The organism is Akkermansia sp. UNK.MGS-1 (assembly GCF_000980515.1).
GTDB classification, from domain to species: Bacteria; Verrucomicrobiota; Verrucomicrobiia; order Verrucomicrobiales; family Akkermansiaceae; genus Akkermansia; species Akkermansia muciniphila.
On record NZ_LBCB01000011.1, the window covers coordinates 1 to 41,763 of the forward strand.

Annotated in this window: 31 protein-coding genes and 1 pseudogene; 20 read left to right on the top strand and 12 right to left on the bottom strand. The window is 54.9% G+C overall.

Annotation, left to right across the window (positions count from 1 at the left end; translation table 11 throughout):
* Positions 1-672: pseudogene (locus WW58_RS06675) on the bottom strand (sugar-binding protein); the annotation flags it as partial.
* A gap of 446 nt (positions 673-1,118) precedes the next feature.
* On the opposite strand from WW58_RS06675, the gene WW58_RS06680 reads away from it, so the two are divergent.
* Together WW58_RS06680 and WW58_RS06685 are read left to right on the top strand one after the other, a co-directional pair.
* Positions 1,119-2,177, top strand: coding sequence for a hypothetical protein (locus tag WW58_RS06680; RefSeq protein ID WP_146023964.1), 1,059 nt, complete (start codon positions 1,119-1,121; stop codon positions 2,175-2,177).
* Positions 2,178-2,279: 102 nt separating this feature from the next.
* On the top strand, positions 2,280-2,720 hold the full coding sequence (locus WW58_RS06685; RefSeq protein ID WP_022396128.1) for a hypothetical protein: 441 nt from the start codon (positions 2,280-2,282) through the stop codon (positions 2,718-2,720).
* Positions 2,721-3,024: 304 nt separating this feature from the next.
* On the opposite strand, the gene dnaN is transcribed toward WW58_RS06685, so the two are convergent.
* On the bottom strand, positions 3,025-4,125 hold the full coding sequence (gene dnaN, locus WW58_RS06690) for a DNA polymerase III subunit beta (protein ID WP_046436403.1): 1,101 nt from the start codon (positions 4,123-4,125) through the stop codon (positions 3,025-3,027).
* Between the two features lie 574 nt (positions 4,126-4,699).
* Here dnaN and ribD point away from each other — a divergent pair.
* Entirely contained in the window at positions 4,700-5,770 is a 1,071-nt protein-coding gene (gene ribD / locus WW58_RS06695) for a bifunctional diaminohydroxyphosphoribosylaminopyrimidine deaminase/5-amino-6-(5-phosphoribosylamino)uracil reductase RibD (RefSeq protein WP_046436633.1), read from the top strand.
* Between the two features lie 484 nt (positions 5,771-6,254).
* On the opposite strand, the gene mnmG is transcribed toward ribD, so the two are convergent.
* Together mnmG and holA are read right to left on the bottom strand one after the other, a co-directional pair.
* Positions 6,255-8,141 (bottom strand): tRNA uridine-5-carboxymethylaminomethyl(34) synthesis enzyme MnmG, encoded by a 1,887-nt coding sequence (mnmG, locus tag WW58_RS06700; RefSeq protein ID WP_046436405.1) that lies wholly within the window; start codon positions 8,139-8,141, stop codon positions 6,255-6,257.
* Entirely contained in the window at positions 8,141-9,247 is a 1,107-nt protein-coding gene (gene holA / locus WW58_RS06705) for a DNA polymerase III subunit delta (protein WP_215439454.1), read from the bottom strand. The genes mnmG and holA overlap by 1 nt, the downstream gene beginning before the upstream one ends.
* Before the next feature lie 211 nt (positions 9,248-9,458).
* Here holA and WW58_RS06715 point away from each other — a divergent pair, with 211 nt between their 5' ends.
* The 3 genes from WW58_RS06715 to hrpA all read left to right on the top strand — a co-directional run bounded on the left by WW58_RS06715 (position 9,459) and on the right by hrpA (position 15,329).
* Positions 9,459-10,961, top strand: coding sequence for a trypsin-like peptidase domain-containing protein (locus tag WW58_RS06715; RefSeq protein ID WP_094140588.1), 1,503 nt, complete (start codon positions 9,459-9,461; stop codon positions 10,959-10,961).
* A gap of 121 nt (positions 10,962-11,082) precedes the next feature.
* The gene (ilvN, locus tag WW58_RS06720; protein ID WP_012419857.1) at positions 11,083-11,565 is read left to right on the top strand and encodes an acetolactate synthase small subunit; all 483 of its coding nucleotides are present in this window, start codon (positions 11,083-11,085) and stop codon (positions 11,563-11,565) included.
* A gap of 68 nt (positions 11,566-11,633) precedes the next feature.
* Positions 11,634-15,329, top strand: a complete 3,696-nt coding sequence (gene hrpA, locus WW58_RS06725; protein ID WP_215836869.1) for an ATP-dependent RNA helicase HrpA — start codon at positions 11,634-11,636, stop codon at positions 15,327-15,329.
* A 92-nt stretch (positions 15,330-15,421) separates the two neighbouring features.
* Here the strand turns inward: hrpA and WW58_RS06730 are convergent, their stop codons facing one another.
* Together WW58_RS06730 and WW58_RS06735 are read right to left on the bottom strand one after the other, a co-directional pair.
* A complete protein-coding gene (locus WW58_RS06730; protein ID WP_046436412.1) occupies positions 15,422-16,129 on the bottom strand; it encodes a potassium channel family protein in 708 nt (235 codons plus the stop codon).
* Positions 16,130-16,136: 7 nt separating this feature from the next.
* The gene (locus WW58_RS06735) at positions 16,137-17,885 is read right to left on the bottom strand and encodes a TrkH family potassium uptake protein (protein WP_046436414.1); all 1,749 of its coding nucleotides are present in this window, start codon (positions 17,883-17,885) and stop codon (positions 16,137-16,139) included.
* A gap of 182 nt (positions 17,886-18,067) precedes the next feature.
* Between WW58_RS06735 and WW58_RS13195 the strand changes: the two genes are divergently transcribed.
* From WW58_RS13195 to WW58_RS13200, 3 genes are read left to right on the top strand one after another with little or no spacing between them, the layout of a single operon-like run.
* Positions 18,068-18,235 carry a hypothetical protein gene (locus WW58_RS13195; protein ID WP_153816598.1) on the top strand — a complete coding sequence of 56 codons (168 nt, stop codon included), beginning with the start codon at positions 18,068-18,070 and terminating at the stop codon, positions 18,233-18,235.
* On the top strand, positions 18,199-18,966 hold the full coding sequence (gene hisF, locus WW58_RS06745; protein WP_046436419.1) for an imidazole glycerol phosphate synthase subunit HisF: 768 nt from the start codon (positions 18,199-18,201) through the stop codon (positions 18,964-18,966). Before WW58_RS13195 ends, hisF begins: the two co-directional genes overlap by 37 nt.
* Before the next feature lie 53 nt (positions 18,967-19,019).
* On the top strand, positions 19,020-21,152 hold the full coding sequence (locus WW58_RS13200; RefSeq protein ID WP_180974155.1) for a glycoside hydrolase domain-containing protein: 2,133 nt from the start codon (positions 19,020-19,022) through the stop codon (positions 21,150-21,152).
* Positions 21,153-21,233: 81 nt separating this feature from the next.
* On the opposite strand, the gene WW58_RS06755 is transcribed toward WW58_RS13200, so the two are convergent.
* Positions 21,234-21,554, bottom strand: coding sequence for a winged helix-turn-helix transcriptional regulator (locus tag WW58_RS06755; RefSeq protein ID WP_012419850.1), 321 nt, complete (start codon positions 21,552-21,554; stop codon positions 21,234-21,236).
* 123 nt (positions 21,555-21,677) lie between these two features.
* Here WW58_RS06755 and WW58_RS06760 point away from each other — a divergent pair, with 123 nt between their 5' ends.
* Complete coding sequence (locus WW58_RS06760; protein ID WP_046436420.1) at positions 21,678-22,115, top strand: cupin domain-containing protein; 438 nt, start codon at positions 21,678-21,680, stop codon at positions 22,113-22,115.
* A 465-nt stretch (positions 22,116-22,580) separates the two neighbouring features.
* Here WW58_RS06760 and nifJ read toward each other — a convergent pair whose 3' ends face one another.
* Positions 22,581-26,159 carry a pyruvate:ferredoxin (flavodoxin) oxidoreductase gene (gene nifJ, locus WW58_RS06770; RefSeq protein WP_046436424.1) on the bottom strand — a complete coding sequence of 1,193 codons (3,579 nt, stop codon included), beginning with the start codon at positions 26,157-26,159 and terminating at the stop codon, positions 22,581-22,583.
* Positions 26,160-26,504: 345 nt separating this feature from the next.
* Between nifJ and lysS the strand changes: the two genes are divergently transcribed.
* The 10 genes from lysS to WW58_RS06830 all read left to right on the top strand — a co-directional run bounded on the left by lysS (position 26,505) and on the right by WW58_RS06830 (position 37,016).
* On the top strand, positions 26,505-27,986 hold the full coding sequence (gene lysS / locus WW58_RS06780; protein ID WP_022198152.1) for a lysine--tRNA ligase: 1,482 nt from the start codon (positions 26,505-26,507) through the stop codon (positions 27,984-27,986).
* A gap of 17 nt (positions 27,987-28,003) precedes the next feature.
* The gene (locus WW58_RS13205; protein WP_022198151.1) at positions 28,004-28,789 is read left to right on the top strand and encodes a PP2C family protein-serine/threonine phosphatase; all 786 of its coding nucleotides are present in this window, start codon (positions 28,004-28,006) and stop codon (positions 28,787-28,789) included.
* A 252-nt stretch (positions 28,790-29,041) separates the two neighbouring features.
* Positions 29,042-29,686: a glycerol-3-phosphate 1-O-acyltransferase PlsY gene (gene plsY, locus WW58_RS06795; RefSeq protein ID WP_012419845.1), complete on the top strand. Its 645-nt coding sequence runs from the start codon at positions 29,042-29,044 to the stop codon at positions 29,684-29,686.
* A gap of 1 nt (position 29,687) precedes the next feature.
* On the top strand, positions 29,688-30,698 hold the full coding sequence (locus WW58_RS06800; RefSeq protein WP_046436431.1) for an NAD(P)H-dependent glycerol-3-phosphate dehydrogenase: 1,011 nt from the start codon (positions 29,688-29,690) through the stop codon (positions 30,696-30,698).
* Positions 30,699-30,755: 57 nt separating this feature from the next.
* A complete protein-coding gene (locus WW58_RS06805) occupies positions 30,756-31,190 on the top strand; it encodes an exosortase system-associated protein, TIGR04073 family (protein ID WP_046436432.1) in 435 nt (144 codons plus the stop codon).
* A gap of 141 nt (positions 31,191-31,331) precedes the next feature.
* Complete coding sequence (locus tag WW58_RS06810) at positions 31,332-32,150, top strand: hypothetical protein (RefSeq protein WP_046436434.1); 819 nt, start codon at positions 31,332-31,334, stop codon at positions 32,148-32,150.
* A gap of 71 nt (positions 32,151-32,221) precedes the next feature.
* Positions 32,222-33,283, top strand: coding sequence for a radical SAM protein (locus WW58_RS06815; protein ID WP_046436436.1), 1,062 nt, complete (start codon positions 32,222-32,224; stop codon positions 33,281-33,283).
* Positions 33,276-34,523, top strand: coding sequence for a radical SAM protein (locus tag WW58_RS06820; RefSeq protein ID WP_046436438.1), 1,248 nt, complete (start codon positions 33,276-33,278; stop codon positions 34,521-34,523). The genes WW58_RS06815 and WW58_RS06820 overlap by 8 nt, the downstream gene beginning before the upstream one ends.
* Before the next feature lie 262 nt (positions 34,524-34,785).
* Positions 34,786-36,075: an O-acetylhomoserine aminocarboxypropyltransferase/cysteine synthase family protein gene (locus WW58_RS06825; protein WP_046436637.1), complete on the top strand. Its 1,290-nt coding sequence runs from the start codon at positions 34,786-34,788 to the stop codon at positions 36,073-36,075.
* Positions 36,076-36,434: 359 nt separating this feature from the next.
* Complete coding sequence (locus WW58_RS06830) at positions 36,435-37,016, top strand: PEP-CTERM sorting domain-containing protein (RefSeq protein WP_046436439.1); 582 nt, start codon at positions 36,435-36,437, stop codon at positions 37,014-37,016.
* A 111-nt stretch (positions 37,017-37,127) separates the two neighbouring features.
* Here WW58_RS06830 and WW58_RS06835 read toward each other — a convergent pair whose 3' ends face one another.
* The 4 genes from WW58_RS06835 to leuB all read right to left on the bottom strand — a co-directional run.
* Positions 37,128-38,663, bottom strand: a complete 1,536-nt coding sequence (locus WW58_RS06835) for a YifB family Mg chelatase-like AAA ATPase (RefSeq protein ID WP_046436441.1) — start codon at positions 38,661-38,663, stop codon at positions 37,128-37,130.
* A gap of 74 nt (positions 38,664-38,737) precedes the next feature.
* The gene (locus WW58_RS06840; protein ID WP_012419836.1) at positions 38,738-39,613 is read right to left on the bottom strand and encodes a rhomboid family intramembrane serine protease; all 876 of its coding nucleotides are present in this window, start codon (positions 39,611-39,613) and stop codon (positions 38,738-38,740) included.
* 84 nt (positions 39,614-39,697) lie between these two features.
* A complete protein-coding gene (locus tag WW58_RS06845) occupies positions 39,698-40,738 on the bottom strand; it encodes an NAD(P)/FAD-dependent oxidoreductase (protein ID WP_102733798.1) in 1,041 nt (346 codons plus the stop codon).
* A 132-nt stretch (positions 40,739-40,870) separates the two neighbouring features.
* A partial coding sequence (gene leuB / locus WW58_RS06855; protein WP_046436447.1) for a 3-isopropylmalate dehydrogenase occupies positions 40,871-41,763 on the bottom strand: 893 nt, incomplete at its 5' end.

Below are 41,763 nucleotides of genomic sequence, written 5' to 3' on the forward strand. Positions count from 1 at the left end.
CCCCGCCGAGCTGTAGTTTCCCAGGGCGCCGCTTTCCATGCCCGCCTCAGGGCCCGACCGGGACTGCGGCGGGGAGGGCGGCGTTCCGCCGCTGTTGTCGCACGTGTCTCCCTCGCAGGGACACGGTTCGGGTTCTTTCCTGCCCCCCGGTTCCGTCGGCACCACGTCGATGCTGTAGTTGCAGATGGAGGTGTTGCCGCTTGCCGGATTGTAGTCGATGTTGGTCTGGCTGACTTCCCAGCTGTAGGTGCCGGAGGGGAGCTGCGCCCCGCCGGTCCCCGTGTGGTATTTGTGCCCGCCCTGCTCGCCCGCCGTCTGCGGGTTTTCCTTCAGATCCACCTGCGCCACCACGTTGCCGCCGGAGTCCTTTACTTCCAGGATTCCCCAGTCGTCCACCCCAAGGAAGAGCGAGCAGGTGCCGTAGAGTTTTTTGCCCTCCGCTCCTTCCGGAATGGTAAAGTAACCGTGAGCACTGTGTCCATCCGCCGACGTACTAGGCGGTCCCACGGTAATTTCATCGTGTTCGTGGATTTCCTCGAACGGTAGCGGATCGGGCTCCGGAGCGGCGCGCATGCCACGCGGCATGGGTTTGGCCGTAGAGCCAAAGTACCATTTGCGGTAAGCGGGGATGGAAGAAGGGGTGCCGGCAGAAGAAGTAGTTGGAGTATTCATAAGGCATTAAAGAACTGGGATTGATGATGAAATTAGAGGAGAGCAATCCTCCATGATCATTTTCCCAGTAGCATGATCCAGAGCCAGTGTCAATAAAGTTTATTTGAGAATTTCTGTTTGCCTATGAAACATAATGAATTTTTTCCATCAAAATATAATATAATAATTTTTATAATCAGCGCCTTCCTTTTACAGACATTAATATTATCTATTTGTTAGAAAAAATCCACAATAGGATGTCATTCCTGCTTGGCGCCAGTCAAATTCCTGTAAAAAATGTCTCTCTCATGGAGAAAGAATGGTTGATGATTCAGTAGTTTGTCTTTTCGAATTTGCCGCAACTTCTGAAAACCCTTAAACAAAAAATACATCTTTTCCGAAGTTTTTCTATGAAAACGAGAGGAGAAAGATTGCCCTCCATCCGTAGAACCCTTACAATTTTTGCCATGCCTGTATCTCCGGCGCGCATTCTGGAAGATTTGTCCCCCTTCTACCGGCAGGAGGAATTTCCCGTGCTTCTGCACCAGTGTGAAACGTGGGCGGAAAGCCGCCCGTTGGAGGGATGCCGTGTGATTGACGCCTCCCCCGTATTCCGGAATACCTGCGCCAAATACGCCGCCCTGCTGGCGGCGGGAGCGGAGTTGACGGCAGCAGTCTCTCCGGTGATGCCCCACGATCCGGAAACGGTCGCGCTGCTGGGCAGGTATGGAATACCCGTGGTGGAGGCGGAACGGGCGGACGGACCCTATGACGTGGTGATGGACTGCGCCGGGGCGCTCAGCCATGTTCCCAGCCGCTGCGGGTATGTGGAACTGACCCGGTCCGGAGCGCAGCATTATACGTGCTGCACACAGCCCGTGTGGATGGTGGACGCCGGAAAAATCAAGCAGATAGAAACCTGCCTGGGAACCGGGGAAAGCTTTTTCCGCGCGCTGGAAGCGCTGGGAATTGAGAGTGGCCCGGGACGGACCCTGGTAGTCATCGGGTACGGAAAAGTGGGCCGCGGAATCGTTCTGCACGCGCTCAGGCGGGGCTTGAACGTTATCGTGGCGGATGTGGAGGAAAAACCTCTCCCTTTGTCCTCCGCCTCATTCATGCGCGCAACGGATGGAGAAGCTCTTACCAATGCAGTCAGTCATGCCTTTTGCGCCGTCACGGCCACAGGGCGGCGGCATGCCCTGTCAGGAGTGATTGACCCCGCTGTGACCCGCTCCTCCGGCGTTCTGCTGGCCAATATGGGCGTGGAGGACGAATGGGGGCCGGAGATCCCGAAGAACCGCCTGCTGAACGGAGGCCGCCCCCTTAATTTCATTCTGCCGGACCCTACGCAAATGTGCTACATAGACCCTCCCCTGGCACTCCATAACCTGGGCGCCGTGGAGCTTGCCGCAGGCCGCGCCATGCCGGGCATTTTTCCGCCGCCTCCGGAAATGGAGGAAGCTTTCCTTTCCCTGATCCGCTCCCGCGGTTCCCTGCCGCCGGACATGCTGGACTGGATTTCCTGACTTATCATCTTGTCTTTGCAGGAATGAAGGAGTATCGTACAGAGTACGGCTGGGGGCTTCGCGTTCCCTGGCCGGCCTGACGTTTCATTGACTTCGCAATCCATGAACACTTATTATTCCTACCGCAGCTACCGGCTGGGAGGGAGACTCCTCGGCACCCTGGGGTGCGGCCTGGCCTGGGCATTCTTCGGGTCCGGATGGTGGAGCTTTCTCCTCGGCGCTCTTCTCTTGTTCCTGTGGCTTCCCGTCATTCTGGGGAGACCTTATTTTCTCACAATCACTTCCTCCTCCATCTCCTGGGGCAACAGCATTTCACGCAAGGAAATTCCATGGGAACTGATTGAGCGCATAGGATGTACGCCCGATCATGAATCTGAACCCGGACTGATGATTGAACTGAAAGACGGCCGTATTCTGGATGTGGAATCCTCCTGCTTCGGTTCCCTGCCTCCCGTACGGGAAGCCATTCTGCAAGCCTCCGGTTCCTATCCTTTCCATCTTGCTCCGGATTTGTTCGCCGATCCGGGGTTGTTGAGCGAATGACGCGGCGGAGCCTCCTTAGACCCGCTGCGGCACTCCGTGCCTTCCCTTGCGCCTGAACCGCACGTTCCCGGCGCCGGAAGGTGTTTATACGCGTTTTTTCTGGTGCCATGCCGGCACGCCTATTTTTTATCCCTCCCCCGGAAATCACCGTCCGGTTTATTGACGACGGTGGAAAATGAAAAATGTTCCACGTAGAACATTCATGTGAATAACCCAGTCATCACTTTCATTTTCAATCAATAAAAAACAGGCGCCGTGACAGCACGGCGCCTGTTCTCGTATGAATGATTTTGTACCATCAAAATCAGTTGGGAGATCTCATTGGCATGAGCACGTACAGGAACTCATCACCTATCTTCAATACGCCCGGGCTCATTTCATCAATGAGGTTCAACGTAATGATCGTATCCCCGGCCATCGTCTTCAGGGGAGCCATGAAGAAATCCGGGTTGAAGGAAATGGAAAGCGGCCTTCCGGCATAAGTGATCGTCATAGATTCATGAGCTTCACCCACGCCTTCCGCGCTGGAAGCCACTTCGAGTTCGTTTTCACGGAAGTTCAGCTTGATGTTCGTGCTTTTGTCCACGGAAAGGAGGGACACGCGGCGCACCGTTTCCAGCAGTTCCCCGCAGGGCAGTTCAATGCTTTCCTTGCAGTCCGTCGGGATTACCTGGCGGTAGTTCGGGTAATTGCCGTCAATCAGCTTGCTGATCAGCAGCGTATCATTGATTTCAAAAGCGGCCTGGTTGCGGGTGAACCGTATGGTGACGGTCCCCACTTCATCCAGAAGGCGGCGGAGTTCACCAACGGCCTTGGTGGGCAGAATGGCGTCCAGTTGCTGTTCTTCCGGGAATTCCAGGGCGGTTTCCGCCAGGGCCAGGCGGCGGCCGTCCGTAGCCACCAGAGTCATCTTGCCGTTGCGGAAGGAAAGGGAAATGCCGTTCAGCACGTAGCGGGTCGTATCCGTAGAGATGGCGTATTCCGTGCGGCGGATGCAGTCGCGCAGCAAATTCTGGTCCACCTGGTACACGGTCGCCTGTTCAAAGGACGGCAGTTCGGGGAATTCGTCCGCCGGAAGGCCATTCAACTTGAACTGGGAGCGGCCGCATTCCACAGTCGCCTGGTTGCGCTGGTTGACGTCCACCTGGACTTCGGCTTCAGGAAGCTCGCTGATGATGCTCACCAGCTTTTTGGCGGGAAGAGTCACGGTGCCCTCGCGCAGCACGTTCGCGGGAACTACGCCGGTGATGCATACGTCAAGATCCGTAGCCGTAAAACGTACCTGGCCGTTTTCAGCTTCAATCTTGACGTTGGAAAGAATGGGCAGCGTCGTCTTGGAAGACACCACGCTGGCAACCTGTCTCAGACCGTCGAGAAATACTTGCTTGGAAATGGTAAACTTCATGTGTCTGTGCTTTTATCTGCCTCGCATCCTCTCACAAGTGCCTCCTGTGATTCAAGCCATTTCTCCGTCAAACCCTAATATTTGGCAGTATTTTTTTAAAAGCATACTATATATAGTAATATACAATTTCTCCGGGCATATCTTGCATGAAAAGGTTTTTCAAATTATTTAAGCATTCTTAAAAATCCATTCCGGGGAATCAGATTTCTTCAATATTCTTGTGCGGATTATAAATCCGGATATTGTCTCTTTTTCTCAGGATGCGGCAATTTTATTGGAAATGTACGTTTTCTTTCCAACAGGAATGCCGTTTCTGTTTACAGCCGCACCTGCCAATAACCTTGTGAAAGGCCAGGTTGATTAACTGTGAGTATGATGTGGATAACTTATTCAGATATTATTCACAAATTTGCAAGCCAAATTTATTAACATTTGAAATGATACTCAATGCTCTCATTTACAGTCATTTAAAATCTTATTCACACTGGGCACACAGCAGAAGAAGAAGGAATTTAATATTGTTAAACCTAATATTCTTCAATCACACAACGTGATTGTCCTTCTTCCGGTTTTCATGCTACAAAACGGCGTGAATACGAAAAATCAGGATGACTGTTGGATGAACATGGCCATAAAACTGGCCTCAAATGGAATCGGACTTACGAGTCCGAATCCCTGCGTGGGGGCAGTCATTGTGCATGAAAACCAGGTGATTGGTTCGGGATTTCATAAAAAAGCCGGCTTGCCTCATGCGGAAAGAGAGGCTATTGCCGACGGAGTGGCGAATGGCAATGCCCCCCTGTTCGCGGACTCAACTTTGTATGTTACTCTGGAACCATGCAGTACTTCCGGGAAAACACCGCCTTGTACGGATGCCATTTTGAAACATCGTTTTAAACGGGTGGTTTATGGTTCGGAAGATCCTAATCCCAAACACCGCGGCGCTGCGGCTGATATTCTTGAACAGGCCGGCATCAAGGTTACCCGCGGGGTTCTGGAGAAGGAATGCGATCATTTAATCAGGGGGTTCAGGGTGAACATGCTGGAAGGGCGTCCCTGGGTAATTGCAAAAAGCGCCATGTCTCTGGATGGCCGCATTTCCCGTAGTCCGGAACGTTCCCAATGGCTGACGAATGAAAAATCCAGATCTTTTGTACATACCTTGCGTGCCGAATGCGATGCGGTTCTTACCGGAGGGAATACCGTGCGTCTGGACAATCCGTCCCTGACCATTAGGAAACCGGATCGTCCTGTTTCTCCCCTCAAGGAACAACCCTGGCGTATTATTCTAACCCATGATGCTTCTTCCATACCTGCGGATTCCATTTGTTTAACAGATGAATTTCGTGACCGCACTTTGGTTGTGGAGAATGTTTTCAATTATTTGGAATTATTAAAAAAATTATATAATAATAAAAAAATAGGAACTATACTGCTGGAAGCGGGAGGCTGTCTGGTCCGGGAATTTCTGAAAGCCGGTTTAGTCGACGAGTGGGTGGGGTTTTATGCTCCCATCATTATCGGCGGCGGTACGGACGGCGTAGCGCCCGGTCCGTTTCTGGAGCATGAAGCCCATCTTGAACAACCTGTTGTAAATATTTTTGGAGATGATGTATGTATCCGAGGAGATATCTGTTACCGGTAATGGATGAGGTCTTTGTTTATTGGTTATCCGAAGAATTTTAAACTTGGGAAGGTAATTTTCATTCGCCCGGTGGATTTGTCATTCAGCCCTTCCGGCCTCCCTTGCCTCTTGGAGTAAGCTCAATGCTGCTTTTTCTTATCGGCAGTATTTGAATGGAATCCGTGAAGAAATCGTGTGACGCTTCTTAATGATTTGCGATGGATAAATCAGGAAGGCCGGTATTCAATAATACTGAAGGGATATTCCATTTCTTTTTACGACAAGCAGAAAGTGGTGGTTGTTCGGAGGAAGGGAAGAGCTGCTGTCGCGCAAAAAGACATTCAGAAAACAGTATTGAATCTTTTTATCGACTCCAGGCAATGGCGACAGGGAAATATAATGGGATCATATACGGCTCAAGGATGTCCCTGCCATATTTATTTTTCAATACCCGCCTCCTATGGTCCTCCTTAAATTGAAATTTCTGAATAAAAAACGCGGGGTATTATGTTTGTTGCCTGCTGCGTTTTTGCAGATGCACAAGCAACAGGGCGATATCTGCCGGGGTAATTCCGGGAATTCGAGAGGCCTGCCCGATAGTTGCAGGACGTATGTTGCCCAGCTTGATGACAGCCTCTTTTTTTAAGGCATGGACATGTTCGTAATCAATATCGGAGGGAATAGTTTTATTTTCCATCCGTATGATTTTTTTCGCCTGTTTTTTCTGCCTTTCAATATGCCCTTCGTACTGGATATCCGTAGCAATGGCATCCAAATGTTCCACGTGGAACATTTTTTTCAGTTCTTCAGGCAATAGAGTCCAGTCATTGCCGGGCCTTTTAAGCCATGTGGAGAGAGAAACTCCTTCATGTTTAAGCGCGGCAGCTTTTATTATTCCTTCTTCAACGGCGTTTTTCCTGTCTTCAGCCTTCCGGGCCATTTCACAGGTAATAAGGCCCGCTTCAAAAGCCAGAGGGGCCAACCGCAGGTCTGCATTATCCTGACGCAGCAACAGGCGGAATTCTGCCCGGCTGGTAAACATGCGGTAAGGTTCATCGGTTCCTTTGGTAACGAGGTCGTCTATCATGACGCCGATGTAAGCCTGATCCCGGCGCAGCACCAGAGAAGGTTTGCCCAGGGTTTTCAGAGCGGCGTTCGCTCCCGCCATTAGTCCTTGCGCTGCGGCTTCTTCATAGCCGGAAGTGCCGTTGATTTGACCTGCAAAGTACAGGTTTTCTACCAGTTTTGTTTCCAGCGTAGGATGCAATTGCGTGGGAGGACAGAAGTCGTATTCCACCGCATATCCCGGACGGATCAGCTGCGCGTTTTCCAGGCCGGGAATGGTATGGATGAAGTCGCACTGAGCGGAGTAGGGCAGTGAAGTAGAAACTCCGTTAAGGTAGAATTCCTCCGTACTGCGGCCTTCCGGTTCCAGGAATACCTGATGGCTGTTTTTTTCCGCAAAACGCACGATTTTATCTTCTATGGAAGGACAATACCGGGGGCCTACGCCTTCAATGATACCGCTGTAAAGGGGGCTGAATTTTAAATTCTTCCGGATAATGTCGTGCGTAGTCTGGTTGGTGTAGGTGATCCAGCACGGCATTTGCTTCATCCGGAAATTTTCATCTCCCCACGTGTTCAAAGTGCAAAAGGGTTCGGAATCACGTTTCAGTATATCACGGGAACGGTAGCTGAACAGGGCTTCCGGAGAGTCTCCAGGCTGTATTTCGCAGACGGAAAAGTCGATGGATCTCCCATTGACGCGGGGAGAAGTTCCTGTTTTAAGCCTTTCCACCTGAAAACCCAGCATGGCAAGATCGGCGGAAAGGCTGGAAGAAGCGCAACCCATTCGGCCTCCTGTTATGTGTTGAAGGCCCACATGAAGCAATCCCTTCATGAATGTCCCGGAGCAGATAATCACGCTGCGGGCATGGATGGCGCATCCCAGAGAAGTAACGGCTCCCGTTGCCTGCTGTTCTCCATTGACGAGCAGTTTGACCACATCTCCCTGAAACAGGCGTATGCCGGGGGCGGTTTCCAGAACCATTTTCATTCTTGTGCGGTAGGCTGTTTTATCGCACTGGGCGCGGGGAGCGCGCACGCTGGGCCCCTTGGAAGCGTTCAGCATCCGGAATTGAATGGCGGTAGCATCCGTGTTCAACCCCATCGCTCCCCCCATGGCATCTATTTCCCGGACGATATGCCCTTTGGCAAGTCCCCCAATAGCCGGATTGCAGGACATTTGTCCGATAGTATCCAGGTTATGAGTTAGGACGGCGACGGAGCACCCCAGACGGGATGCTGCCAGTGCCGCCTCAATGCCTGCGTGCCCGGCGCCGACGACGAGAACGTCAAACAGGGGGAAAACGGAAGAAGGGGAGGAGTTCATCAGGATGCGGAGCAGATAGCAAGACGATGCAGAATCAGGCAGGGATCAAGAGAGGAGGACACCAGGGCTTTATCCGCCTTCATGCATTCTTTCAAAGTTTGCTTTAGCCGTTCCGTCTTGAATTTGGAAGCATTTTGCGCCGCCAGAAAAAGCGGATACGCATTGGGTGTACCGTCTTTTTTCAAGGGAATTAACGCGGCCGCATAGGAGGGCAGGGAAGAAATGCGGGCCGTAAATTCCTTGAAATTGGTGGGCTTCAGGTTGAATGCGTCACATAAAAGTCTGGCAGCCAGCAAATTTCTTAACGTAGGGATGAATGCGGCACGCATGATTGTGATGGCGTTTTCACCGCGTTCCAGTTGAAAATCAATTAGAGAGATGGCCGCATCGCTTTTCTTGTTTTCCAAAGCCCGGGAAATTTCAAAAATAACGCCTGTACGCGTCAGCGGAACCATGCGCTCCACATCCTCCGGCATTACGGTGCGTCTGTCCGCTCCCAGATAAAGATCCAGTTTTTCAATTTCGGAAATGATTTGGCGGGAGGATTCGCTGACGCGGTGAATAAACAGTTCCAGGGCGGCGGAGTCGAAATTCATGCCGCGCGCCGCCGTTTCCTTATTAATGAGGGGCATTAAACTGCCTTCCCAGCCTGCTTTCGTGATGTCCGGCTTGTTCAATTCTTCCGATGCGGCGTATTGAAGCAGGAATTTGTTAAAGGAACGGCGTTTGTCAAATTCGGAGGCGGAAATAAGCAGCAGGACGTCCGGCCCCAGGCCGCTTTCCAGCAATTGCCTGAAAGAATCCAGAGCCGCTTCCGTGGTGGAGGAACGCCCCGTGACGGAGTCTCCCAGAAAATTGCAGTTCTTCATCCAGACTACTTTGCGCCCCGGAAAAAACGGGAGGGTCCGCAGAGCTTCCATAACCTGGCGTACCAGCTGGGCCGCTTCATCGGAATCACCGCAGGCCGCTTCCAGAATTTCATGGGAAAATTCGTTTGTGCCTTCCGTCAGAGCGGCAAAGATGCCGGAAGCCTTTTCACGCACCATTCCTTCATCCGTACCGAAGACGAGATGAATGGCCTGTTGTTGTAAAGTGCTGGAACCCATAAAACCGTAGCCGCATGATATCATAAAGCACGCCTTGTTGAAAGGCGTATTTGTCATTTGAAAGTTTTTTCATTTGAAGAGAAAGTACTTAAATAGTATCAATGGAACCGGAATGTCAAAAAGCGGCTGAAGCTTGACAGGCTCCGTTTTCAGGCATCTCCTTGTGATCAAGCCGCAAACCGTTTGATCGTTATTACGGCAGGGCATTTCCATGAGATCGACCATATGGACACGGGCTTTACTTGTCATCATGATGACGGTTATGATGACCGTGGTCTCCGTTGCCTATTGGAGATGGAACAGTCGTGTTACGGAGAAGAATGTTTCCTTCCGGTCGGAAGTGTTTACCCTGGCCCAACAGCCCGAATTGAAGGAGGAGGATATTCCTGTTTTGCACCAGCTCAATGAGGAATATTCACGCGTTGCCCGGCTGGTGGAACGGGTATTGGTCAGCATAGACACTACAGGCGTGACAAGCGTTCCTCAGCCTTCCGAGGATGGTGATTTCATGATTGAAAAGAGGCTGACGGTTCATGGTTTGGGTTCCGGCGTCATTGTTACTGAAGAAGGGCATATTATTACCGCCTACCATGTCATTCAGAACAAGCATGCGCTGCGCGTTACGCTGAGCAATGGGAAAAGCGTTTCCGTACGCCTGGTAGGGGTGGATCCGGAACTGGATATTGCCGTGCTGCAGGTAGAAAACCCGATGACGTTTACCCCTCTTCCGTTCGGCAACAGTGATGAAATTGCGCCCGGCATGATTGTTCTGGCATGCGGCAATCCCTATGGGCTGGGCACGACTGTTTCCCGCGGCATTATCAGTGCCCGTGAACGCAAGCTGGTGGATTCCGGCATTAACTTGATCCAGACGGATGCCAGTATCTTCCCGGGGAATTCGGGAGGCCCTCTCATCAACATCCGCGGGGAAATCATCGGCATCAATAAATCGGTGCTTCCCAATGCGGAGAAAAATTACGCCGGCATTGGGTTTGCCATTCCCTCCAATCTGGTGATGCACAGCTTTGAGCAGATTTGCAAACATGGCCGCCCCATGAAAGGGTATCTGGGATTGGACATTGTGCGCAATACTCCCCCGCTTCGCAGCTTCCTGGATTATCATGAGGCGGGAGGCGCAGTAATCAACATCGTGAAGCATGGTTCCCCGGCGGAGCAGGCAGGCCTTCAAACAGGTGACGTAATACTGAGTTTTAACGAAGTCCCCATCCAGACGGATGAGGAAGTGAAGGAACGCATTGAAAATCTTTCCATCGGCGACAAGTTCTGGCTGAAAGTCTGGCGCAAAGGGCAGAAAATGAACGTCACCCTGAAGGTGGGAGATAGTATTTTAAAAAATGTTCCTTCTCCTTGGGAAGACTTCATGGAAGGAGTGGGAATGCATTTGCGTGAACTGACTGCGGAAGAACAATCCATAGGTGCTCGGGGGTTGCTGGTCATTCAAGTGAATCCGAAGAAATCCGTAGGGCAGATATTGCAGGCCGGCGACATGGTCTTTGCCGTAAACCACCAGAGTGTCAGCACCAAGGAAGCCTTGGTCAAAGCTCTTAGGGAAGGGCCGGCATTGCTGACCGTTTCCCGCGACGGGCAGCAATTCAATGTGAAAGTGGATGCGCGCCCCGTTTCTGAAAAAACATTGCTTCCCCGCATTCCGGAGGCGACAAAAGGCAACGCCATCATACCGCACGAGCTTTGATCCGGCCTGAGCGGTTCCTGCCGGAACCCCCGTTAGGAAAAACGTTTTCCGGCATCGCCGTCCGCAGGCTTGACTGGCAGTCAAAAGTGCTTACAATGCATCACCTTTAAGAAATTAAATTATGACTCGTCATACTATCTCCGTACTTGTTGAAAACAAATTTGGCGTGCTTGCCCGCATTGCCGGTTTGTTTAGTGGACGGGGCTACAATATTCATTCGTTGAACGTTGCCCCTAGCCAGGACCCGCGCTTTTCACGGATGACCATCGTCGTACGCGAAAAGGAAGATGTTCTGGACCAGATTATCAAGCATCTGGAAAAACTGGTCAACACGGTGGAAGTAGTAGATTTCCGCAATACGGACAATGTGTACCGGGAAACGGTATTGACCCGCATTGGCGTAGATTCCGCCACGCGGCATGAAGTCATTGAGTTCTGCCAGATACTGGGCGCCCACATTGTGGATGTCACGCGGGACGCCCTGACCATTGAAGTGACGGGAGGCGAGTACAAGATAGACCGTTTCCTGTCCCTCATTGAGGATTATGATGTGCAGATGCTGACCCGGAGCGGCCGTATCGCCCTTCCCAAACCCTGTCAGTAAAAGAACCTCCCGGTTTTCTTCTTCAACCCTGCAGGACGTTCTTGCAGGGTTTTTTTCTCATCTTCACCATGAACATTACTTATCCGGATCTACCCATTTCCCGCCGCCGGAATGACATTCTGGCGGCAATGCAGGAGCACCAGGTCATTGTCGTAGTGGGGGAGACGGGATCCGGTAAGACTACCCAGCTCCCTAAAATGGCCATGGAGCTTGCCGGGGAGGCGCGGGGCAGAGTAGGGTGCACCCAGCCCAGAAGGCTGGCTGCTGCTTCCGTTTCCCGCCGAGTTGCGGAAGAATTGAACTGCGACCTGGGAGGTTTGGTGGGTTACCAGGTGCGCTTTGAGGAAAAAGCCGGGCCGGATACGCGCCTGAAGTTCATGACGGATGGGATTCTTCTGGCGGAAACGCAGCATGATCCGGATCTGCGCCAATATCATACCCTGATTTTGGATGAGGCGCATGAACGCAGCCTCAACATTGATTTTCTGCTTGGCTATCTGCGTCTTTTGCTGGGCAGGCGGAGAGACTTGCGGCTGGTCATCAGTTCCGCGACGCTGGATGCCGGTGAGTTTTCCGAATTCTTTGGAGGCGCGCCTATTATTCAAGTAGAAGGCCGCACTTATCCGGTGGATCTCCACTATCTGCCGCCGCTGCATGACGATGAGGAACTTCCGGCTCATGTGGCGCGTGCCGTGGATTGGCTGGATACTCTGGACGATCGCGGGGATGTGCTTGTCTTCCTTCCCGGAGAACGCGAAATACGTGAGGTGGCGGAAAAACTGAAAGGCCGGAATCTGAGAAATACGTGCATTCTGCCTTTGTTCGCCAGGCTGGGCCTGGCGGACCAGCAAAGGATTTTTCATCCGGAGCAGGGATACCGCCGCATCGTGCTGGCTACAAATGTGGCGGAAACGTCCCTGACAATCCCCGGCATCATTTATGTTATTGACTCCGGCCTGGCGCGCGTCAGCCGCTATAGCCCGGCACGTCAAGTGCAGCGGCTTCAGATAGAACCCGTCTCCAAGGCCAGTGCCCGCCAGCGCGCTGGCCGTTGCGGCCGTGTGTGCGAAGGTGTGTGCATCCGCCTGTACAGTGAGAAGGACTGGGAGGACAGGCCGGAATTTACGGATCCGGAAATCAGGCGCAGCGCACTGGCCGGGGCGCTGCTCCGGATGAAAGACCTAGGATTGCCAGAAATGCCGGAGTTCCCACTTCCGGATCCTCCTTCATCCAAACTGGTGACGGAAGGTTACCGCACCTTACGGGAGATCGGCGCTCTGGACAAAGCCCGGCAACTCACGCCCGTAGGCAGAAAGCTGGCGCGGTTGCCCATTGACCCGCGGCTGGCCCGCATGTTGCTGGAGGCTCAACATGAACAGGCCCTGCCGGAAATGCTGGTGATTGTAGCCGGCCTGGGCATCATGGATCCCCGTGAACGCCCTGCGGATGCCGCTCAGAAAGCGGACCAGGCCCACGCGCAGTGGAAGGAAGAAGACAGTGACTTCCTGTCTCTGCTTAAATTATGGAAGGCTGCATGGCAATTCCGGGAGGGAAGGCGCTGGCGCAAAAACCAGCTTCGGAAATGGTGCGGGAAAAATTTCCTCAATTTCAACCGCATGATGGAATGGTTCAATTTATGGGAGGATCTTTCCCGGTTGGTCAGGGAAACACTGAAATGCAAAATTTCCCCTTTGGAAGAAAAAACGGAGCGGCAGGCTTCCTTTGCCATGATTCACCGGAGCATCCTGGCGGGCGTTCCGCGCCAGTTCGGCCTCTGGGATGCAGACAACCGGGAATATCGCGGCGCCGGAGGACGTTCCTTCGGCATTTTTCCCGGTTCCGGCCTGTTCCGCCGTAAAAAAAGGAGTGAATGGGTAATGGGCGTGGAGTTGGTGGACACCACGCGCCTGTGGATGCGCCGCGCCTCCATTTTGGAACCGGAATGGGTGGAGAGAGTAGCGCCCCATCTGTGCGAATCACACTATTCCGGAGCGCGGTGGGACAGGGAGCAGGGGGCTGTTTACGCAGTGGAACGCGTCGTGTGCGGCGGCTTGCGCATCATTGATAACAGGCGTGTGCACTATGGCCGTATCAATCCCGCCCATGCGCGGGAAATAATGATACGTGAAGGCCTGTTGGGCGGTGGTTTCCGCACGAAACCCGCCTGTATCAGGCATCTGGAAACGCTCCGGGAAGATGTTCGGCAGATAGAGCTGAAGTTGCGCCGTCCGGACCAGGTCTGGTGTGAGGAAGGAGTTTTTGAATTCTTTAACAGGCTTGTTCCCCCGGACTGCTGTACGGCCAGGGCCTTTTTGCGGTGGGCCGCCGGTGTGGAGAAGAAAAATCCGGAAGCTCTGCATGTTCCGCCACAGGAAGCCATGTACGAATTCTGGGGGAAAGACCTGCTGGATGGTTTTCCGGATGAAATCACCTGTAAAGGAGCGGAATATGCCGTGTATTACCAGAATGATCCCGGCGCGGAAGATGACGGCGTGACCCTGGGCGTCCACATCGACCAGTTGCCGGATATTCCCGAATGGTTGCCGGAGTGGGGGGTTCCCGGCCATCTGGCCCAGCGGGCGGAATGCCTGCTGCGTTCCCTTCCCAAGGATTTGCGCGTCTTTCTCCAGCCTATCAGCCAAAAGGCCGCTTACTTTGCGGAACTGAGGCATGGCCTGGAACCGGATGGGCCGCTGGCAGGGAAACTGGCGGAATTTGTGGAAGTGGAAACGGGAAAATTTTGCGCGCCCTCCTTTTTTGATATGAACCGTCTTCCTGCGGAGCTGGTTACGAAAATATGGGTGTGCGATGATGAAGGGGAAGAGCTTGCCATGGGCACGGATGTTGCGGAACTGAATAACCGCCTGGGTAAAAAACTTTCCCGCCGGTTCCAGGAAACAGCGGAGGATATCGTGTCCGTAACCGGCATGAAGGAATGGAGCTGCGGAGATTTGGAGTACACGGTGGATGTGGTGGGAAGGCCGGGTTATGTGGCTCTGGTGGATGAAGGAGCATCCGTGGGCGTCCGGGTCTTTGAGGATGAACTGAGCGCTGCGGAATCCCACCGGGAAGGGTGCCTGCGTTTCATGCGCCTGCGCCAGACGGACCAGCTTAACCATCTCCGCAGAAAATTTCCGTTGAAGCTGGAAGGAAAGCTCTCTCTTCATATGCTCGGACGGGAGCCGTCTACCAATGCGGAAGACCTGGTGGACGTTGCCGCGGAGATAGCCATGGGCCGTCCTTTGCCGTGCACGGCGGAGCAATTCGCTGCTGCGGAAATGAATCTGCGCCAAAATCTTTTTGATGCGGCGCATAACGTAGCGGATATATGGGAACTGGTAGCGGGTACGGAACATGCCGTCAGGGACTTTACGGCGCTGCAAAAGGGCGTGCGCCATACGGAGCGCATCACGGCTGACCTTCAGCGCCAGCTTGACTGGTTGTTACGCCCCCGTTTCCTGTGGGCGCATGGAGCGGAACGCTTGCCGGATCTGAAACGGTACATGCAGGGAATTGCGGAGCGTATCAGACGCATCGGCCAGCAACCCCTTGCCAGGGAATTGGAACGCCTGGACCTCTTTGAACGCGTGTATTTTCCCTGGCATCAGGTTTTGAAGGAACATGCCGGAGACCTGCGCTGGATACAATACGGTTATTTGCTGGAAGAATACCGCCTGGCCATTTTCGCTCCCGCCATCTCCGTCAAGGGCCGCGTCTCCGAAAAACGTCTGGTGGCTTCTTTTGAGGCATTGTCAAGCCAGTAAAACCAGGACGGAGGCTGTTTACACAGGCGGCTTATCCGTCGCCTTTTTCTGAAATGGAGAGGGATACCCTCAGCCTGCTTGCGGAGGATGGTTTACAATCCCTTGGATAATTGGGCGAATTCAATCAAATTGGTTTCCTTGCCGAACAGGACCAGAATGTCATGGTCTTCAAAAACGAGATCCGGGGAAGGAGTGCCAATGACGGGAATGCGCGGTATGGACAGGATTTCCCGGCGCCCCTGCGGAGTCTGGGCCTCCCCGCGGCGGATGGTGAGCAGGTTGAGGTGGTGTTCCGTGCGCAGGCCCACATCCCGCAGGCGCTTGCCCACCCAGATGCGCGGCACGGCAATTTCCACGATGCTGTGGTTTTCGTCCATGGGGGAGACGCGCAGGAATTCCGGGGATTCCAACTGGCTGGCGAGCTGCTTGGAAGCTACGCGGGATAAGTTGATGAGCGCATATACGTTCATCTGGCTTAAAATGTGTTCGTGCACCGGACTCATGACGCGGGCGTAGATGTAGCGGACGCCCATTTTCTGAAGGTGCGTGACGACGAGAAGGTTTTCTTCAAAACTGTCTCCGATGGCGACAATGACGGCGGACTGGTCGTCCAGTTCCAACTCACGCAAAGCGGCCGGATTAGTGTAATCCGTCACCACGGCATAAGTCACCAGATCCTTGATTTGCTCCAATTCTTCATCTGTGGAGGCAACGGCTACTACTTCAATATTACGGGCGGAAAGTTCTGTGCAGAGTTCCTGTCCAAACTGGCCCAGGCCGATAACGGTGTATCTCATCATGGTATATTCAGGTTAACGGGATTTTGACGGATGGATAGCGGTAATGTCTCGGAGTAGGGGTGCCGGCCAGCGCAATGAGAAAAGCGAAAAGCCCCACGCGGCCGGCGAGCATGTTGACGATAAGAAGGTATTTGGAAGGGTCGCTTAAATCTGGAGTAATGCCCCGCGACACGCCTACCGTAGCAAAAGCGCTGCAGTTTTCAAAGAAGATATCCAGAGAGCTCATGGAGGGCTCCAGGGCGCAAATCAGGACGGTAAAGCAGCCGATCCAGGCGCAGGAGACCACCACGGTAATCACGCAGCGCGCTACGGTGCGCTGGTCGATGCGGCGGCGGAAAAATTCCACATGATCCCTGCCGCGGAGGATGCGCAGGATTTCCGCGCCTGCAATGGCGCAGGTAGTGGTTCTCATGCCGCCTGCCGTGCCGCCGGGGCTGCCTCCCACCATCATCAGACCGCACATAATGAGGCTGGCTGCGGGCAGATAGCGGCTGTAGTCGCTGATATTGAATCCCGCCGTGCGTGCCGTGACGCTGTCGAAAAGGCAAATCCAGAGGTGTTCCCCCAACGGTTCCGCGGCATGGGGAGAGGAAACGGCAAAGATGGCCAGAGCGCCTCCCGCCAGCAAAATCCCCGTGGAGATCATCACCAGTTTGAAATAAGGGGTCCACTGCATGTGCAGGCGGCGGTGTTTGGAAAAGAAGCGGTTTGCCAGGCGTGAATTGATTTCCTTGTAGATGCCGAATCCCAGGCCGCCGCATACGATCAGCGCCATGATGACCGCCTGCCCGCTGTAGCACAGGCGGATGCCCGGCTCCATCAAATTCATCGGGAAAGTTGAAAAACCAGCATTGCAGAAGGCGGAAACGGAGTGGAACAGGGAATGCCACCACAAAGGCTCCCCCATCAGGTTGATGTCCTTCCCTTCCCAGGAGAAATAAAGAAGGACGGCGCCGCACAGTTCGATGAACAGCGTACTGACCACAATAGTGGTGATAAAGGAGACGACGGCTCCCAGATTGTCTTCATCAAGCAGATCCGTCAGCAGCACGCGGTCCCTCAGGGAAAAACCCTGGCCTGCCACCATGGCTACGAAGTAGGCGAACGTCATGATGCCGAATCCGCCAATCTGGATAAGGGCAAGCGTGAACATTTCTCCCAGCGGGGTAAAAGTATGGGCAAAATCCACGGCGTTCAGACCGGTGACGCATACTGCGCTGGTGCTGGTGAACAGGGCATCCGTAAAACTGAGTGTAATACCCGGATATGTGGAATTAGGCAGCAGAAGCAATCCGGTGCCTGCCAGGATGACTACTCCCAGAGAAGCTACAAACTGCATGGCGGGGGCCATAAGAGGCCGGCCTTTTTTTTGCTTGCCCACCAGCCATTCAAAAATCCTGGTCAGGGACATCAGCGTGGGGATGGCAATCAGCCCGGCCGTAATCACCAGGCGGGAAAGCTCCGTGAACCTCATGTATCCCGCTTCCTGTTGTTCCCTGGCAATCAGGAGAAAAATCATGAGGCAGCTGATGATTTGGAAAATCAGGAGCCTCAGGGAAGGGCGGTTGATTTCCTTCCGGAAATAGGAACCCAGAATGCCCGTCAGGTGGCCCAGCGTGGCAACGGCTGCAATCAGCCGCGACCACTCATGTTCCGCCCGCGTCAGGGGCCACCCCAGCTCCCAGACCACCGCCCCCAGAAGAATGGCAATGCAGACGGCTGCAAGTTTGGTGAATCCCGAGCGTGTGGTGGTCATGAATGGAAATGCCTTATGCGGACTCTACCACCTGGACATGGAAAGAAAAGCTCTTAGGCCGTTTTATGCATGCGGGCGGGAAAGGGGCAGATGCCGCACTGCGTTGCTTCATGGCGGGGCAGGGCCGGCCGGAAAGTGAGTGGAATAGTGATATTGATGAATTTCAGTAAATTTCTCTTACCATGGATATGCGGGATGGAAACGCTGCCGAAGAGGGCCTTGGTCAAAAAGGGAACATGTTTATTAAAAGGCATCCCGCGGCAAGCCGTATTTTAGGCTTTTCCTTTGGCGGCGGTGATGGCTTGATAGGGCTGTGCTGGCTAAAAGAATCATTCCGTGTCTGGACGTAACGGACGGCAGGGTCGTCAAGGGGACCAATTTCATTAATCTGAGAGATGCCGGGGATCCTGTAGAATGTGCCAGGGCGTATGATGCCCAGCAGGCGGATGAACTTGTTTTTCTGGATATTACCGCTTCTTCCGATGGCCGTGCCACCATGGCGGACGTGGTGCGCCGCACGGCGGCATGTTGCTTCATGCCGCTGACGGTAGGCGGCGGCATCCGTTCCGTAAAGGACATGCGCGAAATGCTTCTGGCGGGTGCGGACAAGGTTTCCCTAAATACGGCGGCCATCAATAGGCCGGAGCTGATTAATGAAGGTGCGGCGGCTTTCGGCAGCCAGTGCATCGTCGTCGCTATTGACGCCAAGCGCCAGGCTTCCGGCAGGTGGGGCGTTTCCACCCATGGAGGCCGGAAGTTCGTGGGGCTGGATGCCGTGGAATGGGCTGTGGAGGCGGAACGCCGCGGAGCCGGAGAAATCTTGTTGACCAGCATGGATGCGGACGGAGCCAAAACGGGTTATGATATTGAGTTGACCCGCGCCGTAAGCAGTGCGGTGCGCATTCCGGTAATCGCCAGCGGGGGTGCGGGTAATTTGGATCACATGGTGGACGTGCTGGTGGAAGGGAAGGCGGATGCCGTGCTGGCGGCTTCCATTTTCCATTTCGGGGAATACACGGTGCCGGAAGCCAAGGCTTACTTTGCTTCCAGAGGAATACCCGTACGTCCTTTGGCGGAGTAGCGGAAACAGCTTTTCTTTTGAGAGAAAATGAAATTCCGGCGCGTAATATGCGTATGCGCTGTCTTTTTTTTCCTCTATGTTCCGTTATTGCCTTAACGTCTTTTGTCCAGGCCCAGTCCCTGGAAAGGCATCCCCTGTATGAACCCGCCCTTGTTTCCGCAGGAACTCCGGGTGATGCAGGTAATTTATTTGCCGGGGCCAAAGTAACCGCTTCCGGTCATTACGGCAGTGACCGTCCGGAACTGGCCGTGGACGGGCAGACGAATAACGCCGGCAAATACTGGGGTTGCGAGGGCATTCCCGTTTGGCTCCAGATAGATATGGGAAAGCCCCGGACGCTTTCCGCCTTGCATGTATGGCCCTATTGGGAGGGAGGGCGCATTTACAAATATAAAATAGAAGGTTCCGAAGACGGAAAAAACTGGAAAATGTTGGCGGATCAGTCTTCCAACAGCATTGCCGCCACTCCGGAAGGCGTTCCCTTCAAATTCAATCCGCAGACGGTCCGTTACGTTAAAATCACTTTTTTAGGCAATAGCGCCGGCAATGAAAAGGGGGGACATCTGGTGGAAATCAAAGGGTACGGACCCGATGCCGCCCTGAGCCTGCAGGCTGCAGCGGTGAAGGATTATGACCGTATTCCTTACAACGGCGCTCCCGGGCAGGAAATGCTTCAGGATGCCGTGCGTCTGTTCGGCTGGAGAGGCGAACGCGCCGGCGGGCAGATTGCCGTCTGGTCTTCCCAGGCGCAGCCCCAGTTATCGGCCTCCTGCGCCGGGGTAAAAAACGCTGCCGGACAGATTATTCCTGTCCGGACTGCCATGATACGCTACACCAGGGGGGGCAACAGGCTGATTTCAGATATCATCGGCAGCGAAAACAGCTGCGATTTGCAAGCCGGAGGCGTGCGTCCGGTATGGGTGGAGGTCAATATCCCCCCGTCTGCCAAACCCGGCGTGTACAAAGGAAAAGTGGTAGTTTCCGCAGAAAGCGGCTCTCCCGTCAGTGTGCCGGTAATTCTGGAGGTGGCGCCGGAATCCCTCCCTGCTCCCGCGCATTGGCAAGTTCATCTGGACTTGTGGCAGCATCCGCAGGCCGTGGCCCGCTGGCATGATGTGGAACCGTGGTCTCCGGAGCATTTCGCACTGATGAAGCCGGTGATGAAAAGGCTGGCGGATGCCGGGCAAAAGGCCATTACATGCTCCCTGATTGATGAAGCCTGGAATGCCCAGACTTATGACTGGTTCCCGCCCATGATTGAATGGGTCAAGGGCAAAAATGGAACCATGCGCTGGAATTACGCCAATTTTGACAAGTGGGTTTCCTTCATGATGAACGAGGTGGGCGTCAAGGGGCAGATATCCTGCTATACCATGATTCCCTGGAACATGAAAATCCGTTATCTGGATGAGGCGACCGGAAAGTACAAATTTCTGGATCTTAAGCCGAACGATCCCTCCTATGAAGCTATCTGGGGGCCTTTCCTGACGGATTTTCGCAAGCACGTCAAGAGCAAGGGCTGGCTGGGCAAAACCTGCATCGGGCTGGATGAACGGCCGGACGCTATGGTCAGGGCGGCCAAGAATGTACTGGACAAGTATGCCCCGGAATTCAAAATCGTTTCCGCCGTCAATCGGCCTACGGCCATGACCCGGGACGTTTATGACGTCTCTCCTGTAATTGACCATGCAGGCACGGTCACGGGCGATCTGCTGGCGCAGCGCAAAAAGGAGGGAAAAAAGACGACGTTCTATGTCTGTGTCCATCCCAAAAAGCCCAACACCTTCACTATTTCTCCGCTGGCGGAGGCGGAATGGCTTCCCCTCTTTGCCGCCGCCAATCATTTGGACGGCTTTTTGAGATGGGCTTATAATTCCTGGAACCGCAATCCGTTTGAAAAGACGGATTTCGGGAACTGGCCCGCGGGAGACTGCTACCTTGTTTATCCCGGCAATCTCAGTTCCCTGCGGTTTGAAAAACTCCGGGACGGACTGGAGGAATTTGAAAAGGTCAATATCCTGCGCGCCCGCGCCGCAAAAAATCCTAAGGCGAAAGCTGCCGTAGCCCGCATGGATGAAGAGCTTTCCAAGCTCTTTACCGTGGAAAAAAGCCGCGGGGATTCCCATGAGGAAGACGTGCGGAAAGCCCGTGAAATTATCCGTAAAACGACGGAAATTTCCCGCTGACCTTTCTTGCGAGAAAAAGGGAAACCGCTGTATTTCCATGTCTTTCCGGAGGTTCGGTTAAGCTCCGGAAAGGGGGGAGGATCAGCGGTTTTCTCTTTGGTATTTCGATCCCCATTCCGCCATGGAGGCCAGGACGGGGCGCAGACTGCGCCCCAGTTCCGTAAGAGTATATTCCACGCGCGGAGGTACTTCCGCATACACCTTTCGCGTAAGCAGGCCGTCCTTTTCCATAGAACGCAGGTTCGCAGTCAGAACTTTCTGCGTCACAGGCCCAATGGATTTGCGGAGTTCTCCAAACCGCCGGGTGCCTTCGAGCAGATCGCGGAGGATGAGCACTTTCCAGCGGGAGGAAATCAGTTGGAGAGTAGTTTCAACAGGGCATGATGAATTGTAGTAAGTCATTTAGTTTACGCAATGGTTTCTTTCAGGAATTCAGGTTACTATTTTCTGCCTACTTTACAGAAAGAATGTTGCCGCCTATTTTAATAGGTACTTGCCGTTACGGCAAGCAGAACAGATAATGCCATGAACAAGATCATCATTGCCAATTACAGGGAGACGGAGCCTCAGGTTATCAGCCGGGAGGGCAATTCCTTTGCGGTAAAGCCCGTCATTCGGGAAGCGGATGCCGGAAAATGTGCGGCCAGTTTCGTGGAAGTGGAGCCGGGGAGGTACGCCTATGGCTACCATTATCATGAAGTGAATGAAGAGGTATTTTACATCATTAGGGGCCATGCCGTTGTGCGTACGCCTGAGGGTGAAAAGAATTTAAAAGAGGGGGATGCGATTGTATTCCCCGCCAGCCCGGAGGGAGCGCATGTTATCCGCAACGGATCCGCTACGGAAAAGCTGGTCTATCTGGATGTGGGCACTCGCCTGACGCCTGATGTGGTGCACTTCCCGGATACGGCATCCGGAATGGTATATTTCTCCTCCGGTGTGCACCATTTTCGGGAATCTTGAAGCAGCATCCCTGTTTTAAAGCCTTTTTCCGGTTTTTCCACCGGCGCGGTCCGCAGGAAAGCGGGCCGCGCTCCTATGGGGAGGAAGGTGTGAGAAAACAGTATTCCCTTGGCCGCATGAGATGCCCGTCTTTACCTTGGACATGGCTGGCAGCAAAGGCTGCGGTTCCTTGAAGGCCTTCAAAACCTCCATGCGGAAATTAACCCGTATAAGGTGAGATATATTAAAACCCGGCCTTGCAGCAAGGTGTGCCCCTTTTTTGTGCTGCGGGGGAAGGATGAATTCTCCGGTTTTCAGAAAGGGAAAGTACTGGCGCAGGAAGCCTGCTTGCGTGGCTGTATGGCGGGGCGGAAAGGCAGTCCCCTCCCCGAAATATTCATGGTTTGTTTTTCATGAAATCCGGCAGTAAAAAACGCCCCTGCCGGATAAGCCGGACAGGGGCGTTGAAATTAAGCGGCCTGTACCTTATTCCGCAGGTTTGTCGGAACCCATGCCGGCAATGCTTTGGTACAGGTTCCAGCGGTGCCAGACATCCTTCTGGGCTTCTTCAAGGAGTTTTTCGAATCCTTCCTTATTGGTCTTCGCCAGAAGCTTGAAGCGGTTTTCGCTGAGCAGCACATCGCGCAGATCGCCTTTCGGGCCTTTGCCTTCCACAATCAGCGGATTCTTGCCCTGGCGGGCCAGGTCCGGATTATAGCGGTAAAGCAGGACTCGGCCGGAATCCACCCATGCCTTCTGCTGCTGCAGGCCCTTGGCCATATTGATGCCGTGGGAGATGCAGTGGGAGTAGGCGATGATGAGAGCCGGGCCGTCATAGGCTTCCGCTTCCACAAAGGCTTTCAGCGTGTGTTCGTCCTTGGCGCCGAGAGCGACGGAGGCCACGTACACGTTGCCGTAAGTCATGGCCATGAGGCCCAGATCCTTTTTCACTCCGGGCTTGCCGGTCGTGGCGAATTTGGCTACTGCGGCGCGCGGGGTGGATTTGGAGCACTGGCCGCCGGTGTTGGAGTATACTTCCGTATCCATGACCAGCACCTTCACGTTCCGGCCGCTGGCCAGAATGTGGTCCAGGCCGCCGTAGCCGATGTCGTAGGCCCAGCCGTCGCCGCCCAGAATCCACACGCTCTTGCGGACAAGTTTATCCGCAAGGGCCAGGAGGCGCGCGTATTCCGGCTTGCCGGCGATTTTCTTCTTGAGTTCTTCAATGTTTTCACGCTGCTGGGCGATGTCTGCTTCATCCTTCTGCGGATTAGCCAGTATCCGATCCACCAGTTCCTGGCCCACGGCACCGGCAGCTTCATGAAGAAGCTCAATGGCGTGTTCCATCTGCTTGTCCAGGGAGACGCGGAAGCCAAGACCGAATTCGGCGTTGTCTTCAAACAGGGAGTTGGCCCAGGCGGGGCCGCGCCCTTCAGAGTCATGGGACCACGGGGTGGTGGGCAGGTTGCCGCCGTAAATGGAGGAGCAGCCCGTAGCATTGGCGACCACCAGGCGGTTGCCGAAGAGCTGGGAGAGCATTTTTACATACGGGGTTTCACCGCAGCCGGCACAGGCGCCGGAGAATTCGAACAGCGGGCGCAGCACCTGCATGGAGCGGATGTTGTCCGTTCTTACCTTGGTGCGGTCCACGTCCGGAAGGCTCAGGAAGAAATTCCAATTGGCTTCTTCCTTGTCGTGAATCTTCCCGGCCGGGACCATGGTCAGGGCCTTGTGCGTCGGGTCCGTCTTGCTCTTGGCCGGGCAGACGTCCGCGCAGAGCGTACAGCCCGTACAGTCGTTCGGGGAAATCTGGATGACGAATTTCTCTCCCTTCCAGTCCGGATGCTTGGCATCCAGGCATTCAAACCCTTCCGGAGCGTTTGCAAGAGCATCAGGAGAGAAGAATTTGCTACGGATAACCGCGTGCGGGCAGACGGCGGTACACTTGCCGCACTGGATGCAGAGGGTCGGATCCCATTCCGGCAGATCCAGGGCCAGATTGCGTTTTTCGTACTGGGACGTTCCGTTCGGGAATGTGCCGTCCACGGGCATTTGGCTGACCGGGATGCTGTCGCCTTCACCGCACATCATCTTGCCAAGGACGTTTTGTACGTAGTCCGGAGCGTCCGGGGACATGGCGGGCGGAATGGCGTGTCCGTTTACAGTTTTTCCGGTTGTGTCCACCTGGTGCAGGTTTTCCAGCGTGGCGTCCACGGCGGCGATGTTTTTGTCCACCACTTCCTGGCCCTTCTTGGCGTAGGTTTTGGCAATGGCCTTCTTGATGTAGCCGATGGCTTCATCCGCGGGAATCACGCTGGCCAGCTTGAAGAAGCAGGTCTGCATAATCATATTGATGCGGCCGCCCATGCCCGTTTTGCGGGCCACGGCAAAAGCGTCAATCGTGTAGAGCTTGATGTTCTTGTCCAGAATCTGCTGCTGCATGCGGGCGGGCAGCGTGTCCCAGAGCTTGTCCGCCGGGTGCGGGCTGTTCATCAGGAAAGTGGCGCCGTTGGCGGCATTCTTCAGGAAGTCGAACAAATCCAGCAGGGAAGGCTGGTGCAGGGCCAGGAAGTTTGCCTTGGTGATCAGGTATGTGGATTTGATCGGACGGGGACCGAAGCGCAGGTGGGAAATGGTGGAGGACCCCGATTTCTTGGAGTCATACACGAAGTAGCCCTGCACATACAGGTTCGTATGCTGGCCGATGATCTTGATGGCATCCTTATTGGCGCCCACGGTGCCGTCGGAGCCGAGGCCGAAGAACATGGCCCGCGTCACGTCGTCCGCTTCCGTGGAATAATCTTCATCATACGGGAGGCTGGTGCCCAGTACGTCGTCGTTAATGCCGATGGTGAAATGATTCTTGGGAGTGTCCAGAGCCAGGTTGTCATAGACGCCCTTGACCATGGCGGGGGGGAATTCCTTGGAGGAGAGGCCGTAGCGTCCGCCTACCACCTTGGGCATGCCGTTGGTGAAGGGCAGCGTGCCGTTGGCCTGGGCGTCGAAGAGGGCCTGGATGATGTCCTGGTGGAGCGGTTCTCCTTGGGAGCCGGGTTCCTTGGTGCGGTCCAGCACGGCGATTTTCCTGACCGTAGCGGGTAGGGCCTTGACGAGTTCGGCGGCGGGGAATGGGCGGAACAGGCGCACCTTCAGCACGCCTACCTTGGCGTTTTCCCGGGTCATCATGGCTTCTACCGTTTCTTCCACAGCTTCAGCGCCGGATCCCATCAGGATAATGACGCGTTCGGCGTCCGGAGCGCCGGTGTAATCCACCAGATGGTAGGAACGGCCGGTAAGTTCCGCGAATTTGTCCATGGCGTTCTGGACAATAGCCGGAGTGGCTTCATAGAAACGGTTGACCGTTTCACGTCCCTGGAAGTAAACGTCCGGGTTCTGGGCAGTGCCGCGCAGAACGGGAGCATCAGGAGTCAGGGCTCGTTCCCGGAAGGAATCCAGCCATTCCTGCTTAATCATGCCGTTCAGGGTATCGTCCGTGATGTCTGCAATCTTGCCGATTTCGTGGGACGTGCGGAACCCGTCAAAGAAATTGATGAAAGGAATGCGGGATTCCAGTGTAGCGGCGTGGGAAATAGCGGCGAAGTCCGCAGCTTCCTGAGTGGAGGAGCCGCACAGCATGGCCCATCCGCAGGAGCGGGCGCTCATCACGTCGCTGTGGTCGCCAAAAATGGAAAGGGCCTGGTAAGCCAGGGACCGGGCGGCTACGTGGAACACGGCGGGAGTCAGTTCCCCTGCGATTTTGAACATGTTCGGGATCATCAGCAGGAGCCCCTGGGATGCGGTGAACGTAGTTGCAAGCGCTCCGGTCTGGAGGGCGCCGTGAACGGTGCCTGCCGCGCCGCCTTCACTCTGCATTTCCACTACGGAGGGAACGGTGCCCCACAGGTTCTTCCTGTTGACAGCGGCCCAGCTTTCAGCTGATTCACCCATCGGAGAAGATGGTGTAATGGGGTAAATGGCAATGACTTCAGAAAAACGATAGGCTACGGAGGCTACGGCTTCGTTAGCGTCAATCGTGCTGTAAGTTACGGTTGTCTGATCACTCATAAGTCTGCACGGATAGTATATAATTGATAAATAAGGTGCGTCTTAACGGGAACATTTATAACATGTCTGGTGCCAAAGGTAAAAGCAATTATGCGTATGTGGGGATTTGCCGGCCATTTTTTAATAATAAGACCAGTTTTGTTTCAATTCCTTTGAATATCGTGCTTTATGTGGTTCTGTCCAGGCTTTTTGCAAAATGGCCGGAATACTGGGGCATGTTCCGGCGTCCGGCTTCCGAAAAAGGGGGGGGAGGAACCTTCGGGTCAAAACCGGCCGCCAAAAATGTCCCCTCTGCCTGACAATGCGCTAGCCAAAACGGAAGCAAGCCTTTAGAATCCCCGCACTATGTCCGAACAACAGCAGGCACATCCGACTACGACGGAATCCGAACTTATTGCCGTGCGCCGCGACAAGCTCGCCAAAATCCGTGAGCTGGGAATTGACCCCTACGGCGCAAGATTTGACGTGACCACCACTCCCGCCGGATTGAAAGCCGATTTCCAGGAAGACAAACAGGTAGCCGTCGCCGGCCGCCTTCTGGCTATTCGCGACATGGGCAAATCCCAGTTTTTCGTCATTGGGGACGTACGGGGAAAAATCCAGGGGTTCCTGCATAAAAATGAGGTGGATGAAACCACCTGGAAGCTTTGGAAGCTCCTGGACCGCGGGGACTGGGTCGGCATCAGGGGAACCACGTTCCTGACCCGTACCGGAGAACCTACCGTAAAGGTATCCGGACTGACCATTCTTTCCAAAAGCCTCCGCCCCCTGCCGGACAAGTGGCACGGGCTGGCGGACAAGGAGGTGACCTACCGCAAGCGCCACCTGGACCTCATTTCCAATGAGGAAAGCGCCTCCCTGTTCGTGACGCGCTCCCTCATGATTGCGGAAATCCGCCGCTTTCTCCAGGAACGCGGTTATCTGGAAGTGGAAACCCCCATGCTTCAGGATGTGGCCGGTGGGGCCGCCGCCAAGCCGTTTGAAACGTACCATAACGCGCTGGATATGCCGCTGACGCTGCGCATTGCCCCGGAGCTTTTCCTCAAACGCCTGATGGTGGGCGGCTTCACGAAAATTTTCGAACTCAACCGCAGCTTCCGCAATGAAGGAATTGACCGCCGCCACAACCCGGAATTCACCATGCTGGAAGCCTATTGCGCCTGCGGTGATTTTGAAACCATGGCGAATATGGTGGAGGAGCTCATCTGCCATCTGGCGGAAAAATTCTGCGGCGGCCTTCAGATTGACCACAAGGACGCTGAAGGCAATGTTCTTTACACAATCGACCTCAGCCGTCCCTGGAAACGCGCCGACTACCAGGACCTGATCCGGGGCGTGGCAGGGGAAGACTGGTTTGACATTTCCCCCGAAGCGCGCCGCGCCCGCTGTGAAGAGCTGGGAGTGGAAATCAGCCCGGATATGAAAGATGTGGATGTTTCCCAGCAGGTGTATGAAAAACTGGTGGAGGAAAAGACCATGAACCCCTGCTTTGTTACCCACGTGGCCAAGGACTTGGTTCCCCTGGCCAAGCTGAACCGGGAAAATCCGGACGTAGTGGATGTATATGAACTGGTGATCAACGGGCAGGAAATTTCCCCCGGCTATTCGGAATTGAACGATCCTGACGTGCAAAAGGAACGCCTGGAGCACCAGGCTGCCGGGGAGACCCAGCGTGTGGACTATGATTTCATTGAAACGCTGGAATACGGAATGCCCTCCGCAGGCGGCATCGGCATCGGCATCGACCGCGTCGTCATGATGCTGACGGGGGCCTCTTCCATCCGTGACGTGCTGCTCTTCCCGCAGTTGAAACGTAAGGACAGTTAATCCGAACCACCGGCCGCATGGCTCCCCGCACCCCGGATATTCTGGACTGCGCTTCCGCCCAATGGATCGGCAAACGCCGCGAGCAGGAAGACGTGGTTAAAAGTCTTCCCGCCGCCGGCGGGATGCTGGGCATCGTGTGCGACGGCATGGGAGGGCATCTTCGCGGAGATTGCGCCTCCTGTGTGGTGGCGCAGGAATTTGCTGCGGTATTTGCGGAAAGCGGCATCGAGGATATCCCGGAACGTTTAACGGCGGCTTTGCATGCTGCCAACAGGGCGTTGGCCGCCATTCAGAAGGAACCGGAGGAATCCGGAACCACATTGCTGGCCGTCTTCATCCGCGACCATTTCCTGTGGTGGATCAGCGTGGGAGACTCCCCCCTGTATTTATGGAGCGGAGCGGACAGCTTTCGCATGGACCGTCTGAATGAAGACCATTCCATGAGACCGATTGCGGATTGCCTTTACCGGAAGGGGAAAATGTCACTTCAGGGTGCGCTTCGGCAGCGTTGCATTCTCCGTTCCGCCGTTATGGGCGGTCCCATGGAACTGGTGGACATCAGCGCCATGCCCCTGCTCCTGCATCCGGGAGATGCGGTGCTGGCATGCTCGGATGGCTTGCAGGTTTGGAGCGAGCTGTTGAGAGAACCTTCTTTCCTGGCTCTTCAAAAGGCCAGGGATTGTTCCAGCAGGGAGCTGGTGGGGATCATTATGGAACAGGTGAAGGATATGCTGGAGCCCCAGCAGGATAATGCCTCCGTCTGGGCTGCCGTCATGCGGAAACCCTGCGAGGGCGGTAAATAAGCTTATTCCGGCGAAGGAAGTGCGGGAGCATGGTTCTGGGCGGGCGGGAAAATGTTCGCGCTGTTCTTATTGCGCCTTAAACAGGGCTTTTCCGCAGACCGGGGCACGGAGAGCCTTGAAAATGAGGATCTGGAGGAGGCTGTCAGGTATGGTGTTCTTTTACGGGAGCAACCCCTCCGGAAAGAACCGGGCCGGAGGTGATTTCCCCATTGTCATTTGACCGGCGGGGGATTAAAATGCACTCCGCACAACATGATTGCCTGGATAGTTTTCTATTACCTGATCGGAGCGATTCCGTTCGGCTACCTTGCCGGCAGAATCAGAGGGATTGACCTGAGGCAGCAGGGTTCCCGCAACATAGGCGCTACCAATGCGTGGCGCGTACTGGGCTGGAAGTGGGGCCTTTCCGTTTTCATTCTGGACTTCTTAAAGGGGTTCATCCCTGTGTTCGGCGCCTTGAACTGGCTGCCGTTCCTGACGGGGGATGCGGGCGGCTGGGATTTCAATGTCTTGGTAGTTCTCTCCTGTTTCGCTGTTATACTCGGTCATACTTACACCTGTTTCCTGGGATTCAGGGGAGGAAAAGGCGTAGCGACAACCGCGGGGGTTTTATTTGCCCTCAATCCGGTGGTGGCTTGCGTAGCTCTGGCTTCTTGGCTGGTGGTTATGGGAATCTCCGGCATCGTGTCCCTGGCCAGCCTGGTGGCCGCTGTGGTGATGATCGCCGCCGGATGGTGGATTTATCCGCTTTGCCAGGACGGGGATGTCTCCCCCCAGATACTTTACGTCGCCTTTTTCACGGTGGTAGGCGCACTGGTGATTCTCAAGCACCGTTCCAATATCGCAAGGCTTCTCAACGGAACGGAGCACTCCTTCTATTCCAAAAAGTCCAAGTAAGATGATGAATCGGTTACATAAAATAGCAGTCATTGGAGCCGGTTCCTGGGGCACGGCCCTCTCCATGGTTCTGGCGACCCGGGAATGTGAAGTCGTCCTGTGGACGCCGGAAGAGGCTCAGGCCAGGCAGCTTGCCGAAACAAGACGCAGCCCCGTCCTTTCGAAAACCGCCCTTCCCCTGGCCCCCAATATCCATCCTACTTGCGATCTGGGCCAGGTGAAGGATGCGGAACTCATTGTAGTAGTGGTACCTTCCGTGGCCATGCGTTCCGTGGCCCAGCGGCTGCGCAGCCTGCCGGTGCAGCCGGATGCCGTCATTGTCTCCTGCACCAAGGGCATTGAACAGGGAACCCATAAAAGAATGACGGAAATCCTTCAGGAATATCTGCCCTCCAACCCCATAGGCGTGCTTTCCGGTCCCAATCATGCGGAAGATATCTGCCTGGGCCTTCCGTCCGCCTCCCTGATTGGATTTGAAGATCCGAAGTATGCGGATTGGGTGCAGCAGATATTTGCATCCAAAACCTTCCGTGTTTATTCCGCTACGGACATTATCGGCATGCAGCTGGGCGGAACCATTAAGAACGTCTTTGCCATCGGGGCCGGCTTATGCGAAGGGCTGAACCTGGGGGATAACGCCCAGGCCGCTTTGCTGACCCGCGGCCTGGCGGAAATGACGCGCATCGGCGTGGCCAGCGGAGGCCGCAGGGAAACCTTCATGGGCCTTTCCGGAGTAGGCGATTTGATTGTTACCTGCTATTCCCGCCACTCCCGCAACCAGACGGTGGGGCGGAGGCTGGCGGAAGGGAAAAGCCTCCAGGAAATCCTGGATACTCTGGGAATGGTGGCGGAAGGGGTGCCCAACACGCTTTCCGTCTATGAAATTGCACGGGAGCTGGATGTGAGGACGCCCCTGATTGACGCCGTTTATTCCGTTCTTTATGAGTCCAAACCTCCTATGGAAGCACTTGCGGAACTCATGACGCGTGACCCCCGGCCGGAGTCAGATTGATTTTCTGTTTTTTTGAGTTGCTTTTCCTCGACAAATTATACTATATAAACAATCAGTATGAAACGTGCCATCATCTCAGCTCTTTTTGCCGCCGGCGTCCTTGGCGTCGCCAGTGCGGACATTCAGGCTCCCCCCGCTTCCGAATACACCCCCACCCGCAAGCTGGGCCGCGCCATCGCCAACCTTATTTATTCCGTTGAAGAAATCCCGCTGGGAATCATCAACTGGACGAGCCGCGAGGGGGATTATGCCGGTTTTTCCGTAGGCATTGTTGATGGCACCGCGACCATGTTTGAGCGCATGGGCTACGGAATCTATGAACTTGTCACCTTCTGGGCTCCCACTTACAAATGCACGTACAAGCCTCCTTATCAGGGACGTTGCGGCATGAGCGGCCTTAAGGAATACAATCCCAATGGCGGTCTGAGCGAATTCCCTGCGGAACTCGGCTTCCAGAGCTACTACAAGTATTCACGCCAGCAGCGTGACTAAGGTCGGCCTGTTAAAAATTTCAAAAGGGCTGTCCGCTTGCTTGCGGACAGTCCTTTTTTCATACCGTGGCCCTGACAATAGCCGCCATTGACGGGGAAGGGAGGAAAACGTATTCTTCCATGCCGGAAAGGCTTCCATATCATGAATAAAACCGCTGCTTTCATTGGCTTGGGCGCTGCCGTTTGCATAACAGCTCCCTCATTTGCCCAGGACTCCCATCTTTCCCTGACCAGACAGAGCGTTGCCAGCATGCATGAAATTACGGCAGCCTTGGATAAGGTGACGGATGAACCCGGAGCTGCCGCTGCTGTGGAAACAGTTAAAAAAGTGCGCAAAAAACTGCTGGATCTTGGAAAAAGGCAGCTGGAACTTCCCGGTGCCACACTCCAGGAGCAGGCTCAGGTTTCTGCCCAGATGACGGAAGTGCAGAAAATTTCCGACGAATTGGTAAAATCCCTGGCCCGTTTAAAAAAGGAAGGACTGCTTACGCCCGATTTGCAAAAAGCCCTGGCGGATTTGCGGTCTGTTCAGACGGAACTGGCGCAGGCTTCCCGGGACAAGGCTGAGCAGGCGGAGCCGTTCCCGGAGGATGCAGAGGGCAATACGCATGAAACCCTGCTGGTCAAAACTGTGGATGAAGTCAAAAAGCTTGATGATTCCCTGGCCAAGGTAAGGGATGAAGAAACCGGCAAGGCTGCTGTGGAACAGATAGGCCGTTACCGGGCGGCTTTGCTGGACGTTGCCAGGAAACAGGCCGCCCTGCCGCCCCTCACCCGCAACCAGCAGGCCAAGCTGATGGGAGTACAGCAGCAGCTTGTGGAAATGATGCAACCCATTGTCAAGCATGTGACGGCCATCATGCTTTCTCCGGATGCTTCCAAGAACCTGAAGGAAGCAGTGAATTCCCTTTCCGAATTACCTAAGGAAGTTCAGAAAATCCGTGAAGAGGCGGCTAAGTGAACTTTTTAAAGGATGCGTCCTTTTGGGCTGGTCAAAAAATTATAATTGTTCTAAATTGGCTGTCCTGAAAAATGCGCCCGGTTTTTAGTGAAACAGATCTCAATGAACGCCCCTTCCTGGTCTTCTGGGAAGTGACGCGCGCTTGCGCGCTTGCGTGCAGGCATTGCCGCGCTGTCGCCCAGCCGCGTCCGCACCCGGATGAATTGACTCATGAGGAGGCATTGCGCCTGATTGACCAGTTGGCGGAACTGCGGCCTCCCATGCTGGTGCTGACGGGCGGCGACCCGGTCATGAGGCCGGATATTCTGGAATTGGTCCGTGCGGCTTCCGGCAAAGGGCTGCATGTAGCATTGAGCCCGGCTGCTACCGCCCGGCTGCTGCACACGGATTTCCGTGCATTGAAAGAAGCTGGAGTCCAGAGCATGTCATTGAGCCTGGACGGCGCGCATGAGAGCACCCATGACGCCTTCCGCGGCGTCCCCCACACATATGAACGGACTCTCCGGGCTGCGGAAATGGCGAAGGAAGCCGGCATGCATTTGCAAATCAACACCACCATCACCAAGAGCACACTGGGCGAATTTGACGACTTTGTGGAGCTGATGAAAAGAATGAAGCCGGGCATGTGGAGCGTATTTCTTCTGGTGCCCACAGGCCGCGCCGCCATGGATGAAATGCCTGCGGCGGAAGAAGTGGAAGCCATCTGGAAGAAACTGAGCAGGATAAGCCATGAGGTATCCTTCGGCGTTAAAACTACGGAAGGGCACCATTATCGCCGCGTGGCGCTTCAGGAAGCCCGCGCTCAGGGAAGCAAGCCCGCCCGCCGCGCCATTCCCACCCGGGACGGCAAAGGCATTATGTTTATTTCCCATACCGGGGAAATCCAGCCCTCCGGTTTTCTTCCCATGACGGCAGGAAACGTCCGGACGGATGACCCTGGAGAAATCTACCGCACGCATCCTCTTTTCCTCAAGCTCCGGGATGACAACGCGTTGCAGGGCAAATGCGGGCGGTGTGAGTACCGTACTATCTGCGGAGGTTCCCGGTCCCGTGCTTATGCCGTTTACGGAGACATGATGGCGGAAGACAACCTCTGCCCTTATCAGCCCAGGCTTTCACAACACCATGATTAATATTACCAGACTTTGGACAGGGGCGGAACAGCCCGCGGACCATTTGAGATACGGGCAGGGCCACGGGCACGGCCGTTTTGCAGGGGGCGCCGCGGAATCCTGTGCGCCGGCTTCGTCCCGTATGCGCAAGCCCATTGTGGTCTGGAACATTACACGCACCTGCAATCTCAAATGCGTACACTGTTATGCGGATGCTTCTGCCCGGAAATTTAAGGGAGAGCTGGATTGGGAGCAGTGTTGCGCAGTCATTGATGATTTGGCGGACTACAAGGTGAACGCCCTCCTTTTTTCAGGAGGGGAGCCGCTGGTGCATCCTCGTTTTATGGAACTGCTGGAACGTGCCACCGGGAAAGGGCTGAAAGTGACCATTTCCACAAACGGTACCCGCATCACGCCGGAAGCTGCAGCGCGGTTCAAGGAACTGGGCGTGGCGTACGTAGGCATTTCCCTGGACGGCATTGGCGCTGTTCATGACAAATTCCGCGGTGTGGAAGGTTCTTTTGAGCAGGCGGTGCGTGGGTTCAGGCTTTGCAGCGAAGTGGGGCAGAAGACGGGCCTGCGCCTGACGCTGACCCGCAACAATGTGCAGTGCATGGGCCAGATTTTGGACTTTATTGACGCCAACGACATCCAGCGCGTCTGTTTTTACCATCTGGTTCCCACTGGCCGCGGTGTGGAAGTGCAGACCCTGACTCAGGAAGAAGCGCGGAATGCCATGGATACGCTGATTGCCCGTGTGGAGGAATGGAAAGCGGAGGGAAAAAACCGTGAGGTGCTGACTGTGACCCAGCCTGCGGACGGCATTTACCTGCTTCTGCGCCAGCTCCGGGAAGGTTCCCCCCTGGCGAAGGAAACCCTTGGCCTGCTCCAGTGGAATGGCGGCGGCGCGAACAGTTCCGGCCGGGGCATCGCCAACATTGACACGCAGGGAGCCGTGCATCCGGACCAGTTCTGGCAATCCGTTACTCTGGGTAACGTGAAGAGTGACCGGTTTTCCGATTTATGGGATGCCAGGGCCGGAGCTGCGGTGGAAATGCTGCCTGAGCTGCGCGGCTCTGACGACCCTCTGGAACGGCAGAAAAAAATTGAAGGCCGTTGCGGCCGCTGCGCTCATTTCGCCCTGTGCGGCGGAGGTTTCCGTACCCGTGCCGCGTTTGCCCATGGGCACTGGTACGGATCAGATCCCGGCTGCTATCTGACGGAAGAGGAAATTTCCACCCCCTTGCCGGAAATCAGGTAATGATGTCCCCGGCTTCATTCGCCGGAACACGGTTGCCTCCGGGAAAGGGTGATTGGCGGAATTGCCGTCTCATTCTATCGTGGGAGTCTCCCGCACGCAGGTAAAACGCCCCTGTCTTTGCAGCTGATTTACCGGGAACAGGGGGGGTTGTGCAGGGAAAAACACAGGTGCGTGTTTCGGCGGGGAATGGGGCGAATTTGTCCATATGTCTGGTTTTCCCTGCTTTACAAGGCAGGCGGCATGGCATAGCATGCCCCGCATGATGAGTCAGGAATTGAGACCGGAGACCCTGTGCGTACAGGCGGGCTGGGCGCCTAAAAAGGGTGAACCCCGCGTATTGCCCATTTACCAGAGCACGACGTTCAAGTACGAAACCAGCGAACAAATGGCAAAGTTGTTTGATCTGGAAGAAGCCGGATTCTTTTATACGCGCCTCCAGAACCCCACCAATGAGGCGGTTGCCAGAAAAATTGCCGAACTGGAAGGCGGCGTGGCCGCCATCCTGACGTCTTCCGGCCAGGCGGCTTCCTTCTTTGCCGTTTTCAATATTTGCGAGGCTGGAGATCATATCGTCAGTGCTGCGGCCATTTACGGAGGCACATACAACCTTTTTGCCGTCACATTCCGGAAAATGGGCATTGAAGTCACTTTCGTGGACCAGGACGCCCCGCCGGAGGAAATCTCCAAAGCGTTCCGTCCCAACACGAAAGCTTTCTTTGCGGAAACTATTTCCAATCCCACGCTTTGCGTGCTGGATATCCGTAAAATGGCGGACATTGCCCATGCGCACGGCGTTCCCCTCATTGTGGACAATACCTTTGCCACTCCCATTAATTGCCGTCCGTTTGAATGGGGCGCGGATATCGTCACTCACTCCACCACCAAGTATATGGACGGTCATGCCGCCGCCGTAGGCGGCGTGATTGTGGACAGCGGCAACTTTGACTGGGAAGCGCACAAGGATCAGTTCCCGGGTTTGACTGAACCGGACCCCTCCTATCACGGGCTCTCCTACAGCAAAAGCTTCGGCAAGGGCGCCTACATCACCAAGGCGACTGTCCAGCTCATGCGCGACCTGGGTTCCATTCAGTCTCCGCAGAATGCCTTTTTGCTCAATCTGGGGCTGGAAACCCTCCATCTGCGCGTGCCGCGGCACTGTGAAAACGCGCAAAAAGTGGCGGAATTCCTGCAAGGGCAGGAAGATGTTGCCTGGATTAATTATCCGGGGCTTTCTTCCAATGAGTATTATGAATTGGCGCAGAAGCAATTCCGAGGTGGACAATCTTGTGGTGTGGTAACCTTCGGCATCAAGGGAGGCCGTGAACGTTCCATCAAGTTCATGGACAGTCTGAAACTGGCCGCTATCGTGACCCATGTGGCGGATTCCCGTACCTGCGTTCTCCATCCCGCCAGCCATACGCACCGCCAGTTGACGGATGAGCAGCTCATGGAGGCGGGCGTACGGCCTGACCTCATCCGGTTTTCCGTAGGGACGGAAGCTGCGGAAGACATTATTGCGGACCTCAAACAGGCTTTGGAAGCTATTCGTTAAAAAGTCTTCTTGGAAAAAGCCGCCTCACTTTGCTGAGGCGGCTTTTTCTTTATCATTAAGGATTGGATAAAGGGGACAGCGGATTGTTAATCCGTTGTCAACATAAAAAGTTGAAAGAGCGGTATTCCGGCAGTGGACTTCTTTTTTGATGTAAGGACTTTATAAAGACTAATCCTTGCGCCTCTTCCATTCTAACATCTGCATGTTATTTCATAAATCATTCATTATTATGAATCGAACGTTATCGTAAACCATTCATGAAGAAAATAGGTCCAGCGTTTTCCCCATGATGTTACGGAAAGAAAAAGAGCGGATTAACAATCCTCTAATCAATGCAAAGCGTATCACAGACCGCCACTATGGCGAGAACATCGGGGCAACAGCTTCTGGACAAAGTAAAGGATCTGCAAAATGGAATATATGCCGGCGGCAATAACAACTCCATTTCAAATTGGGGTATAAATAATGAAGGCACTTGGGTGAATGAGAACAATGTAGGAACTATTACATTATGCGGACGCTCCGGAGTTAGCGGGGATTCCTTTGCCATGGTTCTTGGAGGGCCGCAGCAGGGTGATTCCGTTTCTTCCATTACATTTTCCTGCAATACTCCTTCTTCTGTAATCAGCAGTTATTCCATGGTGCTTGCCGTATATGATTCAACCGGCACTTTGGTTGAGGAACTTTCCAAGATACAGGACTTTTCGTTTACCTCTACATCGGAAACAACGACAATTTCCCTGGATATGTCGGCGGCTCCCCTTACCTGGGAGGAAGGTTATAAGGTAGTTGCCGGAGTACGCGGTGGTGCTGGAAGCGCTACTTCCGCTTATACAATTACAGGTATACAGGTTTCCTATGAAACGGTTCCCGAGCCTGCCGCAGCGTCTTTGGGCCTGCTGGGCCTGGGAGCTATGCTGCTGCGCCGCAGACGCTCGTAGTAAAACTTTCGTTATTAGGGAGGCAGCTGAAAAGCTGCCTCTTTTTTATTTTCCGCACGGGAATATATTTTTTCGTTTTGAATCGCCGCGCAAGAAAAGGGGTTAATGATGTTAATCCCTTAGCGATTGCTCGAAAGACCGGTACTGCACGGCTTCGTACAGATGTTTATCCTGAATGTCAGAAGTTCCTTCCAAATCCGCTATGGTTCGGGCCACCTTTAAAATGCGGTCGTAGGCTCTGGCGGAAAGAGCCAGTTCTTCCACGGCACGGAGCAGGATGGCCCGCCCTTCCGGCAACAGGCGGCAGTATTTCTGGAGCGCTTTTCCGGAAAGGGCCGCATTATTACGGAAGGGCGTTCCTGCGTATCTGCTGGATTGGAGCCGCCGTGCGGTTACCACGCGTTCCCGGATACTGGCGGAACATTCTCCGGCAGGTGAGGAAGCCAGAATGGAGGGATCCACGGCGGGAACTTCCATCAGCAGGTCAAACCGGTCCAGAAGCGGGCCTGAGATCTTACGGCGGTAGCGCGCGATCTGCGCCGGGGGGCAGGTGCAGGCTCTTCTTCTGTCTCCCAGATAACCGCAGGGACACGGGTTCATGGCGGCTGCCAACATGAAACGGCACGGAAATGTCATGGTACCGGAAGCGCGGGAAATGACTACCTGGCCGGTTTCCAGCGGCTGCCGCAGGGTTTCCAGAGCGGCACGGCGGAATTCCGGCAATTCATCCAGAAAGAGGACACCGTTGTGGGCCAGGGATACTTCTCCCGGCGTGATATTTGTTCCTCCCCCCATCAGCCCGGCATCAGAAATGGTGTGGTGGGGGGCCCGGAACGGACGCTGGTCCACCAAACCGTTCCCCCGTTTCAACAGGCCGCATACGGAGTGGATTTTACTGGTTTCCAACGCTTCCTCCGGACTCAGCGGCGGGAGAATGGTAGGGAGCCTTTGCGCCAGCATGGATTTGCCGGAACCCGGAGAGCCGCAAAGCAGGATGTTATGGCCGCCTGCCGCCGCAATCTCCATGGCGCGGCGCGCATAAGGCTGCCCCTTGATTTCGTCAAAGTCCACAGCGGCGTCTTTATCCCGCGGAACGTGAATCTCTTGCCCTGAATCCGTAAATGGAGGCGGCAGGGTGCTGGAAGTAAGCAAATGCCAGGCTTCCCTCAGGGAAGAAACAGGATAAATTTCCACGCCCTGTACGGGCAGCCCTTCACAGGCGTTGGTGCGCGGCAACATGATGCGTCTCCTGCCCATGCGCCGCGCTTCCATGATTTGCGGCAGAATGCCTTGCACGGGGCGTACGGTTCCGTCCAGGGCCAGTTCTCCCACAATGCACCAGGCAGAAGCGTCCATCTCCTTTTCAGCCGCTCCCGCAACCATTCCCAGGGCGATGGGAAGGTCGAATCCGGGGCCCTGCTTCCTTAAATCCGCCGGAGCCAGATTAACGACGAAGATACCTTGCTGAAAGGGAAGGCCGCTGTTTTGTATGGCCGTGTCCACGCGCTGCCCGCTTTCTTTCACGGCCGCATCCGGAAGGCCGACAATAAAGGTGCGTTTTTCCGCCATGGGGCGGAAATCCACTTCCACCTCCACTTCTACGCCATCTACGCCCAGGACGGTAGAGGAATACAGTCGCGTCATCATTCGTCCATGCTAGGAAATGGATGACAGAAAAGAAAGGAAAATAACGAAAAATATAAAAATATCTAACAAATAGTTCAGCGCCGGGAAGCGCGCCGGAGAATTTCCCGTTCCTCCTCCGTCAGGCTGGACAGGCCGGATCTGGATATTTTTTCCATGATTTCATCCACCTCCTTTTCAGAGGGGTAAGCCTGTGCCGGGCGGCGGCTGGAAGGCTCAGGGGAATAGTGGGAAGAAGAGGCGGCTTTCCGTCTTGGGGAAGACATCTTTTCCTTCCATAAAATCAGCAATGTCAGAATAAATCCGGCGAACATGCCGCCCAGATGGCCGGCTTCCCCGCCCGCATTGTTCCATTGGAAGATAATGACGGCTGCGGCGACTCCGAGAACGGCCAGGGCAAACTGGCGCACGCTCAAATTAACCGGAGGAAACAGAAGCTGTACCCGGGCATGGGGAAAGAGCACCGCGCATGCGGCCATGATGCCGTAAATGGAACCTGAGGCCCCCACCATGGGAATGAAGCGCCATTCCGGATCAAAAAATCCCATGTACCCCAGCAGGGAGGAAAACAGGGCTGCAGCCACGCCGCAAAACAGGTAATACAGCAGGAAGCGCCAATGGCCGAAACGTTCTTCTACAACCGGGCCGAAAAACCACAGGGCAATCATGTTGAACATGATGTGCCCCAGATTGGCGTGAAGAAACTGATAGGTAAGCAACCGCCATAATTCCCCCTCGTGAAAGCACGTATATTCGCTGTAAGCTCCGTAAAGCTGGATCAAGTCCAAATGGACAGGCGGGTAAATATTCCTTGGGATGTCCACTTGGAAGAAGAATCCCAGGATAAAGATGACTACATTGAGCAGAATCAGCCAGTGCACCATGACGGCGCTGCGCTGGTCAAACAGATGATTCCGTACCGTATCTCCCCAGTTCTCGTTCTCCGCTCGCATATTAGGCCGCATGTAATCGCGTTCAGAACCTTTTGACAAGGAAAATAGCTGTTCCGTTCAAGGAAGGACAGCTGATGTTCCGTATCATTTCCAGAGCGCGGCAGGCAGCAGATCCGGCGGCAGATCCGTTCCGCACACGAGATGTCCGGCAAGCTGGGCGGCGGACCAGGGGGAAGTGGTCACCCCCTTGCTGCCCAGCCCGGAGAAGACGAACTGACCGTCCAGCCCGGGAATGGGACCGGCGACCGGCTGGCTGCGGCGGATGATGGGGCGGACGGCGGCACGGGCGCGGATGACGTCCATGTTCCCGGAATAGCGTTTAACAAGGTCCAGCATCAATTCCTGGACGGCGGGGGCTTCCGGAATGCCGGGAGCATCCCACGCCCACGCGTAGGTGGCCCCGAAGCGCCAGAAAGAACCGTTATGAACCAGCCAGTGTCCGAAATGCAGGATGCCGGCATGCCAGTCCAGCTCTTTCAAGTCCAAATCCAGAATGGTTCCTTTGGAGGGGCGCCCCTTCAGCGGAGACATGTCCGGATGAAGCCCGGCTTCCCAGCCGGTACACCAGACTATGTGGGAAAACGTGCGACCGTTCCAATGGAAAAGACCGTCTGCATCCGGCCGGATATCTGCGGGGGATACATCCGCTTCCACAAAACGGCCCTGTTCCATAAAAAAACGCCGCATGGCAGTGACCATGTTTTCCACGTGCAGCACGGCGGAACCTCGCGTATAGGCGGCTTTCCCGCGGCCTTCCCAGTGTTCCGGCCATGGAAAAAGAGGTCCGGCATAGGCGCAGGATTCCGGAGCCGTCTGGCGTTCCTGCCAGATTTCAAACTGGTCTTCCGTCTCCACTTCCCGGAAAATCGGAGTTTTCTGCCACCAGGACCCGCCTAATTCCCGTTCCGTTTCCGGGTAAAAGGCCTCTGCCGCCGCTAGGCATTCTTCCTGCCTCCATCCGGGGCGGAAGGCGCGGCCCGTCAGGGGGTTTACCAATCCGGCCGCCACCCGGGAGGCCGTTTCCGCTACGGGGCGGTCTGCAACCGTAAACTCCGAGCCGCGGCGTTTCAATTCCCACGCCAGACAACTTCCGGCAATTCCCTGGCCGATGATAAGGATGTTCATGATAGATGGATAAAGAACCGGAAAATCCCGGAAATGAAAGAGGAAAGCGGAGGGGAGGCGGTACCGCTCCCCCCGGAGGAAAGGCGTGCCGCAGGTGTCCCTTCCCCTGCGGCGCCGGAAGAACGGCCCTGTTTACAGGGCGGCGATGATGGCGTCACCCATTTCCGCCGTATTCACGCGGATTTCTCCGGGAGCTCCCGTAGCCAGGTCGCCCGTGCGGCAGCCCTGGTCAATCACGCGGCGAACGGCGGAGTCAATGGCGTCTGCCGCTGTTTTTTCTCCCAGGGAGTAGCGCAACAGCATGGAAAGGGAAAGAATCTGGGCGATCGGGTTTGCAATGCCCTTGCCGGCGATATCCGGAGCGGAGCCTCCGGAGGGTTCGTAAAGGCCGAAGAACAGGCCGTTGTCCTGTGCGCCCTGGCACAGACTGGCGCTGGGCAGCATGCCCAGGGAACCGCAAATCATGGCCATTTCATCGGAAAGAATGTCCCCGAACAGGTTTTCCGTCACCAGCACGTCGAACTGGCGGGGATTGCGCACCAGCTGCATGGCTGCATTGTCCACGTACATATGCAGCAATTCCACGTCGGGATAATCCTTGGAAACTTCAATCATTGTCTCGCGCCACAGCAGGGAATTGGTCAGCACATTGGCCTTGTCCACGCTGGTGACGCGCTTACGGCGGCCGCGCGCAGCCTCGAACGCCACTTTGGCGATACGCACCATCTCGCTTTTATGGTAGCGCATGGTATCCACGACGACTTCGTCGTCTCCCTCCCGTTCGCGGAAACGGGGCTGGCCGAAATACAGGCCGCCAGTCAATTCCCGGACGCATAAAATATCGAATCCGCCTTCAATCAGTTCATTCTTGATGGGGGAGGCATGGGTCAAGGCCGGAAGGCATACGCCCGGACGCAGGTTGGCATACAAGCCGAAATGTTTTCTCAGAGGCAGCAGGGCTCCGCGTTCCGGTTGTTCATTGGCGGGGAGATGCTCCCATTTGGGACCGCCCACGGAGCCGAACA

Coding starts and splice junctions, on each gene's coding strand:
- WW58_RS06680 (WP_146023964.1), top strand. CDS start 1,119: ATGCCTGTATCTCCGGCGCGCATTCTGGAAGATTTGTCCCCCTTCTAC.
- WW58_RS06685 (WP_022396128.1), top strand. CDS start 2,280: ATGAACACTTATTATTCCTACCGCAGCTACCGGCTGGGAGGGAGACTC.
- dnaN (WP_046436403.1), bottom strand. CDS start 4,125: ATGAAGTTTACCATTTCCAAGCAAGTATTTCTCGACGGTCTGAGACAG.
- ribD (WP_046436633.1), top strand. CDS start 4,700: ATGCTACAAAACGGCGTGAATACGAAAAATCAGGATGACTGTTGGATG.
- mnmG (WP_046436405.1), bottom strand. CDS start 8,141: ATGAACTCCTCCCCTTCTTCCGTTTTCCCCCTGTTTGACGTTCTCGTC.
- holA (WP_215439454.1), bottom strand. CDS start 9,247: ATGGGTTCCAGCACTTTACAACAACAGGCCATTCATCTCGTCTTCGGT.
- WW58_RS06715 (WP_094140588.1), top strand. CDS start 9,459: ATGAGATCGACCATATGGACACGGGCTTTACTTGTCATCATGATGACG.
- ilvN (WP_012419857.1), top strand. CDS start 11,083: ATGACTCGTCATACTATCTCCGTACTTGTTGAAAACAAATTTGGCGTG.
- hrpA (WP_215836869.1), top strand. CDS start 11,634: ATGAACATTACTTATCCGGATCTACCCATTTCCCGCCGCCGGAATGAC.
- WW58_RS06730 (WP_046436412.1), bottom strand. CDS start 16,129: ATGATGAGATACACCGTTATCGGCCTGGGCCAGTTTGGACAGGAACTC.
- WW58_RS06735 (WP_046436414.1), bottom strand. CDS start 17,885: ATGACCACCACACGCTCGGGATTCACCAAACTTGCAGCCGTCTGCATT.
- WW58_RS13195 (WP_153816598.1), top strand. CDS start 18,068: ATGGATATGCGGGATGGAAACGCTGCCGAAGAGGGCCTTGGTCAAAAA.
- WW58_RS13200 (WP_180974155.1), top strand. CDS start 19,020: ATGCGCTGTCTTTTTTTTCCTCTATGTTCCGTTATTGCCTTAACGTCT.
- WW58_RS06755 (WP_012419850.1), bottom strand. CDS start 21,554: ATGACTTACTACAATTCATCATGCCCTGTTGAAACTACTCTCCAACTG.
- WW58_RS06760 (WP_046436420.1), top strand. CDS start 21,678: ATGAACAAGATCATCATTGCCAATTACAGGGAGACGGAGCCTCAGGTT.
- nifJ (WP_046436424.1), bottom strand. CDS start 26,159: ATGAGTGATCAGACAACCGTAACTTACAGCACGATTGACGCTAACGAA.
- lysS (WP_022198152.1), top strand. CDS start 26,505: ATGTCCGAACAACAGCAGGCACATCCGACTACGACGGAATCCGAACTT.
- WW58_RS13205 (WP_022198151.1), top strand. CDS start 28,004: ATGGCTCCCCGCACCCCGGATATTCTGGACTGCGCTTCCGCCCAATGG.
- plsY (WP_012419845.1), top strand. CDS start 29,042: ATGATTGCCTGGATAGTTTTCTATTACCTGATCGGAGCGATTCCGTTC.
- WW58_RS06800 (WP_046436431.1), top strand. CDS start 29,688: ATGATGAATCGGTTACATAAAATAGCAGTCATTGGAGCCGGTTCCTGG.
- WW58_RS06805 (WP_046436432.1), top strand. CDS start 30,756: ATGAAACGTGCCATCATCTCAGCTCTTTTTGCCGCCGGCGTCCTTGGC.
- WW58_RS06810 (WP_046436434.1), top strand. CDS start 31,332: ATGAATAAAACCGCTGCTTTCATTGGCTTGGGCGCTGCCGTTTGCATA.
- WW58_RS06815 (WP_046436436.1), top strand. CDS start 32,222: ATGCGCCCGGTTTTTAGTGAAACAGATCTCAATGAACGCCCCTTCCTG.
- WW58_RS06820 (WP_046436438.1), top strand. CDS start 33,276: ATGATTAATATTACCAGACTTTGGACAGGGGCGGAACAGCCCGCGGAC.
- WW58_RS06825 (WP_046436637.1), top strand. CDS start 34,786: ATGAGTCAGGAATTGAGACCGGAGACCCTGTGCGTACAGGCGGGCTGG.
- WW58_RS06830 (WP_046436439.1), top strand. CDS start 36,435: ATGGCGAGAACATCGGGGCAACAGCTTCTGGACAAAGTAAAGGATCTG.
- WW58_RS06835 (WP_046436441.1), bottom strand. CDS start 38,663: ATGATGACGCGACTGTATTCCTCTACCGTCCTGGGCGTAGATGGCGTA.
- WW58_RS06840 (WP_012419836.1), bottom strand. CDS start 39,613: ATGCGAGCGGAGAACGAGAACTGGGGAGATACGGTACGGAATCATCTG.
- WW58_RS06845 (WP_102733798.1), bottom strand. CDS start 40,738: ATGAACATCCTTATCATCGGCCAGGGAATTGCCGGAAGTTGTCTGGCG.